We start from the raw sequence: 57,671 nt of genomic DNA on the forward strand, positions 1-57,671 counted from the left end.
ATCCGGCGCGCAACAGAGTGTTTAGTTTTTAACCGCCGCGCTGTCCGACACTGGTGGGAAAGCGCTGTTGACCTGGACCCCACGCAGCAGATCGAGGGCCATCTTCAACTGGGTGTCGTCTTCGGGATCCGGCGGGACATATGCCTGGCTGCCGGACTGTTCTTCGCCTTCGGCTTCCAGGTGGCCACGCAGGCCGGCTTCGCCTCTGGTTTCAACCCGTCCGACCAGTTCTTCCGGCAGCTCTTGCAATGCCTCGATGTCCGGCACGATGCCTTTCGCCTGAATGGAGTTTCCAGACGGCGTGTAGTACCGGGCAGTCGTCAGCCGGATTGCACCGTTGGCACCGAGCGGAATGATCGTCTGGACAGATCCCTTACCGAAGGAGCGCGTGCCGAGAATGGTGGCACGGCGATGATCCTGCAGAGCACCCGCAACAATTTCAGATGCGGAGGCGGAACCGCCATTGACAAGGATGATTACAGGCTTGCCGTCGGTCAGGTCACCGGCACGGGCATTGTAGCGCTGTGTTTCTTCGGCTTCGCGGCCACGGGTCGAAACGATCTCGCCCCGATCCAGGAACGCGTCGGAAACCGCGATGGCCTGGTCGAGCAATCCGCCCGGATTGTTACGCAGATCGATGATGTAACCCTTGAGCTTGTCCTCGCCGATTGCGGCAGTGGTTTCCTCGATGCCTTTCTTGAGGCCATCGAACGTTTGTTCGTTGAACTGCGTCACGCGGACGTAACCGACATCTTCCTCTTCGCGCCAGCGAACAGAGCGGATACGAATGATGTCGCGGGTGATGGTGATGTCGAACGGCTCGGCGCGGCCTTCGCGCCGGATCGTCACGATGATATCTGTGTTGACCGGACCACGCATTTTCTCGACAGCTTCATTGAGGGTCAGGCCCTGAACCTGTTCGCCATCGATATAAGTGATCAGGTCGCCAGCAAGAACGCCTGCCTTGGCAGCAGGTGTTTCGTCGATCGGGGAGACAACCTTCACGAGGCCTTCTTCCATCGTGACCTCGATCCCCAGTCCACCGAATTCACCGCGGGTCTGAACCTGCATGTCACGGAAACTTTTCGGTGACATGTAGCTGGAATGCGGGTCCAGCGACGTGAGCATGCCGTTGATTGCACTTTCAATCAGCTGGGCATCGTCAGGAACTTCCACATAGTCTGAACGCACACGCTCAAAAACGTCGCCAAACAGATTCAGTTGCCGGTACGTGTCCGTTGCCGCCGCATTTGCCGTCGCAGACACATTGAGCGGCATCTGGGACATGGTCGTGACTGCCGCAGCCCCCATAAGGGCACCCACCAGCAGCAAGGAAGCTTTCCGTATCATCCGCGAGCCTTTTCTTCTTCTGTGCGCGCCCACCAGGGTGTGGGATCGATCGCACGGCCGTCCTTCCGAAATTCTACATATAGTATCGGCTGGGTTGAGCCCAGCCCGAATGTTGACGCGCTAGCCCATTGGGTCGCGCCCATGACACCAACCGGTTCCCCGGTAAGAACAAACTGCCCCAATTCCGCATCTATCCGGTCAAGGCCCGCAAGGAGCACATGGTAGCCATCGCCTGTGTTCAGGATCAAGAGCTGACCGAACGAACGGAACGGACCCGAATAGACAACCCAGCCATCGGCTGGGGAGGTCACATTAGAACCCGGTCTTGTGGCGATAGATTGACCTTCAGTCGTACCGCCAAATTCATCTTCCTCGCCGAAGCCTTTCAGCACCGTGCCTGCGACCGGCTGAGGCAATCGGCCCTTAGCCTCGTCGAAGGCGATCGCCGGAGCAAGCCGTCCGGGATCTGCAAACGGATCAAATGTGCGCGAGGCGTTCCGTTTGGCGCTCAAAGCAGCCTGGCGCGACTTTTCAGCCGCTTCCCGCGCGCTGTCGATCTCAGCTTCCAGATTTGCGATCAGTTCCTGGAGCGACCCAGCCTGTTCAGCAAGCAACGCCGCGCGCCTTTTCTCCTCTTCAAGTACCTCGACCGATTTCTGATGTTCCTGCCTTTTGGCACTCAAAAGAAGCTCAAGACGAGACTTTTCCTCAGCCAATCGCATCGCATCGCCGCGAAGACGGTTTTTTTCTTCGGCAATGACCGATTTGAGCCGCTTCAGCTCCTCCAGATCGGCCGCCAAAGCCTCTGTCTCTACTCTCAGTTCCGGCATGACAGCATTTAAAAGTATCGCGCTGCGGACTGCCGACAATGCGTCGCTCGGACGCACGGCCAATGCGGGTGGCGGACGTTTTCCGATCCTCTGCAAGGCGGCGAGCACTTCTGCCAGGACATCCCGGCGCGCGATCAGCGAAAGCCGCACCGCATCTTCGTTTTCGCCGAGGCTCATCAGCCGCCGTTCGGTGTCGGTAAGCTCGGTTTCCAGTCCCTTGATCGTGTCGGACGTCGAAATAATCTTTGCGTTGAGCGTTTCCCGGTCCCGATCCAGTGCCTTGATCTCGCGCGTAATCGCGGCCTGGCGGTCGCTCGATATCTCTATGTCTCGGGAAAGGGCTGCAAGTTCCTGCTCGCGCTCTTTCTTGCGCTCCACGAATGCATCGACTTCAGAAGCTTCCGTGCCAGGCGGCTTTGTCGATTCATCCAGGCTTTCGCTTGAAACCGCGGGATTGGGGAGCAGCAGGCCAGCCACCAACAGAGCACTCAAGAACGATCCGGATATCCGGCACTTCCCAAGTCCTGGACGCACAGCAGTGATGCGATCCGGTGTCAAATTGCCTAAGCTCCCAAAGGTTACCCTTTAATGCGATACACAGACTGCGTTAACGAACCGTTTACCCTGATAACCGGATCGTTAAACCGGCACCAATTATCGGCCGACCGCCTTCTCCCGCGACTGTATCGCCAAACCTGTCTTGTTCATCGGTTACGCGTGGAATACGGCGAGATACGGGCAAAAACGTGTTTTCTCGCCATTTTGTTCCATTAATAAAAGTTAACGATCTAATCCGTTGGGACTACTTGATTATGGCAATGAGGTACTTGCGTCCTAAGATCAGGAGCGCGCGTGCCTGAACACGAGCGTCTCGGGCTCAGTGCGCGGCGCATCGGGGTCAAGAACAGCACCCAACCGTTCCGCGAGACGGCGTGAGCGGGTGTTTTCAGCATCCATGTAACTGACCAGGGTTGTCAGCCCGAGTTCATTGAACGCCCAATCGCGGAACGCGCTTGCCGCTTCAAACGCAACGCCCCCTCCCTCGGCACCTTCATACAAGAACCATCCAAGTTCATGCTCCGGATAAAGGGGGCCGTGGTTGAGGCCAACCTGTCCAAGACACTTTCCGCTTGCCCGGTCGTCGATCATCAACGCACCGTGCCCCATCAAGGTCCAAAGGGCGACGTCGTGACAGAAGTACCCCCAGGCCGCCTGCTCCGACATCGGACCGCCCATGTATTGCGCACGTTCGGACTGCATCAACGCACCGTAGTCGGGCCAATCGTCCATTGTCATGGGCCTCAGCAACAGTCGTTCGGTTTCAAGTGTCGGTGTGACCATCATCTCGGCCTTCGGTTTGTGCGTGCCAGGATAAAGACCCTAGCTTGCGAGCGACTTTAGCCGAGCGCGAATGTATTTTGCAGCCGATCGATAGTGACTGGGTCCTGCAGCTTCCGCCCATCGTCCCGTTGTCCAGTCGTTCTTTGCACCTTTCATCGGTCCCCCATAAAGCTCTACATCGCTGAACTCCTCGATAAGTTCGGTCAGCGCGCGATGGCCATCGGCGAGATTGTTTCGCGCCTCTTCCCAACCCAGTTCAGCCTGCTTTGCCCGCAAGTCGGCATTATATCTTTTCAATTCGCTCCATTTGTAACCTTCGGCCGGAAAGTGGACCTCCTTGCCGGCAGCGCCGGCCCCGTACCACCCCAGGAAAAGTTCAATCCAGTGCGCCCGGTGCGCAACGACATCCTTTATCGAGGTGTCATCTTCGTCCTTCTTCAGCGCATCCGCTGCCGCAATTTTCTCAATCAACTTGGAAAGTTTGGCAAATTCCTTCTGTGTGACGGTCTGCAATTCCAACTTCGATCCTGCCGGCATGGTGCGCGCTCCTATGATTGAGGCCACCTTGGAAAGCGCGCAGCGAACGTGCCTTGCGCAGGATCAAACCGGCGAAAAGGGAAGAGACAAATGATGATCTGAAAGTTGTTGGTCAGACCCGGTGATACGGGTGTCCGGACTGAATGGTGATTGCCCGATATATCTGTTCAGCTAACAGGATCCGGGCGATCTGATGCGGCCAGGTCATGGCTCCGAGGGCCAGTTTCAAATCGGCGCGCTGAAGCGCCTCAGAGCCGTGACCATCGGCGCCGCCGATGGCAAAGACGATATCGGGAACACCCTCGTCCTTCCAGTTTTCAAGCTTGCGGCTGAACTCCGGGCTCGACAGGTTCCGGCCGTTCTCATCAAGCACCACCAGACGGGCGCTGCCCGGCAAGGCACTCAACAACCCGCGGGCTTCTTCCGCCTTACGGTCTTCCGGGCGCTGTGCCCGGCTTTCCGGCAATTCGTTCATGATGATGTCGGAGACGCCAAGGCCTCTGCCAGCCTTGCGTGCGCGGTCGAGATAGCGGTCCAGAAGGTCCTTGTCCGCACCGGATTTCATCTTGCCGATGCAGGAGAGTGTAAAGCGCATAAAGTCCCCGCCGGATGGCGATCCGGTCTTTTAATCCGCCAACGTGCCGAACAGTGCCTGCAGGCCCCTTCAGCTCAACCTGCTTTCAAGACGTCTGCCCCGAAAGCAGGAAGCTTCAGGCCGTTCAGCCTATGAACTGCGGCGCGTCGTCCGTCTCCGGTGCCCACATCTTTTCCAGATTGTAGAAACCGCGAACTTCCGGACGGAATATGTGCACAATCACATCGCCAGCATCGATCAGAACCCAGTCACACGTGTTCTGACCCTCCACCGTTGCCGGTCCGGCTCCGGATGCTTTCAGATCCTTCAGCAAATGATCCGCGATCGCACCCACGTGACGGTGGGAACGCCCGGACACAATTACCATGTGATCCGCGAGGGAGCTTTTCTCAGCGATGTCGAGAGTTACCAGGTCCTCAGCTTTGGAATCGTCAAGACTGCTCAGAACCGTATCGAGGAGACCTGCCGCAAGATCAGCGCTTACGGAAGCCTGCAGAGGAGTGGACAATTCTGTCCGCCCACTTTCAAAGGTCATGGTCAGGTGTAGTGCCTTTCGCCGTTTTTGCCGCCCTGCCACCAACGTCGTCACGAACCAGATAGTTCGGTTTCACACGTCACCCGTTTTGGATGCAGGACCGGTTGACCGTACCTCGGCCGCGCTCGTCGCGACCGTCCCTATAATACCGCTTCCCCTTTGGCATTTTCAAGACAACGGAATTTCCTTGGTAAATATGCCAATAATCTAGGTCCGCACTTGTCTTAGATTCGTCGAGGATGTCTGGTCGAGCGGCGTGTGCAAAAATGTCCAGATCGGCGGCTCCATGTCCGGTAACAACTCCGCGTCCTCTTCCGGAAGTCTATATTTTTCATAAGCTTTTGCCATTGGCGACGACAGAACCGAAAGCGAGGCTCCCGGTCTGTCAACAATGGCGACGGGGACCGATCCGAGGATGGCACGCCAATCCTGCCAATGATGGAAGCCGGCAAGATTGTCAGCACCCATGACCCAAACGAATCGCACCGACGGACGCATCGCCCGCAGCGCCATGAGGGTCTTAGCGGTGTAGGGTGTCCCGAGCACCGTTTCGTAGGCCGTGACTTTCATGCGCGGATGGTCCGCCAGCGCGCTGGTCATGTGAAGGCGCATTTCAAGCGGTGCCAGATCCGAGTGGCTCTTGAGCGGGTTGCCAGGCGTCACGAACCACCAGACCTGATCAAGGCGCAGACGCTTCAGAACCGTCGCGGCAACCAGCCGGTGACCGGTATGGGGCGGGTTGAAGGACCCACCGAAAATTCCGATCCTGTTGCCCGGTTCCACATGCGGCAGTTTCAGCCAGTCACGGTTCAGCCCGGCCCCAAGACTAAGTGGACTCATGGACGCGTCTGACCTGCCCCGTGAACCTTGTATTTGAAGCTCGTCAACTGCTCGACACCAACAGGACCGCGTGCGTGCATTCTGCCGGTCGCGATCCCGATCTCCGCCCCCATGCCGAATTCACCGCCATCGGCAAACTGCGTCGACGCATTGTGCAAAACGATGGCCGAATCCACTTCAGCCAGGAAGCGGTCTGCCGCAGCACCATCTTCGGTCACGATACAATCGGTGTGGTTGGAGCCGTAGGCCGCGATGTGCTCCATCGCCGCATCAAGATCAGGCACCACTTTGACCGACAGGATCTTGTCGAGATATTCCGTCGACCAGTCGTCCTCACTTACAGCTGCAACGTTGCCGCAAAGGGCGCGAACCGCATCCGTGCCGCGGACTTCGCAGCCCTTGTCCTGCAAGGTGCTTACGATTGCGGGCAGGTGGCTTTGTGCAACGTCTTCGTGGACCAGAAGCGTTTCCAGCGCTCCGCAGATACCGGTGCGGCGCAGTTTCGAGTTCACGACGATATCGACGGATGTCCGCAGGTCGGCAGCTTTGTCGACGAAGATATGCACCAGCCCCTCGAGATGGGCGAATACCGGCACGCGGGCTTCAGTCTGCACGCGCTCGACGAGACTGCGTCCACCGCGGGGAACGATAACGTCAAGATTTCCGTCAAGCCCCTTGAGCATTTCACCGACGGCTGCTCGATCCGCGACGGGTACGATCTGAATGGCGTCTTCGGGCAGTCCCGCTGCCTTCAATCCTTCCTGGAGGGCCCTGTGGATGGCCATGTTGGAGCGAATCGTGTCAGAGCCGCCGCGCAGCACCACGGCGTTCCCTGCCTTGAGGCAGAGTGCCCCGGCATCCGCTGTCACATTCGGGCGGCTCTCATAAATGACGCCGATGACACCGAGTGGCGTGCGCACGCGCTCGATCTTCAAGCCGTTCGGACGCTCCCATGCTGCGATCACGCCGCCAACCGGGTCATCCAGCGCAACAATATCCTCAAGCGCCGCAGCGATCGCCTCGATCCGTTCCTCGGTCAACGTGCCCCGGTCGAGAAAGGCTGCGGTCTGACCATTGGCCGTCATCGCCTCCACATCAACCTTGTTGCCGGCAAGAATGTCCGGCGTTGCCGCGCGAACAGCCTTTGCTATTTCGCCCAGCGCCCGGTTTTTGGCATCTGCTGGGGCGGTGGCAAGAACCCGACCGGCAGCACGGGCGCGTTGCCCGATCTCTGCCATCACGTCCTCAGTCGTCTTTGCCTCGACCTTTTCCAGCATACTCTTTCACTCCCCGATAAGCGGCTGCGATCAACCGCACGTCCTGGCGCGTTTTAGCGCGTTCTGTTCAAAAAGGCATCCTCCAGGACAAGATCGTCCCGGTGGATCATTTCCGCGCGGCCCGGATAGCCGACAATCGCCTCGATCTCCCGGCTGTTGCGGCCCGCAATCAGCTTGGCTTCGGCAACATCATAAGCAATCAGGCCACGTCCGATCGTTTTGCCGTCCGGGTCGCGCAAAATGACGGCATCCCCGCGGGAAAACGTGCCGGCGACCGTCGTGACACCTGCCGGAAGAAGGCTCTTGCCGGATCGCATCGCTCTGACCGCGCCTTCGTCCAGCGTTATGCTGCCGCGTGTTTCAAGGTGACCGCCGATCCAGGCCTTGCGGGCACTGGCCGGTGTTGCGAGCGCCGGGAACCAGGTCCCCCGCGCGCCATCATTCAGGCGCGTCAGCGGATGGAGTTCCTTGCCGGATGTAATCACCATGGAAGTTCCGGCCGCCGTCGCGATCCTGCCGGCGTCGATCTTGGTCTTCATGCCGCCGCGGGAGAGTTCCGACCCGGCGCTTCCCGCCATCGCTTCGATCTCGGCGGTGATACGCGGCACTTCCGGCAGATAAACCGCGTCGGGGTTCTGAGCTGGCGGCGCTGTGTAAAGACCGTCGATGTCGGACAGCAGCACCAGGCAGTCGGCGCTTGCCATGGTCGCAACCCGGGCAGCAAGACGGTCATTGTCACCGTAGCGAATTTCAGAGGTGGCAACAGAATCGTTTTCGTTGATGATCGGTACAGCCCCCATCTTCAGCAGGGTTCCGATTGTTGCCCGGGCATTCAAGTACCGCCGTCTTTCCTCGGTATCGCCGAGGGTCAGCAGGATCTGCCCTGCCTTCTTTCCGTGTTTGCCGAGCGCGCCCGCATAGGCTTGCGCAAGGGCGATCTGACCCGCTGCGGCAGCCGCCTGACTTTCTTCCAGCTTGAGCGGTCCACCCGGCAGGCCCAAAACACCGCGTCCAAGGGCGATCGACCCGGACGACACGATCAGGACTTCAGCACCTCCGGAGGCCAACTGCACCACGTCGGAGATCAGCGCTTCCAGCCAGTCGCGTTTCAGTTCGCCCTGCTCCACCAAAAGAGCAGACCCGATCTTGACGACGATGCGCCTGTAGGCAGTCAGGTTCCGGAGTTCAGGTAAAGACATCAGGGGTGCCACCCCTCCTGATCGGGAGCCGGCACCTGATTGGCGGCGTCTTCCTTGTCCTTGTCGATGGCGCGCACAATCATGCGTAAGGCGCGATCGACGTTCAGCCCGCTGGCAGAAGAAAGTATGAGCGGTTTCTGGCCGCAGGCCGCTTCCAGGCTCGCAGCCCTTTCCGCAATCAGCTCTTCGGTCAAGGCGTCACACTTGGACAGCGCAACGATTTCAGGCTTTTCGGTCAGGCCGGCGCCGTAAGCTTCCAGTTCACCGCGCACAACTTTGTAGGCTTCGCCCGGATCTTCCTCGCCCGATCCGTCGACCAGATGCAGGAGCACCCGGGTGCGTTCGACGTGACCCAGGAAGCGGTCGCCAAGGCCTGTTCCCTCATGGGCTCCTTCGATCAGGCCGGGAATATCGGCCATGGCAAAGCTGTTGCCGTCGATCTGGACGATGCCGAGATTGGGATGAAGGGTCGTGAACGGATAATCTGCAATCTTCGGCTTGGCGGCGGAGACCGTTGCCAGGAAGGTGGACTTTCCCGCGTTGGGCAAACCGACGAGACCGGCATCGGCAATCAGTTTCAGCCGGAGCCAGATCCATTTTTCCTCCCCCTCAAGACCCGGATTGGCACGTCTGGGCGCCTGGTTGACTGAGGACTTGAAATGGGCGTTGCCGAAGCCGCCATTACCGCCTTTCAGAAGCAGAACCTGTTGTCCGAGTTCGGTAAGATCCGCAATCAGTGTCTCGTTGTCTTCTTCCAGGATCTGTGTGCCGACCGGGACCTTCAGAACGACGTCTTTTCCGTGTGCACCGGTCCGGTTTCGACCCATGCCGTGGATGCCGGTTTCGGCCTTGAAATGCTGCTTGTAGCGGTAATCGATCAGCGTGTTGAGACCGTCGACGCACTCAACGATCACGTCACCGCCCTTGCCGCCGTCACCGCCGTCCGGACCGCCATATTCAATATATTTCTCGCGCCGGAAGGACACGCAACCGGCACCACCGTTACCGGACCGCACATAGATCTTGGCCTGATCGAGGAATTTCATTGTTCTTCTTTCTTCTCGTAATCCTGTGTCAGGCCAAAAACCGCTTTCAATGGCCGTTCAGAAACTCTTTTTGTGTCACTTCCGCCCGAATGGCAGGCACAATGCCGCCCCGGGAAACGCTCGCGCAGTCCACCTGACCAACTTCACGGAATCCCACCTTTTTCGCGACCTGCAACGAGGCCGGGTTTTCCGTCATGGCCTCGCAGGCAACGATTTGGTGGCCTGTATTTTCAAACAGCCAGGAGACCGCAGCGCAGAGCGCTTCGCTCATGAAGCCTTTGCCCCAATATGGACGCCCCAGCCAATAGCCGATCTCCGGGGTCTGCCGCAACTTTTTGAAACCGAGACCGCCGATCATTTGGCCTTCATGGTCGATTTGAAAGCCGAGCTCCTCGGCATTTCTCCAATCCTGCCAACGCTCGGCCGCGTTGGCGAGATGCACTCGGCCGGTCTCAATGTCATAAGGATACGGCACGCGCGACAGCATTTTGGAGACCTCATAGTCGCCAAGAAGCTCAGCACAGCGATCCACATCCTCCGGGCCGGGTGCCCGGAGGACCAGTCGTTCCGTTTCAAGCACGGGCATGCTCATGCCGGCTGCCGCCTCTTTTCGTAATCGGATTTCGCCAGCCGGACGACCACGTTCGAGACACGGCGGTCGAGTGGCCGCGCAAAACGTTCCGTCATCGAATACGGCTTGAAGCCCAATTTGCGCAAAAGCGCACGAGACCGCGTATTTTCTTCATAGGCGCGAGCGGCAATTTCATCCGTTGCAAAAGCCTGAAAGGCCCAGTCGAGGGCTGCTTCAACCGCCTCGCTGGCATAGCCGTGCCCCTGGAAGGCGCGGCCGATCCAGTAGCCGAGCGTCGGGGCGCTCGGCAATTCCTTCAAGTCGCCGGGAGCTTCGACCGAGACAACCCCGATAAACACACCGCCCAGCGTGACCGCGAACACCGCCTCCGTCTCAAGCGGGTTCTGGTCCACAACGGTGTCCAGAAAAGCTTCCGCAGACCCGTCCTCGTAAGGCCACGAAAACGACGTCATCCAGCGCGCAACCTGGAAGTCCTTGCCGCCAAGTTCAATCACCGCCTCAGTATCAGCCAGCGTGATCGGCCGCAGAACCAGTCGTCGGGTTTTCAAATCCGGTAAAGAAGTCATTGTCCTTGCCCCCATCCTTTCAACGATTTCCAAACAGTCCTTTCCAGTGTGTACCGCTCGATCGGCACGGAACCGCCGGCACCTACCGACCGGATCATTGATTGATCCCGGTACTGGAAGCCGGACTTCACCAGCACCCGGCGCGATGCGGGATTGGTGACCCTGCACGAGCCCTGGAGTTCCTCGATATCGTGATAGGTGAAAGCATGATCGACGAGGGAATGAACCGCCTCAGTCGCGTAGCCCTGACCCCAGAAAGGTTCGCCCAGCCAATAGCCGACATGAACCGATCCGCCTTCCTCAACAGGGGCATATTTCGCTGCACCAATGAGACGGCCAGTGCTTTTCAGACGAATGGCGAATTTCGCGGTCCTCTTGCGCGGCTGCCCGGCGCGGGCGATCAGGGCGCGGCCATCTTCCAGCGTAAAAGGGTAGGGCATTGCGGCAAGGTTCGCCGCTATATTCTTGTTATTGGCCAAAAACACCAGATCGGCCAAGTCGTCCTTGCGCAGCGTGTCGAGCCGCACACGAACCGCTTCCTGCGGCAACGGGGCCGCAGCCAAACTGCTTTCGTCTAACAATCCATCGCTTTCAACAACCATCTTTTCCTCCAGCCAAAAAAATTCAAGGGAGAGATGGCGTCCCATCTCCCCCTTGGATCTTCGACTGGTCTCTGGTTGCTGACCTGTCTCGAACTGCCGGGGTCTTACGGGACGCCGGCGTTTCGAAACTTCACGTCGGCTTTACTCCGCAGCTTCCGCTACCGGGACCACATTAATGAGGGTTCGTTTATTGGCTGCCGCCTTAAACTGAACCTTGCCTTCCACGGTCGCGAAAATGGTGTGATCTTTACCCATGCCCACGCCGGTGCCCGGGTGCCACGTTGTGCCACGCTGACGAGCAATGATGTTGCCGGGAATCACGGATTCCCCGCCGTATTTCTTGATGCCGAGACGGCGGCCTGCTGAGTCGCGGCCGTTACGGGATGAACCGCCTGCCTTCTTGTGTGCCATCGTTAGAACTCCTCGTTCTTCGAATTCTTATTCCAAACCTGAAACGGCGGCTTAGTTGCCTGCCAGTTCCTTGGCCTGTTCAACCCAGTTGTCGCGCTCGATACGGCCCTTGAAGTTCAGGACTTCATCGACGCGGGCGATGTCTTCTTCCGAGAAGTTGATGATCTGCCCGTAGGTGGTGATGCCCAGAGCGTTCAGCTTCTTCTCAAGAACCGGGCCGACGCCGGAGATCTTCTTCAGATCGTCCTTGCCTTCCGGTGCGGTGAAGAGCGGTTCAACCGCTGCTTCTGCCTTCTTGTCTTCCTTTGCTTCGGAAGCCTTCGGAGCTTCTTCGGCTTTCGGAGCCGCTTCAGCCTTCGGGGCCGCTTCGGCTTCGTCCTTGTCGGCTTTCGGCGCTGCCTTTTTCGGCGCAGCCTTCTTGGCCGGTTTTGCGCCACCGGTCAGGATGTCGGTCACCTTGACGAGGGTGAAGGACTGACGATGGCCGTTGCGGCGGCGGGAATTCTGGCGCCGGCGCTTCTTGAAAACGATGATCTTGCGTCCACGGCCCTGATCGACCACTTCCGCAACAACGCTGGCACCTTCAACAGTCGGAGCGCCAACAGTGGTGTCTGTGCCGTTGCCAACCATGAGCACTTCGTCAAAGGTAACGGTGCTGCCGGCTTCGGCGTCGAGTTTTTCGACCTTCAGGAGGTCGTCTGCGGCAACAGTATACTGTTTGCCACCGGTTTTGATTACAGCGAACATGTCGCGCACGTCCTTCTTTTCGTTTTTGACACACCGGCACAGGCCATTCGGCTCAAACAGCACCGGTTGCTTTCAGGTCAAACTCAAGGCGCCTGTCCCTCCGGATTTCCTCCGGTTGACAGATCTTTGTGTCGGGTTGCGTGAAGCGAAAAGCCCGCCAGGCCTGGATCGACAAAGAAAACCCGAAAAAGCTGAACTTTTCCGAGCCCGCGCAATATAGTCGCTCAGCAACTGATGTCAAACGGAATTATCGCGCCGGAAGACGCCAAGGACTTCCTGTCCATGCCGGCGCGGATCCCTGAAAGTCTCAGCCATTCCCAATCGTGCAGACCCATTTCGGGCAAGCCCCGCACGGTGTCATTGATGCGTCTGGGACGGCCGGACGCCAAAATCAATTCTGCCGGTGAAGAATGCAATTCGGGACTTGCGGGCGCAAGGGAGCTTGTCTATGTTCCGCGCCACTTGAGACCCGTTTTGTCAAAAGTGCCGCGGAGAGGTGCCGGAGTGGTTGAACGGGGCGGTCTCGAAAACCGTTGAGCGCGCAAGCGTTCCGGGGGTTCGAATCCCCCTCTCTCCGCCATTCTGTTTCCAAGGACCGACAGGAAAACGAAGCTGCTACGGTTTGATCGTCACAAGGAGAACGATCGGCGTCAGAAGCAGCAGTCCGATGGGCAGCAACCAACCGCCGCCCTGCCTGACCCTGCCTACACCCTCCGCATTTACCCGGCGCAGTTTCCCGACAAGAGCACCGTGTAGCCCAGCTAGCGCAAGAACAAGCACGATCTTCATTCCGAGCCAGGCAGATGTAAACCAACCGCCCTGGACTGCCAGAAGGATACCGAACAGCAGGGCGAAGATCATCGTAGGTGTCGTGACAGCCCGGTCATAGGCCTTGAGAGATTTCAGATCGATTGAAGACGGGTATCGGAGGGCTAATCCGACGGCGACCATGCCACCGATCCAGACGAAGAGAGAGACAAGGTGACCGGTTTTCGTGAGTTCGTAGACCATCACAAGTCTCCGGATTGACGACGCAGCCATCGTTCATTGACGAAGCCGCCGAAGGGAATAAACGCACCGAAGAAGAGACGCAAAGCGCCGAACCGATTGATCAGCCCCTCTGCCCAGGATCGGATCACGAACCAGAGAAAGACCATGAAGGCCAGTCCATGGACGGGACCCATGATCGAAACCGCCTGAGGAACGTCGGCCCAGTACTTGAGCGGGATCGCCACGCAGAACAGCGCGAGCAAGGTCAGGGCCTCGAATATGGCCGCACGCATCAGACCGATCATGCGCTGACCCTAGTTTCGCACTTGTCTTCGCTGCTATCACTCGGCACCGGGCCGAGCGTTCTCACGATCTCACCGGATTGCGCGCGCGGTTGGAGGACAGCCCGCGGCGCCACGAGAGCGCGCAAGGTCAGCCTTGGACATATGAACGTCCAAACCCTGAGGGCCGCAGACGATTGCGCAGGGAAATTCGTTGTCATTATGTGCCCTTTCACAGTGTCTTTAGGGTGGAGGAGGTGTGTTCGCTGCGGCGCAGATTTATGCAGACAGCGGCCAGCGCAGGTGCAACGCAGAGGCCGATTGCCGTGGCGGCTTAAAAAGTGCTGCCTTAGCACCGTTCTGGGCTGCCCGACTTTTTGAGATTGGGAAGATTACTTCGCAAGCGGCGTATATTGCCCCATGTTGGCGGCCGCTGTGGTGCACATGGCTGTTAGCGTATCACCCGCGGGTCCAAGCCAACGCCGCATCTTGTCCATGATCACCGGGCCAGCTTTTTCCGGCGTGCCGGCGTCGAACGGAGGTGCGGGATCATACTCAAGGGCAAGTTGCGACAACTTCGCAACGTCCTCGCCCAAAAGCTCTGCGAGCAGCACAAGGCCGAAATCGATCCCGGCAGTTACGCCACCGCCGGAGATGCGGTTGCGGTCGCGCACGACACGCCCTTCCTGTGGCGTTGCACCAAACAAGTGCAGTTGGTCTTTTGCCGCCCAGTGCGATGTTGCACGATACCCCTTTAGAAGACCTGCTGCACCGAGCACGATCGAACCGCCGCACACGCTGGTCACGTACCTGGCGCGTGCGCCTCGGTCAGCAAGAAAGGTCAGGACCACCGGATCTGTCATCACGCTGAACTCGCCACCTGGAACAAACAGCACGTCGAGGTCCTTTGGGCATTCATCAAGTGTGGACGTTGCCTTCATGATGATCCCGCTATCTGTTTCCAGCAGGTCGGTGTTCTTCCAAATCACATGAACGTTGCACGACGGAGCAAGCACCGTTTGCGGGCCCAGTAGATCCAGGAGTGTCACCCCGGGATAAAGCAACATGGCCACTTCCGGCTTTCTTTGGTTGTGCATGGGCGGCAGCTTCACCATCGACCTTTGCACAACGCCTTCATGTGCACTTGCGGACTTCGCGCCGCTCATCAGGGCAATTCCCGACGCGGCGGCTGCTGCAGTTCCCATGACTTTACGCCTGTTCATTGAGACCAGTCCCTGATTTTGCCCGGGCTTTTTTGAACGCATCGTCGGACTCCAAATCCTTGTTTCACTAAAGGCCGCTCGGTGCGCCGGCCAATTGCCGCTCAATTTATGTGGACATCTAAAACGGCGTAAATGACAATGCTCCGACAATATCAGCCAAATTCTGAATTGGATCAAACGCATTGAAAAACCAACAAATCACGACAACACGCAGCAAACCCCGACGCGTCGTGTTCCTCGCCTTTCCAAAGGTTATGCTGCTTGACCTGGTTGGCCCTTGGGAAGTGTTTTCGCTGGCAAACAAATTGGCGGATACCGCGGCACGCCCCTATGAGATCGAGCTGCTAAGCGGTGCCGGTCCGGCCAATGTCCCATCCGAAGCCGGGATCTCTTTGGAGAGCCACCGGCGGGCTGAGGACTGCCTCGGTGCCATAGACACGCTTGTTGTCCCCGCGGCTGATGTGACTTCGATAGAAAACCTTGCAAGCAGCCCGTTTGATCTGTTGCGGCGATTGTCTGCGCAGTCTCGCCGTACGGTTTCCATTTGCGGCGGAGCCTTTTTGTTGGCCGGGGCTGGTCTGCTTGACGGGAAACGCGCGACGACTCACTGGAGAGCTGCGGGCGACCTGGCCGAGCGCTTTCCGAAGATCCACGTCGACGACGATGCGATCTTCGTGAAAGATGGCGATGTTTATACATCCGCCGGCGTCACTGCAGGTATTGATCTTGCGCTCTCGCTCGTGGAAGAAGACCTTGGTCAAGCCCTGGCACTAAGATGTGCGCGGGAAATGGTTGTGTTCATGCGCCGCCCAGGTGGACAATCGCAGTTCAGCAACACATTGGCGGCGCAGCACTCGGAGCGCAGCGCGATCAACGACCTGATCTCCTGGGCGGCGGACAATCCTGACAGTGACCTTTCCGTGGACGCCATGGCGGAGCGTGTAAACATGAGCACCCGCAATTTCTCTCGCGTTTTTCGGAGCGAGATAGGTCAAACACCTGCCGCGTTTGTCGAAAAGTTACGGGTTGACGCGGTACGCCGGTGTCTTGAGGAAACGGAAATCTCAATCGATGTCATTTCGAGAAACTGTGGTTTCAACAGTGCCGATGCCATGCGACGTTCCTTCCGGCGCGTTGTGAAAGTGGCCCCGGGCGACTATCGCAGAAGATTCTCAGGCCGTCGGAAGGGCGAACCAGAGCTGAGCGACGGTTCTAGGCAACAACGGAAAAGTGGCAAACTTTGAGAAAGAGCCAAATCGGGAGCGTAGCTCTTCGGGGCGGTTTTGAAACTGTTGAGCACGCAAGCATTCCGGGGGGTCGAATCTCCCTCTATGCATCATCTAAGGTCGGCCAGGTTCCGATTATCTTCACGCTTCTAAAGGTGTATCCCTGGTATTGTGACGCGCTTTTGCTCTGACCTTACAACGTCCACTTGATTGTCTGCACATTTCACAGATTTGGAACCAGGTAGCGATGGCACACCAAATCCAAAGGCTAACGGCGCCTGAGCAAGCACTTAGACAATAAATCCGGAGGGGACGTCCGACACGCCTGTGCTTTTTGCATAAGACAGATGGAAGACTTGGTCTAGCCCCGCGAACTTAAAAGCCGCTTTGACAAACGTTCCAAAGGTATTCAGACGACACAACGCTTCACCGCATCACTATTTGCTTTTGCGAAATTAAAATTACTTAACGCCCAAGAATCCTAAAAATCAATTCCAATACTATCAATACTAGCTTCGTAGAGCATGTTGCTTTGAAGAAGCTCGCTCTGCCCCGACTTGAAGGCGATGGCGACTAAATTAAGTTCAATATTTGAACAACAACTAGCCCATCGCCGAGGCAGCATACAGGTCCGTTGGCCTGAAGATTGGCATTCTTACAGTGTTCGCGGACGTCAAGAGTTCACCGACGCCTTGAAGACGCTCCTATCGAACTAGACTTGTTCTCGCTGATCATCCCAATGTGTCGCACGTTTCTATAGAACTGAATTACCTATTTCTAAAGCAAATGGCGTACAGACCTTTTGAGATTCTGTTTCCAAAACTGATTATCAAATCGACCTTCCACAGATACAGTATTCGGCTGCTTAGAAGGTGGACAGAGAAAACGGGAAATAAGCATCTCACAACCGCGATAACCGCTTTCATGTCGGTAACAGCAAAAAGGCAACGCTTCGAATTGAGCCAATAGATAAAGACTCTTTGAATTTCCAGCTGATCGCTTGAATCCATCCGCACTTAAAGAGCAAGCCGGCTTGCAGCGCGGCGTTAAGTCAATGGTTTTCCTGTTGGCAAGAAAATGCCAGAGGCGATTTCAAGCATTGCTTGAACTTGGGTCCTAAAACGAAAGACAAGAATTCAAGATTCCAAATCCTTAAAATATGATGATTTAAAAAAGTCGACTAGTGGCGTTGAAGTACGGATACTGAAGTGAGGGGAAGCGTCTGAATACATGGGCACCCCACCGGGGTCGACAACCATGCAACGCTCGCCGTCACAAAGTGAATCGTGTGGATCCAAATAGATTGCTCCGGCCTCCTTGGCGCCTTCCATGGCGTCAGTGAGAACCTGTCGATCGTCGCGGCTAACACTTCGTGAAACTGTGCATCTGTCAAAGGCGCCGGTTGCATGCGAAATGGCAAAATCCTTTTTTGAACATAGTTTCGGTATGTCGTCGACAAGCAGAAACTGAACACCGGATTCTCCGAGTTGTTCCGCCCAACTCTCAAGGTTTCTTGAGAGATTGTCTTTCTTGATTTGGCTGTCGATCGGTGATCGCGCTTTTCCTTGAAAGCTCTCGGAATACAATCGATCACGCGCGATCGAAATTACTACAATATCATCCGGTCGGACCTCATTGATCAGAAATTCTAACCGTGCCTTGGCCTCATTTTCGGGGCAAGTTGCTCCATTACACCCAGTGTCTCGCAGTAAGTCATTCGCCAATGCTCGGCCGGTGAGATAACGAAGCGTAAATCCATACTCTTTTGAGACTTGTTCCAAGCTCGGGACCAAATTTCCAGCGTGACTATCACCAACCAAGAACAAATGTCTTTGCTCTGAAGGGTCGCGCGTCAGGCAGGCAGACATCGGTGACTCACCCCCTGGCAAATGGCATTCAAGTCTATCGTGGACGGGCGAAAGCGAGACAGGCTTATAGTTTCGTAGATAAAGATCATGTATTGGTACAGTAGTCATCGCTATACTTGAAGCAATAATAATACCACTTCCCGCCATCAAAACAAAGTATGGACTTTTCCTTCGTGAAATCGCTCTAACTGGTTTTTCAATGAAGTAATGCGAAGTGATGGACAGGATGAAGATGCATATGAGTAGCGGAAGCCAAGTTGCCGGTTCAAAAATATCCAACCAAATCGCCAGCACAATTACGGGCCAATGCCAAAGATAAAGTGAGTAAGAGATCTCTCCAACCCAGCGGAATGACGGGATAGTCAAAATCGAGGTAAGCCAAGAGCGCTCTTTAGAAGTCAATAACAGCGCCGCAGTCCCAGCCACGACCGTAAGGATGTTCCATACTCCACTTTGGTCGTTTGATGCGAGCGCTGCAGCGACTAAAACAACTATGGTGGCATGCATCGCATCTACTACTGGCTTAGACCAGCTTCGATGGACCACAATACACGCGACTAGAGCACCGGCAGCAAACTCCCAAAATCGTGAAAATGGTAAATAAAATGCCGCTTCTGGCGTAGAATCATGAAGTATAAAAAAAATTATTATTGAAACTGACCCACCGATTAGAGACGCTAACGCCAACCTTTTTCTTGTCGAGAACAAAAGAAAACTGAAAGGCAAAAAGAGAAGATAAAACTGCCACTCGACGGATAAAGACCAAGTGTGGGTAAAGGGATCGAGGGCGCTATCGGAACCGAAATAGTCACGCGCTCTATCGAAGAGCCTGATGTTAGATGCACCAAAAAGAGCGTTTTTGCCTGTCTTGAGGGGATCCTTAGCGTCAGGAACAAAAGCCGCGGTCGCCACCGCCGTGACCAATACGCAAAGGACAAGACCGGGTAAAAGTCTCGCGAAACGCCGCCCGAGTGTCTGTAAGAGACTTTCTACTCTATTCGCTGATCGTTGAGAAAGCACGATCTGCGTCATCAAAAACCCAGAAAGAACAAAAAACATATCCACTCCCAGGTAACCACCTGGAAGCAGATTCTGGTCAAAATGGAAAACTATTACGCTCGTTACGGCGATCGCTCTGACACCGTCCAAAGAGCGAATATACTCACGAATCATCATATTGCCTTTAGCGGTCCTTATTATTTTCTCCTCGTCTTAACAAGCCCCTGATCGAGGATTGTGGTTCAAGGAACTTCGCAACTTCGGCAATTGGTGCTTATCAGGCAATCGAAGGATTGGTCATGTGGTCTGATTCCCTGTTCTGGCTGCACGGACGAATACGGGTCGCAGTTCGTGACTCACCAATCAAACATCGCTTGCTCACTTTGTCTCAACGACCAAGCGACTGCACAAGGTGAGAAAATGAATTCACAAATTCCATGGCGGGTGCCCGTTCGGCTCGCAGAGCCACTTTGGGCGGTCTCGAAAACCGTTGAGCGCGCGAGCGTTCCGGGGGTTCGATTCCCCTTCTCTCAGCAGTACTCTATGATTTTTTCAGTTCTGAAGCGCTCGTCCGATGTTTAAGAGCGCATGAGGCAGAGCAGTGGCTTGCCGGCGATTTGCGTACATCGAGGTCTTTAACGGAATAGGTTGCGAGCGAAAACTGGATCCCGACCCTAGATCGGCCTCTCGCCCTTGACCGTGACACGCCGGCCTTTTCGTTCCTCCGGCCAATAGTCCCAGATCGCACGATGCATGCAGCAGCGATTGTCCCAGAAAGCCATGTCGTTCAACGACCAGCGGAAGCGGATCTGGTAGTTGATGTGCTCTGCATGCTCAAAGAGCATGTTCAGGATCGCGTCGCTTTCATGATCCGTAAGGCCCATAATCCTGGTCGTGAAGGTCCTGTTCACGAAGAGCGATTTGCGGCCCGTTTCAGGATGTGTGCGGACGACCGGATGGATCGCTTCCGGGCACGCGATATCGGTATCCTTCTTGCCCCGGTCGCTGTAGCGGCCCTTGTAGATATGCTCGGAAGTGTGCAGAGCGGATAGACCACCGAGCATCTCTTTTATTGGTTCGGACAAATCCTCATAGGCGGCATACATGTCGCTGAACATCGTATCCCCGCCGCACGGCGGCATGATGTGGATCTGCAGCATGGTGCCGAGCGGGGGCGTCTCATCGCACGAGACGTCGGAATGCCAGAACTCTCCGTTTGCCACTTTCGAGTCCTTTGTGGCGTGAATTTCGAAGATTTCCGGATAGCCTTCCATCGTCGGAGCGGCGGGGTGCGCGTGCAGCGGGCCGAAGCGCTTGCCAAATGCGATGTGCTGGGCAGGCGGTACTTCCTTCTGATCCTTGAAGAACAGAACCTGGTACCTGTGGAATGCATCCCGGACTTCATTGAATTGTTCGTCCGGCACATGCTCGCTCAGATCCATCCCGTAAATCTCAGCACCCAGATTTGGAGCAAACGGTTTTGCCGTGATCAATTGGTAATCGTTTGTCCTGGGAGCGACCATTGGGAGCCTCTTGAAATTCCGGTGCATTCGTGACTGGTCGCCACAATAATCATAAGAAGAAATTGATTAAAGTGATATATTCTTGATCCTTACATAAAGAAAATTTAATAAAAGGGATCTGCGCACCAGACGAGGAAGATCCGTCATGAGCATTCGCGCCCTGCGCACGCTCCTCTCAATCCATCGGCATGGTAGCTTTCGCGCCGCGGCAGAAGCCGAACACCTCACGCCGTCCGCTGTCAGCTTGCAGATGCGGCATCTGGAGGAGGCCTGGGACCTGACGTTGTTTGAAAGATCCCAGCGGACTCCCAAACTGACGGAGACCGGTCTCGCATTGGTCGGCGAGGCGGAAGCCGTCATTGCCGCCTACGACACCCTTGCCGACCGCGTGTCGCCCAAGGACGAGATATCCGGAGACCTTATCCTTGGTGCGGTTCCGACGACGCTGACGGGACTGGTGCCCCTTGCGCTTTCTGAACTCAAGAACCGGCATCCGGGCATTCGCGTTCGAATTGTCCCTGGATTGTCGAACCATCTGCTCACTCAAATCGATCGCGGTCAGGTTCACGCCGCCGTCATCTCGCGCCCGGACGTGCTCTCCAAATCCATGCGCTTTTCCAAGCTTGCGCGCGAAGACCTGGTGCTTCTCGTTTCTCGTAACACCGAGAACCTCTCCCCGGAAGAGCTGTTGCGCTCGCACCCGTTTATCCGCTTCAACAGGGAAGCGGTTGTCGGCAAACAAATCGAAACCTGGCTGCAGACCAACGAGATTTCAGTAAAGGACGCGATGGAGCTGGAAGGGCTGGAAGCGATTTCGAGCATGGTCGCTGCTGAACTCGGGATTTCCATCGTGCCGCAGCGCTGCATCCGGGAACGGGAACGCTTGCCTTTGAAAACTCTGTCGCTCGGAGACAATGGCCCGAGCCGGGTGCTCGGTTTGGTCAGCCGGCGGGATTCACCCCGCGCAAGCCTCGTCGGCGCGACCGAAGCTGCCCTTTCCAAAGCCGTTTCAATTGGCGAGTTTACGATGAACGCTTCAGATTGACGTCAGCGCTCGCGCGCTCGACCAGTCTTACAAGGCGTCTGCCCGTTAGCTGTCAGAGCTTAGAGTGGGTGCCGTCACAGAGCGGAGCGCCTTCGGACTTCTTGCAGCCGCAGAAAAACGCACGGCCGTCCTTTTCCGCCGTGTATTTCACCGGTGAAATGCCCGTGTCCTTATGACTGCCATCGCAAAAGGGCTGGTTGGCGCTCTTGCCGCAGGCGCACCAGAAATAGGACTTGCCGGCCTCCACTTCGACGGCAAACGGTGCTTTCTGGGCGATCACGGGATCGGTCATGTGGTTTGCTTCCCATTTTGGGCCGCAGGGACAAATGCTTGACTCCTCTCGCGGGTTCTCTACCACGCGATGGACTGTTCGCATGCCCCGACGACCGGGTGGCTCTTCAACGCGGTAATATAAAAGCGGCTGAATTCGCGGCAAGGGCAAGGCTGGGTGCTTGGCGCCGGAGCAGGATCTCGAAATCCGGAGAACGCGAAAGCAGTCCGGAAAATTCATAGCCGCCGCTCTACGCCGTTGCGACCGCGCTGCAAATCCTTACGGGCTGACCGGCAGATCTTGAAACAGCGGTCGAACGCTTCGTAGACGCTTCATTGCCGGATCAAAAGTTGATTTCCGCAGCGCTGCGCGCTTGTTCTGGCCCGGTAACCAACCTTCTGATTTGCCGACTTATTTTTTCAACCTGTTATGGTCGCAATATCTCATGGCATTCCCGAATGCTTTCGGTTTAGCTAAGTCACACGTGCCGTCAATCTTCCCGCTTATCAAACCGGTGCCGCTGGAGCTGTACCCAACGTATTGCTTGTCTTTGTGCCTGATAAGCAGCGAATAGGCGATGAGCTCGTCGCCATAAAGCGGATGCACCATTTTGACTTCGGTGATCGGGCCGAGGGTGAACCGGCCGTTGCGGTCCGTGACAGTGGATGCCTGCCGCACACCTTCCGGAAGTTTCCGGGCGTCATTTGAAGGTGGAGACGACGATATCAGAACTATTTCTGAACCCGTGACCGGCACACCATCGTTCAGCAAAATGCCGGATATTTCGGGTGTTATGTCGCGTGGCACCGGAAATACAGCGCAGGCTGAACTCAACGAGACCGTTACTGCTACGGCAAGACATCTACAGAACTTCCGCAAGGCTTGCTCCAAATTCGTCGCTCTAGCGACCTGCACACACTTCGCCTTACGGCGGTAAGCGCACACCCTCTAACACAACTTTTGCGCGATTTGAATTCGGTGCCGTTGTAGCCGCCCTATGGAAATGCCGTAGAGCCTGAATTTTAGTGCGCTGCACGATCCATTTATCAAGCCGCAGGGAGGAAACAAATCAACAGGAACCGAAATTGTAAAAAATGACGGCGCAGAGCGCCGTCTTGAGACCGTCCGGATTTACGTCCTTCAAGAGGCAACGAAAACTCGCCACTTGTCCAGGTTCACCGATGCCGGTTGCGTGGTTCGAAGCCGGACTTTTCTGCAGGTCTCATGTCCCGCACCCAGACTTCGCGGTTCGGATGCAGGCCGCCGCCGCGAACCGCCGGAACGGCCGTGTGGCGGGCCCTGTGCAGAAGACGGGTGTCCGCGATGCCGCAATTCGGATGAATGCCGCCATTGTCCGCAACAGCTTTCTCCCAGACCGCCTTGCGGGCTGACAAGGTCGCCGGATCATCCAGTGCCGGGCAGTCGAGTGTGTTGGTATTGAGATCGACAACAATCTCGTCGCCGTCCTCAACGAAGGCGATCGGGCCACCGAGAGCAGCTTCCGGACCAACATGGCCGATGACAAGACCGACCGACCCGCCAGAAAAGCGGGCGTCTGTCATCAGTGCGACGACGATGCCGCGTTCACGGCAGAGGGTTGTAATGCGAGACGTCGGATCGAGCATTTCCGGCATGCCCGGACCGCCGCTCGGGCCGTCATAGCGCACGATGACCATGTCGTGGTCCTGAAAGCTATCCGGGGCTTCATCAAGCGCCTTGATCAAGCCTGCCTCGCCTTCAAACACACGTGCGCGGCCCTTGAAGAGATTGTCTTCCAGACCGCCTTCAACACCGGCGAGTTTCAAGATCGCCGAGAAATCCGGTGACAGGTTGCCGCCGAGCATTCTGAGACCGCCCGTCGGTTTGAACGGCTCAGCCACGGTGTGAATAACGTCGCCATCGGGAGCGGCAGCGTCAAGATCAGCGACCTGTTCGGCAAGCGTCCGGCCGGTGCAGGTCATCATGTCACCATTCAGGAGCCCGGCATCGAGAAGCTCCTTGACGATCACCTGGACGCCACCGACGCGGTCAATATCCAGCATGGAATACTTGCCGTAGGGGCGGGCATTGGTCAGGACCGGCACCACGTTCTTGGAAAGGTGATTGAATTCCTCGGGCGTCATGACATCGCGCCAGAAGTGTTCATAACCGGCTGCGCGGGCAATTTCCGGCACGTGCAGCACAACGTTTGTCGATCCGCCGATCGCCATGGCCACAATCACCGCGTTTCGAATGGAATCGCGCTTGACGATGTCGCGCGGTTTCAAACCCTTTTCCATCATGGCCGCGAGATAGGACACGAGCTGCTGGGGGAATTCCTCAAGACGGCGCGGATCGTCGGACGGCGGCGCGACCATGTGCAATGGCTGCAGGCCGACCACGCCAATGAAGGTTTGCATGGTGTTGTAGGTGAACATGCCGCCGCAGCTGCCGATGCCGGGGCACGCGTGGCAGGCAATGCGATGCCGATGAGCGGCATCCGGGTGACCGGCGACCTGGTAGGCGCTGACGATATCGAGCATCTCGCCGGTTTCCGGATCCTTGCCCGGACGGATGGTGCCGTCGGACATGATGATCGCCGGTTCATTGTGTTCCAGAACCGCCGCCATGGTGCCGACCGGCGGCTTGTCGCACGCGACGACAGCGATCGTGCCGGCAAGCCCTGATGCTTCCAGGTGTTCGCACAGGCCATCATTGGTGATTTCCCGGCCGATCAGGGAATACCGCATTTCACGCGTGCCGTTGCGAATGCCATCCGATGTCGCAATGGTGAATTCCGGCTGGACCAGCCGGTACTTCAGCTGGCCTTCATCGTTACCGATACGCGATTTCAGGTGTTCGTGAATGGCGTCAACCTTGGCGGCAACACCCAGGTAACACTGGCTGTCGCCCTTTGTTCCAACGACGCCGACGGACGGTTCGTGAATGAGATCAGGATCGGTGCCCAGTTCCACGGCCACTCCGATCGTTTGCGCGGACCGGCCTGGATGGCGGTCAATCAGGACAATTCTCGAACCCGTCATGTGTCACTTCCTATTCAGCTGCGCGCTCTCCGCGCGTCTCCCGGTCGTCGCCCCTGTCTTTCAGTTTACCGGAGCGTTTCCGCTTGTAATCGATGCGGGCACAATTTCAATCGGGAATTCAGGGGCGAGACCCTTGAGGAGAACGAACAGGACGGCGCGCAGACCCGTCGCAGGAAGAAAGATACAATTTATTCCGCCGGAAACGCGATCTGCGGCAAACCAACTCTTGAGCGGAAGAGCTTACGTTCCGTCCTCGCCGGCGTTCTCGCAGACGAACTTCCTTATCCGAATTGGACCGAACGGCCTCAGGCCATCTGGTGCACCGCCTGGGTGTCCTGCGCGAAGACACGCTGGTTGTGCGGCGTGACGCCGAAACGGTTCTGGTAGGTGCGGATGAAATGCGATGGGGACTCGTAACCGCAGGCAAGCGCAATTTCCGAAATCGACTGCTCGGTCTGAAGCAGAAGATTCCGTGCCTTGGTGAGCTTCTGATTGATCGCGAATTTCTTCGGAGACATTTTCAGATGCTTCTGGAACAACCGCTCAAGCTGACGGGTCGAAATGCCGATCCGCCGCGCGATTTCAGATGTCGGCATAAAATAGGGTGCGCTTTCGTTGAGCAGCCGGATCGCTTCCGCAATATGCGGATTGCGGATCCCGTAACGGGCCTGGACCGAGATCTGCTGCGTCGCGTGCGCCGGGCGAACGCCCGAATAGACCATCTGGTCGGCGATCGCCATGGAGAGATCAACGCCGTGCGCCTCTCCGATCAGATGCAGCATCAGGTCGGTGGCTGCCGTCCCGCCTGAGGCGGTGACAAAGGCTTCATCTGCAACGAACACGTTGCGGACCAGTTCGACCTCCGGAAAATTCTCCTGGAAGCTGTCGTGGAAGGCCCAGTGCATGGCAGCGCGCCGGTTGTTCAGAAGTCCCGCCTTGGCAAGCACAAAGGCTCCGGAGCAGATGGCACCGATCCGGGTACCGCGCGCGCGCTCCCGGCGGATGAAGGACAGAACGTCGGATGACGCGCGCTCCCCGACATTCAAGCCGGAAATCAGAAAAAGGCTACTTCTTGAGGGAAGCGGGTCGAGACCCTGGTCGACGAGTGTCACGGTCCTGTTCGAACAGGTTGCCCTGTCACCTGTAGGTGATGCCAGCTGCCAGCGGTAGAGTTCCTTGCCAGACAGCAGGTTGGCGATCCTCAGCGGCTCGACCGCACAGGAAAACGCAATGTGAGAAAAATCGTCAAGCAGCAGAAAGGTGACGTCGGTTGTGCAGGGCATGTCGCTTTTCTCCGGCCTCTGTCGCCTCAGGCTCATACAGGCTGAGGACGCCTTTGTATAATTATTGTGTTGCTATTGTATTCATCATGTATACAAGCAGGTCAACAAAAATCGGAAGGGGAACGCTCCCATGCCCAACGTGCGCGGCACAGCCAAATCCGTTGCTTATGAAGACCTGAAGCGGGAAATCCTGACGCTTGAGCGCCAACCCGGCAGCGCTTTGGAAGAAAGCGAGCTGTGCGATCGCTATGGCCTGTCGCGAACACCTTTGCGTGAGGTGCTGCAGCAGCTCTCCGGAGAAGGTTACGTGACGCTGCAGCTGAACAGGGGCGCGCGGGTTTCCGACATGACCCATTACACGCTCCGCGACTTTTTCCTTGCAGCGCCGCTGATCTACAGCGCGATCCTGCGCCTCGCGGTCCAGAATGCAAGACCGTCCCAGATCGAAGAGCTCAAAACTGCGCAGGAAGCCTTCCGGAGCGCCCTTGCCTCCGGCAACGTGACCGAACGGGCCCTGACCAATGACCAGTTCCATCGCATTACCGGGCACATGGCAGGTAACAGCTATCTGCTCGCAAGCCTTGACCGGCTGCTCATCGACCACACCCGGATTGCGATGACCTTTTTCCGTCCGAAAACCGGCGCAGCAGATGACCGTCTTGCACTCGCCTGCCGGCAGCATGACGAGATGATCGCCTGTATCGAGAGCGGCGACGAGGACCGGGCTGCCGAACTCGCACTCGAACACTGGGCGCTGTCACGCGACCAAATCGAATTGTTCGTGATGCCCGCCGGGCTGGAAGCACCGCTCGGTGCACCACCAAAACAAAAATCCGCATGAGGCAGAAATGAAACCCATAATGACGTTCGAGGGCATCTATACGCCCGTGGTCACGCCCTATGACGACGACGGTAATGTTGTCTGGGACGCCCTGGAAAAGGTGATCGACCATCTGGTTGAAAGCGGTGTTCACGGGCTGATCTCGGGCGGTTCGACCGGAGAGAACTATACCCAGACCGTCGAGGAGCGCCTCGAATTAGCAAAGTTCACAAGGGATAAACTTGCAGACCGGCTGCCCCTGATCGTCGGAACCGGCACCATGCGGACCCCGGACTCAATCGCCCTGGCGGAAGGTGGGGCCAAGCTGGGAGCGGCGGCGCTCCTGGTGGCAACGCCGCCCTATGCGGTTCCGACCGAGCGTGAGAATGCGCTCAACGTTCTGACCATCGACCGGGCGGCCGACCTACCGATCATGCTCTACAACTACCCGGGCCGGATGGGCGTCAACATGGGCGAGGAGTTCCTCGACCGGGTTGGCCGTTCGCGCAATGTCTGTGCCATCAAGGAAAGCTCCGGCGACATTAACAGGGTGCATCTGCTGGCCCGCGACTACCCGCATATCCAGATGTCCTGCGGCATGGACGATCAGGCGCTGGAGTTCTTTGCATGGGGCGCGCGCAGCTGGGTCTGCGCCGGATCGAATTTCCTGCCTCACGAGCATGTCGCACTTTACCGGGCCTGTGCGGTGGACGGAGACTTCACAAAGGGCCGCCGGATCATGTCGGCGATGATGCCGCTGATGCGCGTCCTGGAACAGGGCGGCAAATTCATTCAGTGCGTCAAACACGGCGTTGAAATGACCGGTCTTTACGCCGGTCCGCCGAGACCGCCGCTAAAGGCACTCAACAAGGATGACAAGCGTCAGCTCGAACAGGTCATTCGCGTTCTGAAATCCACAATCGAAGACATTACGGCGGGAGCATGAGCATGACGGATCTTCTCACTCGCGAGGAATACAAGGCGCTCGCGGCCAAGCTCGCTCTGCCGACAAACGCATTCATCGATGGCGGTTACCGGCCTGCGCAATCGGGCAAGACATTTCAGACCATAAATCCGGCGACGGGTGAAACACTTGCCGAGATCGCTGCCTGCGGCGCGGAGGACGTCGATTTTGCCGTGTTGAAGGCACGCGAAGCCTTCGAGGATGGCCGCTGGTCGAAAATGCATCCGTCAGAGCGCAAGGACATTCTCATCCGCTTCGCCAAGCTCCTGACCCGCAACCGCCGCGAACTCGCTGTCATGGAAAGCCTCGACAGCGGCAAAACCATCTTCGACTGCGAGACCGTAGATGTTCCTGAAACCATCCACTGCCTGAAATGGCATGCGGAAGCCATCGACAAGATCTACGATCAGGTGTCGCCTGCCTCGGACGATCATATCGCCATGATCGTGCGCGAACCGGTCGGTGTCGTCGGCCTTGTGTTGCCCTGGAACTTTCCGCTGCTGATGTTGGCCTGGAAAATTGGACCGGCCCTCGCCGCTGGTTGCTCAGTCGTCGTCAAACCGGCGGAAGAAACCTCGTTGACTGCTCTTCGCGTCGCCGAGCTCGCCTCGGAAGCCGGCATTCCGCGCGGTGTTCTGAATGTCGTTCCCGGTTCCGGCCCGGAAGTCGGAGAACCCCTCGGCAGCCATATGGACGTCGACATGATCTCCTTCACCGGTTCCACCGAAACCGGTCGCCGCTTCCTGCGCTATGCCGCGGACAGCAACCTGAAGGAAGTCGTTCTGGAGATGGGTGGCAAGAACCCGAGCGTCGTTTTGAAAGACGCCGAAAATCTTGATCGTGTTGCCGCGCATGTCGTCAACGGCGCATTCTGGAACATGGGTGAAAACTGCTCCGCCAGCTCGCGGCTGATCGTTGAAAAAGAGATCAAGGACGCACTTCTTGAGCGGATTTTTGCGCATGCTCGCGAGTGGACCATGGGGGATCCGCTCGATCCGGAACACCGGGTCGGTGCGCTGGTCTCGCCGGAGCATTTCGGCAAGGTCTGCTCCTACCTGGACACCGGGGCGACGGTTCTCATGGGCGGCAAGGCGAAGGACGGCGCCTTTGTCGAGCCGACCATCCTGGAAGCATCGGCGGAGTCCACTGTTGCACGTGAGGAGATCTTCGGGCCCGTCCTGAACGTTCTGACCGTCAGCGGTTTCGACGAGGCGATCGACCTGGCCAATTCGACGGAATACGGTCTTGCCGCGTCGATCTTCACGGCAAATGCGAAAAAGGCACTGCGCGGGGCACGCTCGATCCGGGCAGGAACCGTAACGGTAAACTGTTTCGGCGAGGGCGATATCGCGACACCCTTCGGCGGCTTCAAGCAGTCCGGCTTCGGCGGGCGCGACAACAGTCTTTCAGCGCATGATCAGTACACCCAGATCAAGACGATCTGGCTGGATCTTTCCGATGACGAGGACGAGGCCGTCGGATGACGACGATCTGGTCCGCCAAATCGCTGCCGGACCTCAAGGGACCGGCGGCCTGGAACCGGATACTGGCGGACCAGCCGGCCCCGCAGGCGCTCAAGGAGTCCACGACGGCCGATGTCGTTGTCATCGGGGCCGGCTTTGCCGGGCTCTCTGCAGCGCGGCGTCTCACCCAGATCGAATCCTCCCTGAATGTTGTCGTCCTGGACGCTTGCCGAATTGCCGAAAGCTCCGCCGGGCGGAATTCCGGCTTCATGATCGATCTGCCACACGAACTCAACTCTGAAGACTATGCGGGAGCGGGTGACGATCAGGCAGTAACCTCGCTCAACCGCAAGGCCATCGCCTTTGCGGGCGATGCCGTCGACGATTACGGGATTGACGCGAATTTCTTCGACAGAGCCGGCAAGATAAACGGCGCCGCAAGCACCAAGGCGACCGAGCACAACGAAAGCTACGCCAAACACCTGAACAGTCTCAGCGAGACGTTCGAGATGCTGGATGCCCGGCAGATGGCGGAGATCACCGGAAGCCGGCACTATCACTCCGGTCTCTTTACGCCAGGCACAGTCATGCTGCAGCCGGCGGGCTATATTCGCGGCCTTGTCAGCGGACTGCGACAAGCCGGCGTGCGCGTTTTTGAGCAAAGTCCCGTTACGCGATTTCTGCGACAGGGAACCTGCTGGCAGGTGCAGACGCCGGGCGGTGAAGTCTCGGCGCAGAAGATCATCCTGACGGTCAACGGCCACCTGGAAAGCTTCGGCTTCGAACGCGACCGGCTGATGCAGCTTTTTCTGTTTGCAGTCATGACACCGGAGCTGGACGACGATGCCCTGTCAAAACTTGGTGGCGCGCCGCGCTGGGGCGTGACGCCTTCGGATCCGATGGGCACGACCATGCGCCGGATTGACATGGGTCAGGGCGGCAACAGGATCGTCACCCGAACCTGTGCCCTGCTCAAACCGAACATGCACCCGGGGGCCAAAAGTCTTCAGAGAGCAGCACGGGTGATGCAGCAGAAGTTCGATCAGCGTTTTCCGCAGCTCGCCGGTATCAAGATGGAATATCAATGGGCCGGGCACTTGTGCCTCAGCCTCAATTCCGTCGCCGTCATGCGCGAGCTGGAAGACGGTGTTTATTCCGGCTGCGTGCAGAACGGCCTCGGAACCGCGCGCGGAACCCTGACCGGCATTGGCGCAGCCGACCTTGCCTGCGGTCTTTCAACGGAAATCACACGGCATTTCACGGCCGAGGCACAGCCGAAGAAACTGCCCCCTCAGCCCTTCCGCGAAATAGGCGCCAACATCGTCCTGCGCTGGAAAGAATGGCGGGCGTCGGCGGAGTAGATATCGGGACACTTTTGTTGCCGGTGGTGAACGGTTGCGCTTTTTTGGGACGGTCATCCCCGATCAAGTCGGGGATGACGAGCGACCCAAGCGGAATCTGGTTGGACAGTAACGCCGATCCGGTTCACACCCGACACCTAATCCTGAGGAGGGTTAAAAGCCCGTCTCGAAGGATGGGCGGCATAGTCAGGAGTGCGCGGCCCATCCTTCGAGACGTGCATACCTGCGCTCCTCAGGATGAAGGTTCGGCATCAGCTGGTGTTGGCTCAGGCTTTCGCGCAATCCTAAACCACCCAACCGAAAACATACCCGGCAATCAGCGAGCCAGTTACGGCCAGGGCCAAATAGAGCAGGAACGGACGCAGCTTCAGGACCGGGAAGATCGCCAGGGCGCCCCAGATGCTGACGACGCCGCCGGAGACCAGAAACGCCATCGCCGCACCGGGTGACATGCCGTTGTCGACCAGACCGCGGGTAAGCGGCAGCGCGGCGTAGCCGTCGATATAGGCCGGTGCGCCGACGAACACGGCAGCCGGGATCGCCCACCACTTGTCGTCGCCGACATACTGGGCAAGCGACCCGGGCGTGATGGCAGCATTAAGGGCGTATTCGGCGTAGAAGGCAGGGATCAGGCAGATCAGGATCAGGCGCGTCGTCGCCGCGGCCTGGCGAAAAAACGCTTGGCGCCGGTCCTGGTCCCGCCAGACACGCGGTTCGAATGCGCCAGCACCGCAACAGGATCCGGCCGACAAGTCGGCTGCAAGGCCGCCGGTTCGCAACACGGATTGCCCGGGCCCGCTTCCCGTGATCAGAGCCGTGACTGTCCCCCCCATGAGGCCCAGAGCGAACGCCGCCAGGGTCTTGCCGAGTGCGAATGCCAGACCTAGCGTCGCGGCCGTGGTTGCCAACATGGCCGGATCAGTGACGGGGGAGGACAGCCAGAACGCCATTACCGGCGCAAAGGGAACGCCGGCGGCCAGAAGTCCAACCATCAACGGCAAGATGGTGACGCCGCACACCGGTGTAATTGCGCCGATCGCTGAAGCCGCAATGACTGCCCGCAGCATACGTCCTTCAAAGGCACGGCTGATGATCCGGTCAGCACCGCTCGACATGATCCATGCGGTCAGCAGGATGCCCGGCACAACAAGAGGAGCGACGTCGATCAGGCCCTGTGCGGTGAACTTGAGCCCGCTCCAGGTGAAATGCGGCCAGAGCCAAGCCATTCCCGCCACAAGAAACAAGGCGGCGAAAGCCACATGCTGGCGCGTGATTTGAAAGCTTGATGAAACCGTCCGGTCGGACATGGCGGAGCTCCTGTGCTTGACAAGCGCAGGATAGGCATGCTGCTCTAATTGGTAAAACGAATATCTTTAATATCGGATATTGAATTCTTCGATGAATAATCTGGATAGCGAACTCCTCAGGACATTTCTCGCGGTGGCCGAAACCGGCAGCATTACCGAAGGCGCACGCGTGATCGGCCGGTCGCAGTCAGCGACAAGCCTGCAGATCATGCGCCTGGAAGAGGTCGTCGGACGGGAGTTGTTCGACCGCACCGGGCGCGGCGTGAACGTGTCGGATACCGGACAGCGGCTTTTGCCGGTCGCAAAGGAAGTGACCGGACGCCTGGACACGGCGCTTCGCGAACTCACGGCCGACGGGCTGCGCGGAAAGCTGCGCCTGGCAATTCCCGATGACCACGGGCGCGCCAAACTGACGCGCATCATTGCGGCTTTTGCCCAGTCCCATCCTTATGTCGAGCTGGATGTCAGATGTTCCTTAAGCGTCGACTTTCCCGAACTTCTGGCAAAGGGATTGCTCGATCTTGCCGTCTATGAGGTTGAAACCGTCAACGCGCAAGAGGAAGTCGTTTACCGGGATCCGACCCACTGGAGCGGACTTTCTCACATGGACCATGCCGCTCTTGATCCTGTTCCCGTTGCGTTGTTCGACAGGGCCTGCTGGTGGCGCGACGCGGCGATCAAATCCCTCGAAGCTGCGAACAGATCCTATCGGGTTGTGTATTCAAGCCAGAGCGTCTCAGGTGTTAAAGCCGCAGTCGAAGCAGGCGTAGCGGTCGGCCTTCTCGGGCGCACATCCATCGAAGCGCCGCTAAAGACGTTGAGCCGCGAAGAGGGTTTCGAACCGACACCGGTCTCGCATCTGGTCATCGGCACGGCGGAAGGGACCGAAACCGCGCCAATACGCTCTATGAAGGAAGCGATCCGGCAGGCCTTCCGTCAATAACCTGTTTGCCGCTAGAGAGCCTGCGCGCGTTCCACCGTGGTCAAGGAAGGCTCAGCCTTGTCATGCGGCCGCCGTCGACGACATAGGTCTGGCCGGTTACGAAACCGCTTTCAGAGGAAGCCAGGAACGCGACGAGTGCAGCCACCTCTTCCGGATTTCCCGTCCGCCCAATCGGATGGATAGATCCAACCTCATGGCTGAACGCTTCCGGGTCCGGCATGGCGTTGATGAAGTCCAGATTGAGGTCCGTGTCGATCCAGCCAGGTGCAACGGCATTGCACCTGATGCCGTCCCGGCCATGGTCGACAGCGACAGCGCGCGTCAGACCGTGCAGACCGGCTTTTGAAGCCGAATAGGCCGCGTGCCGTTCGTTGCAGCCAATGCCCTCGATCGATCCGACATTAACGATCGTGCCGCGATTCTTTCGAAGATGAGGCAGTGCATGCTTGATCATCAGGAACGGGGCGGTGAGATTGACATTGAGAGATCGCTGCCAATCCGCCAATTCCATGTCTTCAACCGAGGCTTCCTGCATGATCCCGGCATTGTTGACGAGGACATCCAGCCGGCCGGCCTGCTCCGTGACGCCATCGACCACGCGCGCAGGTGCATCCGGATCAGCAAAGTCTGCCGTGACATGCGGGAAGTCGGGGTCGGCGCTGCGCTGCGCGGTATAAACCTCCGCCCCCTCTTCCCGAAAGCGGCGCGCAATTGCCTGGCCGATGCCGCTGCGCCCGCCCGTGACCAAGGCGACCTTTCCCTCAAACCGTCTCATGACACGGACTTGCCGCCGTTGACCTCGACCAGGGATCCGCACATGTAGCGGGCTGCATCAGAGGCCAGGAATAGAACCACATCGGCAATGTCGTCTGGTTTGGCCACGCGCCCGAGCGGTACGGTTTTGCCGAGCTCGTCAATGGCGGTCTGCGGATCGAAGCCGCGCATCTCAAATCCCGTTCTCAGCATTGGCGTGTCAACTTCGTTCGGGCAGACGGCGTTGATCCTGATGCCGTCGCGGGCGTGATCCTGCCCCATGCACTGGGTCAGCGACGCGATCGCCGCCTTTGTCATGCAGTAAACCGCATGGTTCGGGCCCGGGTGGACGCCCCAGCAGGATGCGACGTTGACAATCGCTCCGCCGCCATTTGCCGCCATGAGCGGAATGGCGGCGCGGCAGATCCGAAGCGGTGCCTCGATGTTCACACCGATTGAAAGCCCAAGGTCGGCATCGGAGGTTTCCGTCACAGGTCCGCGCGTCATGAAGCCGGCGTTGTTGACGACAATATCGAGGCCGCCAAGCGCCTCGGCTGCAGCCGCAGGCAGGTTGTCGCAATACGCCGCGTCGAGCAGGTTTCCCTCCAATGCGGCCTCGGCTTCAAGATTTGCACAAATCCGGTCAGCGCCCGCAACCATCGCGCCCTCGGAGCGGAGCATCGCAGTGATGGCTTGCCCTATTCCGCCGGCCGCTCCGGTGACCAGAGCTTTCTTGCCTGAAAATCGCATGAGACATCTCCCGGTCAGTAAACGGCGATGGGGGTTCCAAACAGGGTTTCATTGACATCAATACCAAGGCCGGGACCGGTCGGCAGATCAATGTGGCCGTCTTTGATCCTGACACCATTGTCCCGCGAATACGGCGTCTCAATCATGGGCTCGGCCAGCCAGACCCCCTCCAGAAGCGGCGGCTTCACCGTCGCTGCAACATGGGTACAGGCCGCGGCGATGATATCACCGCCCCAGGCGTCATCGCATGTATGCGGCAGATTGCACGCCTCGCAGATATCGCGGAAGGCAGCCATTTGCTGCAGCCCACCGATGCGGGTCACCTTCATGCCGAAACCATCGACCAGCCCGGAACCGGCGGCGCGAATGACCGTGGCCAGATCGACGCCGCTTTCATCCATGTAAATCGCATGCTGGACCTGCGGACGGATCTTCTCCAGATCTTCGATCCTGTTGCAGGGTTGTTCCATGACAAACGGAATGTCAGGACACTCGCGGCTGACGCGCAAGGCGTCTCGTGTCGTCCAGCCACGATTGCCGTCAACAGCCAGACGAACACCAGTTCCTCCGACCTTTTCCCAGACCTTGCGGATCGTTTCGATGTCCAGCTCCACAGGCCGGCCGCCGACCTTGATCTGAAGGCGCGGATATCCCTGACCGCTTTTTTCCGCAGCCAGCCTTGCGATGTCGTCCGGCGCGCCGACACCGGTCGCGTAATAGGACGGCAGCCTGTTGTTGGCGACGCCGCCCAGCAGGTCCGCGACGCGAACGCCGTGCTGCTTGCCGATCAGGTCATGAACCGCGATGTCGATGGCCGCCTTGGCGTAGTTATGACCGTTGAGTGAACCATGCATGGTCCGGTTCACGGTGAGCGGCAGGGCTTCCGCGCCGATCAGGGCTGGTGCCATCTGCTGAAGCGCCGACTGTGCACCACGGGCATGGGCTTCAGCATAAGTCGGACCAACTGGGCAGGTTTCGCCCCAGCCGACAAGGCCGTTGTCCGCAACCAGTTTGACCAAGGTTGTTTCCAGCGCCCAGACCTCGGCATTCGCCATCGTATAGGGCCCGTTTTTGACCGGAAGATCATGCCGGAAGATCTCTACCGATTTGATTTTCATGCGCGTGTCCTGAAGGCATCGACCGGAATTGAAACGATGAATTAAACCGGCCGGCGGCGGGCTCAGTTGCACAGAACCGTCAATAGTCCTGATTGAGTGCATCTTCCGCCGGGATCTCGCGTTCGCGGCATGCAATATAGTCGAGCAGCGCTTCGTTCCTGGCCTCGTCCAGCTTCGGTTCCTGATATTCGGACAGGAGTTTGCGCGCCTGCTTCAACGCACGCTCGGTGATCTCGACTTCGCCTTCAGCCTTCCATTGTTCGATGGAGTTGTTGTCGAACATGTCGGGCATGAAAAACGCGCGCTGGAAATTTTCCTGGGTGTGCGGATGGCCGAGATAGTGTCCGCCGGGCCCGACATCGCGCACGGCTGCCAGAGCCTCGTCGAAATCATCCCATCTCGGCCCCTCGGCCATGCGATAGACCATCGCGCTCTGCTCGGCATCGACGATGAATTTGGCGACGGAACAATGCATGCCCGCTTCGTTCCAGCCGGCCGTGTGCCAGATGTAGTTAGCGCCCGCGTGGATAACGGCATTCAGCGTCGTTGCGCTTTCATATCCGGCCTGGGCGTCGAATGTCTTCGCCCCGCCGAGTGATCCGGACGTGCGCCAGGGTACGTCGTAGTGCCGCGCAAGCTGCCCGATCAGGAAGTTCATCAGGCTGATCTCGGGCGTCCCGGCCATCGGCGCGCCGGACTTCATCGAGACGGTGGACAAGTAGTGCCCGTAGATTGCCGGGGCGCCCTTGCGGATGACCTGTGTGTAGGCGAGCGCGCTGAGCGCTTCTGCGTTGAGCTGCGCAACGGCCGGCACGACGGAGGCGGGCGTGTTGGCGCCGCCCAGGACGAAGGGCGAGCACAGCACCGGCTGGTTGCGCCTGGAAAACGCGCGCATCGCCCCAAGCATGGTCTCATCCCAGACCAGGGGTGAGTTTCCGTTGCAGTTGCCGGTCGTCACCGGATGGTCTTCCAAATACTCCTCGCCGAACAGGATCGCGCACATCTCAATGACGTCTTCGGCATTCTTCGGGCTCGTCGTCATGCCCATAAATGTCTTGTCGGAATGTTTCATCGACGAATAGGTGATGCGCAGGTGGCGGTGGCTGATGGGATGGTCGTAGGGCTCCACGATGTGGTGTGCACTTGAGTGGATCGCCGGAAGCATGTGGCTCAGCTTGTGGAACATGGCCAGATCTTCGAGCGTCGGATTACGCCGCACGTCATCGAGATCGCGCAGGAATGGCGCACCTGTCATCGGCACGAAGATAGACCGGTTGCCGCCAAGCGGAACGTTCTTTTGCGGATTGCGGGCGTGATAGGTGAAGCTTGAGGGGATCGTGCTGATCAGTTCGCGTACATGGCCGCGGTCAAGATAGACCCGCTCACCATCAACCTTGGCGCCGGCTTTTTTCCAGTCGTCCAGGGCAATCGGGTCGCGAAAGATGATGCCGACCTCTTCCAGGATCGACATGGACGCGTCGTCGAGCTTGCGGATCTGGTCTTCGTCAAGCGGTTCGCACAGCGGCAGGTTCCGGGTCAAGCCGGGGAGCATGTCGTGGTCGGGTGCGGTCCGGATGGCCCTGCGGCCTGCCCGGCCGCCGCTACGGCTGCGCGCTGCAACACTCATGAAGTTCTCCGAAATCTTGTCGTGTTTGACTCCAGATTGCGCCTGCGGTCCGGTTCTTTCCTGTCCAAATCCGAACACGGTCCGCATTTTCCGACATTCGGCTGGTTTTTGACGCCCATGCCAACGGTTTGTGCGCTCGCACCCTTCCGATCACATTTTTCTTGAAATGCTGCGATGGCTGTTTGAGACCCAATTTTGGCGGTTTCAGCATAACCCGCCAGAATTGTTCAAATAGTCTGCTCAATGTGGAGACCAAAGTTCGGAGAGCTTGGCGTGGAGGAACGGCCGCTTTCGCACATCCGGGTGCTCGATTTCGGGCATTATCTGGCAGGGCCGCTTGTCGGCATGATGCTCGCCGATCTCGGAGCTGAAGTGATCCGCATCGACCCTCCGGGCGGGCCGCGGTGGCAGGATCCGGCCTTTGATATGCTGTCGAGGGGAAAACGTGCCCTCACACTCGACCTCAAATCGGAAGAAGGCAGGCGAACCGCCCTGGCGATGGTGGCGCGTTCCGATGTCGTCATCGACAACTTCCGACCCGGCGTTATGGAGCGGCTCGGCCTGGCGCCGGAAAGGTTTCGAGACGTCAATCCGGCCATCATCTCCCTTTCCCTGCCCGGCTTTGCCTCCACCGATCCAGACCTCAGGGACATTGCAGCCTGGGAAGCGGTGATTGCGGCCCGGACCGGTCAATTCACCGATATGGGGCTGAACCGCCGCCTGATGGGTATCAATCCATCCTTCACGCCGCTCGGACTGGCATCGGCTTATGGGGCCGCATTCGGTGCCATGTCCCTTCTTTTTGCGCTCTCTGCGCGTGAACGAACGGGTGGCGATCACATCGAAGTCCCGCTCGCATCGGCCCTCTTTGAAGGCCTCGTCTACAACTGCGAGCAGATCGAGAACTACCCCGACCGCTACAAGTCGCCACGTGAACTGGAGCTGGAGCGCCGTTCGGCACTCGGCTTGCCCAACAATCTGGATTTTGCTGAACTTTCCGAATTTCTGGACCCGTTCTACCGCACCTATACCTGCGCGGATGGCCGAGGATTTTACGTCGTCGCCTGTTCGATCGTAACCCATCCACGTCGGGTTCTTGAAATCCTCGGCCTTCAGGATTTGTTGGAGAGCCTTCCGGACTTCGATGTCTATCTCGACCAGACGGAGTGGCCAGCCGACTGGGCACTTCGCAGCTATCCCGTCGGTACGAAGGACCGTGTCCGGATTTCCGAAGCCATGAAAGCGGCTTTCCTAACAAGGCCGTCCCATGAATGGGAAGAGCTTTTCGGTGCGGCAAAAGCCCCGGCGACCGCGCAGCGCAGCACCAGAGAATGGCTGCAGGACCCTCATGCATTGCAATCTGGTCTGGTTCTTGAGGTCGACGACCCGCGTCATGGCCGGATGCGGCAAATGGGAAATGTGTGCTGGCTCGCCGGTGACAGCGCGGCCGCTGCCAAGCAGCCTGGTCCAGTGCCGGACATGTTTCGCCAGGATTTGCCGGACCTGTTGCGCGAGCCCGTTCGGGGCAGCAAAGGTCTTCAGGACGGCGGATGGCTCGATGGCCTCAAGGTGCTTGATCTGACAAATGTCATTGCTGGGCCCACGATCGGCTCGACGATCGCACGCTTCGGGGCGGAGGTCACGCTTGTCCAACCGGTTTCGCCATCGGTCGACCCCTGGAATGCGGTCGTGTTCGGGTTGCAGGCCCATCGCGGCAAGAAAAGCATCCTCTTGAACCTGCGCACGCTGGAGGGGAAAGAGACGCTCTGGAAACTTGTCGCCGATGCCGACGTTGTCACCATGAACGGCACGGACGAGCAACGCCTCGCATTGGGCCTGAGTGAAGACAGGCTGCGCGATATCAATCCGCGACTGATCCTTGTTCAACTTGACGCTTTCGGAGCGCCGCTGCGCGGCCCGAAGTCGGATCATCTCGGCTATGACGATCTCGCTCAGGCAGCAACAGGAGTCATGACCCGCTTCGGCGGTGGACCGGAAACGCCGGAGGAGCATGCCCATTTTGGAACGATCGACGTGCTCGCCGGGTTCTGCGCGTGCGCGGCGCTCGGTGCCGCACTGGAACGGCTGCGGGTGACCGGCAAAGGCAGCATTGCACGCGCGTCGCTCGCAGCGGCAGGTGAACTGATCCAGGCCCAGTTCATGTATGACTTCGCCGGCCGCAAACCCTTCGACGAACCCTCCGGGCGTCACGTCCGGGGTTGGGGACCGTTCTATCGCTGTTACAGAGCCTCAGACGGCTGGATGTTCTTTGCAGCGCCCACCTTGAAAGAACACATCCTGCAGCATGTCCCCGAATTCGAAGGGCTTCACGTCGGAGATGAAGCGGCGCTCGAAGCTTCTTTTGCAGAGTGTTTCAGGGAACATCCGGTTGCTTTCTGGACAAGGCGGCTGGCCGGGACATCCGCCGCCATTGTCCCCCTCGGATCACTTCATTCGACCCGCGACAGCTCCCTCAAGATGGAGAGCGAAGGTGCGGTCGACCTGTCGAATGGGACGTTCTGCGCTGTTCGACACGACACCCATCCGATGGGTCGGTGGGTGGATCTGGTTGCGCCCAATGCCGTCCGGCCCGTTCGAGGTCGCATTACGGTCCCTGGGCCTGCGCCGAAATACGGCGCGGACACCCGCGAGATCTTGTCAGGTTTGGGGCTCGATCCGTCCGAGATCGAAGACATGCTTGCAACAGGTGCCGCAGGCGAGCGCTGGTCCGAAAAGTATCTGCCGGAATGAGGCCATGACAGCAAGGTCGAAACACGGAGCCATCACCCCGAGGACGCGAGCCAGAGCCCGCCACATTCTCGATCACTACTATATCGGCCCCGCGCGCGACCAAGACGTCTTGGAGATCTGGGGCTACACACCAAAAATGTCTTATTTCCCCGGCGAACAGGTGGACCTTTGTGTTTCGACGACTGCCGCCGAATGGGACCTCGAAATCGGGCGCGACGGATCGGACTACGTTGCCTGCCTGGAAGAGTCCGGACTGGAGGGACAGCACCAGGACACGCCGGAAGATTGTTCGGTAACTGGTTGCGGCTGGCGACCTTCCTATTCCTTTGTGATCCCGCAGGACTGGCGGCCTGGTGGTTATCTCGTGACGCTCCGCGCCCGCAGCGGTGAGGACCAGGTCGAAGAACATCACGTATTTCTTGTCCGCCAATCTCCCGAAACGGAGAAAGTTGCCTTCGTTCTTGTATGCGCCAGCAGCACCTGGCTTGCCTATAACTGCTGGGGCGGATCGAACCACTATGAGGGCATCACAGGCGAAAACGGCGATGCCTTTTCTCCGGTTCTGTCGACGCAGCGCCCCTGGAGCCGGGGCTTCTGCAAATTGCCCGAAGGTGCACCACGAGCCGTCCCCGAGCATCAACCCCGGCCCGGCGACATGGTGCGGTACCCCTATATGGAATGGGCTTATAGCTACGGATACTCAAAGAAATATGCGTCTGCCGGTTGGGCGAGCTACGAGCGGTACTTCGCCCGTTGGGCGGATCAGGAAGGGTATGCGTTCGACTTTGTCACTCAGCACGATCTGCACGGGGATCCGGATCTCCTGAAAAGGTACAGATGCGCTGTCTTCGTTGGACACGACGAATACTGGAGCGCGGCGATGCGCGATGCTGTCGATGAATACGTTCGCGGGGGTGGCCGTGTTGCGCGGTTCGGTGGAAATTTTCTCTGGCAGGTTCGTCTGGAAGACGAGGGACGCCGCCAGGTCTGCTACAAGTACGAGGCATCACAACGCGATCCGGTTGTTGGCACAGCCGATGCCCGCTTGACGACGGGCGCTTGGGAGTCCCCGGAAGTGAACCGGCCCGGTGCCCTGACATTCGGCGTCAACGGACTGCGGGGCATTTACGCCGAACTCGGCAATTGCGCCGGAAATGGCGCCGCCGGGTTCACTGTTTACCGGCCCGAGCACTGGGCGTTCGCGGGAACCGGTCTTGGCTACGGCGACGTCCTCGGCGCCTCCAGCCGTATATTCGGATATGAAGTGGACGGCCTGGACTACAGGTTCGTTGATGGGCTTCCCTTCCCGGCTGGAACCGACGGCGCTGCACAGGAGATCGAAATCCTGGCAATGGGGCTCGCCACCAACGTTGAATCCGACCGCGCAGTTTGGGGTGAGACCCTCTATATCGGCGCGAGCGACGCGGAATTCAGGGCCAAAACGCTGTCTGGCGAAATAACACCCGAGACACTGGCAACAAGCTCCCGCGGAAGCGGGATGATGGTGTTCTGGCGCACCGGTTTGGGGGAAGTTTTCGCATCGGCGACTTGCGAATGGGTCATGGGGCTTCACCGCAAGGATCTGCAGGTTGAACAGGTTACGCGCAACGTTCTTGACCGATTTGGAGACGTAGGAGGAACAGGTGCCAACGTCGCCTGATGGAGACTGCGCTGCAATGCAGCGGATGCAGCCAAGCAAATCGAAATTCAGACAACCAAAGAGGAGCAAAATTCACATAACGAACAGCGCACTTTCTAGGGTCAGCCTATTAAGTTGCCTGCACCGTCCAGCGCAAAGCTTGGGGAGCTACTGTTTTAAAGGTTAAAAATTGTTAATTTCTGACGCATTGCCAGATGTTGACTAAGTATTCAATAATATTGGCAGCATCCAATGAGCTCAGATGGCGGCTTGCTGCTCAAAAGTGAAGCAAATGGTCAAATTCTGTGCTGCAACGCAGAAAAATTGGAGTTAATCACGATCAAAAAATTGAAAGGAAGAATTTCGTCAAAAGGGTAGCGGAATCGGCACTGTTCGTGTTTTGCTGATTAAATGTCGCATATGAGCTTTGCAAATACCCGAAAAATGCTGAAGCTACATTTGGGAAAATCGCCGGTTCAATGTCCGGCAAAGAATCCAAAAGGGGAGTAAGTATGACAAAATCCAAGAATCCGGAGTTACTCAATAACCTGGAGAAGGCCGCGCGCACGGGCGGCATCTCCAAGCGTGAATTCCTGCAGTATTCCATGCTTGCCGGTGTAACGGCCTCCACGGCAACCGGTCTTTGGACGTCCCAGGCAAAAGCGCAACCGAAACGTGGTGGCACATTCCGTTACGGCGTGCACGACGGTAACTCGAGTGACAGCCACGATCCGGGTACGTATCAGAGCGTTTATTCCATCCAGCTCGCGCACACGCATCGCAGCTATCTGACCGAAATCACCGAGGAAAACGGCCTTGGCCCCGACATGGCTGTCGGCTGGGAAGCAAGCCCGGACGCGAAGACCTGGACCTTCGAACTGAACACAGATGCAACCTTCCATGACGGTCGCAAGTTCACCGCCAACGACGCTGTTGCATCACTGAATTTCCACCGCGGTGAAAAGTCGACTTCCGCAGCGAAGGCGCTGCTCGACAGTGTTGTCGACATCAAGGCCGACGGTGACAAGCACGTCGTCATTGAACTCAGCCAGGGCTTCGCAGACCTTCCCTGGATCCTGACCGACTACCACCTGGTCATGCTGCCGGCGCGCGACGACGGCACGGTTGATTGGGAAAGCGGTGTCGGCGCTGGCCCTTACAAGATCGAGCAGAACGAATTCGGCATCGGCACCTCGCTGGTTCGTCACGACGGCTGGCACCGTGAAGGCGCCTGGTTCGACCGCGTCGACATGACCGTGCTGAACGACCCGAATGCCCGTCAGACGGCGCTTGTGACCGGCGATGTCGACGCGATCTCTTCCGTCGACCTGAAAACCATGGCCCTTCTGCAGCGCCATCCGGATGTGGAACTCGACAACATTCCGTCTGGCTCCGCAATCACGCTGCCGATGTTCTGCGATGTTGCTCCGTTCGACAATGTGGACGTCCGCATGGCCCTGAAACTGGCGATCGACCGCGAGGAAATCGTCGAAAAGATCGTCTTCGGCACCGGCACGCCCGGCAACGACTTCCACGTCTCGCCGAACATGCCTTACTTCCCGGCTGACATTCCGCAGCGCACGTACGATCCGGAAAAAGCCAAGTGGCATCTGAAGCAGGCCGGCATGGAAAACCTCTCCGTCAGCCTGTCCGCCACGGACAGCGTGCTGCCGGGTGCGGTCGACATGGTCGTTCTTTACTCCGAACAGGCCAAGAAGGCTGGTATCGACCTCAAGCCGGTCCGTGAAGCAAGCGACGGTTACTGGTCGGATGTCTGGCTGAAGAAGCCGTTCGTCTTCGTGAAATGGGGTGCACGTCCGACACCGGACAACATGTTCACCCTGGCCTACAAGGACGATGCCGCCTGGAACGAGTCGCATTGGAAGAACGCCCGCTTCAACGAGCTGCTGCTTCAGGCCAAAGCGGAACTCGACGAGACCCGCCGCGCAGAGATGTATCACGAAATGTGCACGCTCGCCCGCGACGACGGTGGCACCATCATCCCGATGTTCGTCAACTTCGTCTATGCACGGCGCAAGAACGTCAAGCACGGTCCTAGCGTGGCGGCTTCCTGGGAAACCGATGGTGCACGTGGAACGCACCGCTGGTGGTTCGAGGGCTAACCAGACACAAGCGGCAGGTTCCGGCCTGCCGCTTTTTTGCACCGGGACTGTCCCACGGGGCAGTTCCACCCAAAGTGTCGGGTTATTTTTCACAAGACAAACCAGGGATCACTTCCAGATCCGCGCCCGACACTCTTCCGGCCAATTGGGGTGCCGGGCGTCTTTATTCTGGAGGGACAAATGGGGGACATCCTACAGCTGGTCCTAAAGAGACTTGGCTTAGGTTTGATCACGCTTTTGGTGATCTCATTCCTGATTTTCTTCGCAGTCGAGCTCCTGCCGGGCGATATTGCCCAAGCTGTTCTCGGACAGGCTGCAACACCTGAAACCGTCGCGGCATTGCGCGAAAAAATGGGTCTCGATCAACCCGCGCTCGTTCGGTATTTCCAATGGCTCGGCGGCGCAGTGACCGGTGACTTCGGCACCTCACTCATATCCGGGGAACGGGTGAGCGAGGCGATCAGCGACCGCTTCATCAACACACTGTTTCTGGCGACCTACGCGGCCGTGATCGCGGTTCCGATATCGATCATACTCGGTGTTATCGTCGCGCTGCTTCGCAACACGATCTTTGACCGTGTCGCCAACGTCGTCACTCTGACATCCATCAGCTCCCCCGAGTTTTTCCTCGGCTACATTCTGATCCTCTACCTCGCCGTGAAAACCCAATACTTCCCGGCAATCGCGAGCCTCAGCAGCGACATGAGTTTCGGCGAATTGCTTCACCGGACGTTCCTGCCGGCGCTCACGCTTGTTCTTGTCGTCACGGCACACATGATGCGCATGACGCGTGCCGCGATCATCAACCTTCTGGCTTCGCCCTATATCGAAATGGCGCGCCTGAAAGGGGTGCCGCCATGGAAAGTGATCGTGAAGCACGCGCTTCCCAATGCGTGGGCACCGATCATCAACGTTGTTGCCCTGAACCTTGCGTATCTGATCACGGGCGTGGTTCTGGTCGAGGTTGTTTTCGTCTATCCGGGTATCGGCCAGCTTCTGGTTGACGCCGTGTCCAAACGCGACTTCCCGATCGTCCAGGCGTGCTGTCTCATCTTCGCTGCAACCTTCATCCTGCTCAACCTTGCAGCGGATGTCGGAGCAATCCTCACTAACCCGCGTTTGCGTCATCCGAAGTGAGGGCAGCGATATGAATTCATTCGTCATCGGATATTATGCGCTGCTAATCGGGGCTTCCTGCCTGGCTGCGTATTTCAAACAACGTCAGATCTTTCTGCTGATCTTCTCCCTCACCCTGGTGTCCTTTGTGACGGGGATCGTGGGCGGTGTTCCGGCGCTTCGGTTCATCACGATCGCAGCGGGTCTGCTCGCGCTTGCGGCCGGCGTTTCCTACGCCTTCCGCGAGTTCCTGATCATCATCACGCCGGAGGGTGTCGCCAAGGAACTGAGAACAGCGCCCTTGACCGCCGCATTCGGCATGTTCGTGATATTCACCTACGCCATTGCCGGTATCTTCGCGCCTGTCATCGCGCCATTCGGCGAAGCGGAAGTAATCTCTTCCGCCTTTGCACCTGCGGATGAGAACATGCTCCTTGGAGCCGACCAGCTCGGCCGCGACATGTTCAGTCGGATCATCTATGGCGCGCGAAACTCCGTCGGACTGGCGCTGACCGCAACCGGTCTCGCCTTTATTCTCGGAGCCTTCGCAGGCCTTATGGCTGCGACGAAGGGCGGCTGGTTCGACCAGCTGATGGGCCGGGTCGCCGACGTTATCATGTCGGTTCCGTCTCTGATCTTCGCGCTTCTGATGCTGTCCATCTTCGGCACAAGCTTGGTTGTGATCGTCATCATCGTGGCCCTGATCTACTCGCCGCGCGTCTTCCGCCTGACCCGTGCGGTGGCGGGCAACGTCGTGGTGATGGACTATATCGAGGCCGCGAAACTGCGCGGTGAAGGCAACTGGTACCTGATCCGAAAAGAAATCCTGCCGAACTCGACCGCTCCCCTGGTCGCTGAATTCGGCCTGGAATTCTGTTTCGTGTTCCTGCTGATTGCCGGCCTCTCCTTCCTCGGTCTCGGCATCCAGCCGCCAACCGCGGACTGGGGCTCGATGGTGCGCGAAAACGCGACACTGATTTCATTTGGTGAACTGACACCGCTGATCCCGGCGGCCGCCATTGCGCTGCTGACGGTTGCGGTCAACTTCGTCGTCGACTGGATGCTGTTCCGGTCCTCCGGCCTGAAGGAGGTATGAGCATGGTTCCTAAGAAAGATGTCCTTCTGGAAATCAAGGAACTTCGGATCGAGGGCTATTCCGACGAGCAATGGATCGAGATCGTCCACGGCGTCGATCTCACCCTTCACAAGGGTGAAGTCCTTGGCTTGATCGGAGAGTCGGGTGCCGGCAAATCAACCATCGGCCTTGCGGCTATGGGATTTGCCAGGGATGGCTGCCGGATTTCCGGCGGCTCCATCGATTTCGATGGCATGGAGCTGACCACGACACCGGAAAGCGACCTGCGAGCCTTGCGGGGATCGCGGATCGCTTATGTGGCACAGTCGGCCGCCGCGTCGTTCAATCCGGCGCACCGGATTATCGACCAGCACACAGAAGCTCCGATCCAGTACCGCATTCAAAAGCGGGTCGAGGCACAGGAAGATGCGATGGAGCTCTACCATCGCCTTCGCTTGCCCAATCCGGATGAAATCGGCTTCCGCTATCCGCACCAGGTTTCGGGCGGGCAGCTCCAGCGTGCCATGACAGCCATGGCCATGGCCTGCCGTCCCGACCTGATCATCTTCGACGAGCCGACGACGGCGCTCGACGTGACAACCCAGATCGAGGTTCTCGCCGCGATCAGGGACATTGTCGACCAGTTCAACACGGCTGCGATCTACATCACCCACGACCTTGCCGTCGTGGCGCAGATGGCCGATACGATCAAGGTCCTGCTGAAGGGCAACGAGGTCGAGGAAGCGCCAACGGAGCAAATGCTGGACAGTCCGACCGAAGACTATACGAAAAGCCTTTGGGCGGTTCGCAGCTTCAAGCGTCCGCAGAAGCAGCGCCCGACCGGCTCCGATGCCGTGCCGATCGTCTCCGTCAAGGGCGTGGACGCGGCCTATGGCAAGGTGAAGGTGCTGGATGATGTCTCATTCGATATCTTTGCCGGCATGACCGTCGCCGTCGTCGGCGAGTCCGGGTCCGGCAAGTCGACGACCGCACGCTGCATCACCGGACTTCTGCCGCCGACAAAGGGTGAGATCCAGTTTCACGGGCAGGCCCTGCCACCCCGTTATCAGGACCGCTCGAAGGACCAGCTTCGCCAGGCGCAGATGATCTACCAGATGGCCGACACGGCGCTGAACCCGAAAATCCGGATCAGCGAGATCATCGGCCGTCCGGCGCAGTTCTACGGCGGACTGCACGGTGCAGAACTGAAGAACCGGGTCGACGAACTGCTCGATCTGATCGAACTGGATCCGGCAAAGTTCTATAGCCGCTACCCGCCCGAGCTCTCCGGCGGGCAGAAACAGCGGGTGGGCATTGCCCGCGCGCTTGCAGCGGAACCGTCCTTCATCATCTGCGACGAGGTGACGAGCGCGCTCGATCAACTTGTCGCCGAAGGCATCCTGAAACTGCTCGACAAGCTTCAGCAGGACCTGAACCTCGCCTACATGTTCATCACCCACGATCTGGCGACGGTGCGTTCGATCGCCGATGAAGTGGTGGTGATGCAGAAGGGCAAGGTGGTTGAGCAGGGACCGAAGGACGAGATGTTCAAACCACCGCACCACCCCTACACCGACCTGCTGCTGTCGTCGGTTCCGGAGATGGATCCGAACTGGTTGACGACGCTGCTCGAGGAGCGGGGAACCGACTCGATCGGCGAAGCGGCAAGCGTCTGATCATTGAAAAAGAAAAACCCCGGGACCTAGGTCCCGGGGTTTTTGATTCCTTGCGGAAAACAGAAGGCTATCGGTTGCTCAGCCGACCATCAGGTAGCCGGACAAAGCCATCACACCGACAATAACGCCATAGACCCCAACCAGAGCCTGCCAGGTTCCGGCTTGGTTCTTGTATTCGCGGATCAAATCGTCTCGGGTCATGCCGACCTCCTCGACTCCGGATCAATTCCGGATACACGGTGTTGCCATTTGAGGCGACACTTAAGCGAGAGAGATTAAGAATTCAATGACTTGAACCAAGAATCGTTCATTAGATTTTGCATAGCTGTGCTGTGAGTTATGCCAAATTTAGTTAGGTTTTCGATCCAACGCGATGATTTGGACAAGCTTGATCCAAATTCCCTATGTTTTTCAGTCTGTTATCACCCAAACACAAATTACGCGCCGGACACACATATCGCCACAGCTTTCGCCCAAGAAAGATCAATTAACGCACACAGTACGCTCTCATTTTGCACGTTTTGCGCGATACACTTCAAAGACCGACGCCGTGTCGAGCCGCTCGGGCAACTCTCTTATGGCAGAATCGTACAATGCGCGGCTCGCCTCGAAGAGCGGCGCGAAGACTTCCTTGGCCTCAATGTCGCCGCCGATGATTTTCAGATCCTTGTCAAACATCAACAGGCTGGCTGTTGGCGGATCGTAGGATCCGTTGATCATCAACGGCATTCGCAAGTCGGACATTCGCGACTGTCCGGCGCCCTTGGAAAGCAGTTGATAGACCAATTCACGATCCAGCCCGAGAGCGTCCGCATAGTTGAGTGTTTCCGCAGCGGCGGCGTTGTGAACCGCAACCGCGTGATTGGCGACGAATTTCAACTTTGTCCCGTTGCCGAAATCACCGACATTCATCACCAGCCTGGTGAATTTATCCAGAAGCGGACGCGCGGCTTCAACACTTTCAGCCGGACCTGACGCCATCATCACCAGGTCGGCCTCCTTTGCCTGTGAGCCCGTACCGCTCACCGGGCAATCAAGCAGGACCGCGCCGCTTTTCTGCAAGACCGACCTTGCAGCTTCCTTGTCAGCCAGTGCGAATGTGCCGGTTTCGATGACAATCTGCCCGGGTTGAAGCAAGCCCGCCAGGTTTTCACAAACGGATGCAAGCGCGTGCGGCGTTGCTAATGCGAGGACAATCAACTCACATTCGGCGATCCACTCACCCGGCGTCTCGTAGGCCTGGCCTCCAGCCTCTTCGAGCGCTGCTCGGGCATTTTGCGACAGATCGGCGCCTATGACAGTTTCACCGGACTTCAGAAGGTTTTGGGCATACGCCCCGCCCATGATCCCCAACCCGATGATGCCGACTGTCATGACTACGTTCCCCCGTTTTGTTCAAGCCGCTGTGAGTGTAGCCCACTGACATGCGGCGGTAGGTGTATGACACAGAAAGGGAAATGCGTTCAACGATGGGGCTGGCTTGTGCCCTCACGATGCAGGCTTCGGAACCTCCCAGTCGGACACAAAAAGAGGATCAGGCAGAGTGAAACATGTCTCGTCCTGCCAGGCGCCGACGCAAAGCGGATGCTTGTAGCTTTTGAAATTCATGACCTTGCCGCCGTCCGGCAAATGAAACGTGACGCGTGCTGCAGCAATCGCGTTCGTCAGCTTCAGACCGTCGGGACGCCCGTGGAGCGGTTTTGAAAATTTCGGCGCTGTTCCGGAAGCTCTCGGACCAATCGGGTAGCCGGCCGAAATGAGCTCCAACGGAAACGACGGATGTCCCACCATGTCGTTATCGACGGTGATATCGAGTTCTTTCCAGGCCTTGGTGAAGCGTTTCTTCTCCAGTTGCTTAATGGTGTCCCAGTCAGCGTCCGGATCGTGTCGGGTTTCCCACTTGAGACCGAACGGATTGACTTTATTGATAAAAAAGTCTTCGGCATTTTCGTTGTAGGCGACGACATTGTTCAGGTGATGGAAATTGCTGATGCGCTTTTTCTTGAACATGGGATTGCGCACGAACCAGGTGTTGTGGACGACATAATGCGGACCGACGGCTTCGTGCTCCGTGCCAAATTTGAAGAGGCGGCCCGTAACCAGGTCTTTCGGGTCCTCAGGATCCGGTCCGGGGCGTGCACGGCTCCAGCCAAGATTGCCATAGATGTAAAAGTAGCCGGAGCGGTCGGGCTCAATGGAAAAGGGTGCGTAGCAGTCGACAAACCTGTTGTGCCTGACCGTCCAGTTAAAGGCATAGTCTTCAGGTTCGACCGCGTTGTCGCGAATGCGCACAAACCAATTGTCACTGATCATCACATTGCGCGAGCACCGCTTCTGTGCGTCCTTCGCCAACTGATTGAAAAAGTGGATGCCGTTAAAGGCGTCCATGATGCAGTTGTTCCGCAAGATCACGTAGCCGGCTATCGTCCAGGCGCGGAAGAAATCACCGTCATAGGCACGGGCATCGTCGTCCTGGACGGGTTTCCCGGTGACGCTGGAATCCGCGTGGATCTTGTTCCAGTCCGTTTGCCGAAAGAGGTGGCAGCACTCCAGGTCCTTCTCGTCCTTCAGATAACCATGATCCCGGATGGACCGGATCTGCGCATCGCCGTGACAGCTCGGATCCTGAATCCAGTCGCAGTCTTCAATAAGCAGGTGACGCGTGTCGGTGCCCGTCGCCCCGATCGCAAAGGTTCCACCACGGATGTGGACACCCCTGATCGTGATGTGCTGGCAATTCTCGATGTAGATCGCGGTCGGCCAGCAGTTTTCGAACGTGAGATCTTCCAGGACAATCCACTGGCAGTCCCGCAGGATCAGCTGCGCTTGGTCTGCCATGAAATAAACGCCGGGAAACTCTCCTGAGGCTTCGTGTGCCCGAGCGAGTGTGTTGGCGCGCTGATTGAAGTCCTTGAACGTTTCGTCGGTGGCGAAAACAGATGGCGACCGCTTCGCCGAATTCTTGTTAGGAGCAACCGGTTTCTTGCCTCTGATATAGACGGGCTTGTCGCGTGTTCCGCTGACACCGCTGACCACGACAGGGTCGGTGATGCGCTCTGCTTCGAGTGCAAGGACGGAACCCGCTTTCAGCTTTCTGACCTTTTTGTGGATGCCCAAGTTTGCCCCCGTTTTGTCGCCTCAAGGCCGGCGCAGCTCAAAATAGATTGCACGGTCAGCGTGATCCGCTACCCGCTGAAAGTGAATTTCCCAGAAGACTACAACCAAAAACTGCTCAATCTCCAGGTTATTCGCGCGGAAATCCTGCCCAACTCAAAACTGTGATCGCAGTCACGGACACCACAGGTGTTGCAGAGTAACGTGAAGAAAGTGATGGAATGGAGGAAGAAATATCCGTTTTCCCGATCCTCACAAGGGGCCTGCAAGTCTGTCTTCAATGATTTGAAAAGGACCATTTGATGATTACGATCAATTCCCCTTCCATGTGTCTCAACGATGCCCGCGCCGCCGTGAATTACACGATGGACGTAACGCAGACCGTCAGTTCGTCGGACACCCAGCGCAACATTGTCGACCGCGTCGTCGCCGCTGCAGGACGCGCCCGCGGCGGACGGATAGACAACCTGATCCTCACCGCTCATGGCTTCCCGGCCTTTTTTCAACTCGGCTCCGGACTGTCTTCCGGTTCCATGGCACCCTGGGCCGATGTGAAGGGAAAGGTTTTCAAAATCTGGTTTCGCGGCTGTCTGGTTGCGAGAATTGCCGGACCTCACACTGACCGTCACGGCGGCGCTGCGCGCAGTCGGCGCAACCAGCGGCGACGGTCATGCTTTCATCCGCGCCTTTGCCCGCCTGACCGGCTGCTATGTGGTTGCGGCGACCGAAATGCAAGCCAGTAACAGGCAGTCCTACCCCCACGGTCAAATGGACAGCTACGAAGGGCTGGTGCTTTCCTATGATCCTCAGGGAACGATCAGCTGGCGACGCCGCTATCCAAGTCTCTACGGCTACAATGCTAACGCTTCGAGAGCCAGCACTCCGAACCGTGAGTAACCCGGGACGACGTTGACTGATCGTTTGAACGGTCAGGAGCGGGGCTTTTCGCCATAGCTCCGCTCCAGCTCGATCAGGCGTTGTTTGCGCCAGAGCCCGCCGCCATAGCCGGTCAGAGAGCCATCGGCGCCCAAAACCCTGTGGCAGGGCACGACAATCGCTATCTGGTTGGCACCATTGGCCCGCGCGACCGCCCGGACCGCCTCCGGCCGGCCCAGCTCTTTTGCCAACTCGGAATAACTGCGTGTTCCGCCCGCAGGGATCTTCAGAAGCTGCCGCCAGACGTCCTTGGTAAAAGCCGAGCCATGAAGAGCGAGCTTCGTTTCGAAGCTACCGGACCTGCCTTCAAAAAATCGGTTCAGTTCTTCCTGGATCTGATCGGTGACCTCGGTGCGCCCGAAACCAATTCGGCCCTTGGCAAACCCCTGGAGCTTGCCGAACTCCGAGCGCAGGGCCTTGCGGTCGAGAAACTCAAGCAAATGCAGTTGAGTGCTGTCGGTAATCGCGATCAGGGGTCCGAGCGGGGACGAGACCCAATCGGCAAACAGCAGAGGGTCCTGCGAAAAGTGCCCCGGCGCCTGCCCAAGGATCTTTGCGAACGCCTCCCGGAAAGCGCTCGGTGAATCGAACCCCGCGGTGATCTGCGCATCGATGACCTTGCCGCCTCCGGCAAGCGTTGAAAAGCCTTCCTGCAACCGGCGCTGACGCGCCATCTCAAGGAACGTCATGCCGAAATGCCGTTTGAAGGCCCGGCGCACCGTCGATGGGTCCAGTCCCATCCGGACAATGTCCGGCTCCATCCAGCGATAACCTGGCCGCTTCTCAAGGGCTTCAATCAATGTCTTCACGACCGGGTCCGCACTTGCTTCCGGTGTTGTCGGTTTGCAGCGCTTGCAGGGACGAAAACCGGCGTCGATACATTCGGCGACCGTTTCATAAAAGGTACAGTTTTCCCGTTTCGGTTTGCGGGCCGGGCAGGTCAGGCGACAGAAGATCCCGGTAGAGGCCACGCAAACGAAAACCCGTCCGTCATAGGCGGGATCCCGGTTGAGTAGTGCTTCATAAAGCGTGTCGAATTCAGGCAGTTTCAGCAGCATGTCCCGACATTAGGCTGACTCGGCAGGAGGCGCAGCCGAAAATCGGGCGTCTATTTCGTATCGCCCTGAACGGTGGAGAACGATACGTCAGGGGAGAAAGCCAACAACTCCCGTCATTGCCGGACTTGATCCGGCAATCCAAGCCGTACCCTAGCCTCAAACTCAACTCATCGATCGGATGGGGTCGCGGCATGGGTCCCATGGTCGAGCCATGGGACGACCCGAGATATAGGGGATGCTGTTTTTGCGTATTTCCCGGACCACGGCAGGTCAAACCGGAATGAAAATTCTCGAAACCAAGAGTGCCATACCGGCGGGACAGGCATCGGCCGCGCTCACTTTTCCTGGCGCAACTGATAAACCTGTTCCTCGGCAGGGAATTTCCGTTCCTTCACGTCGTCAGCATAAGACTTGACTGCCGCTTCGATCTGGCCACCGAGATCGCCGTAGACCTTTACGAATTTCGGCGGTGTCGGATTGAGACCGAGCATGTCCTCCAGAACCAGGATCTGTCCGTCGCAGTCCGCGGACGCGCCGATGCCGATGGTCGGGATCGGGATTTCCCTGGTGATCTGTGCAGCAAGTGGCTCGACCATGCCTTCAAGAACGACGGCGAAGGCACCGGCCTCGGTCACGGCGGTCGCATCTTCGAAATGCTGGTCCCAGTCGTCCTGATGCCGCCCCTGCGTCTTGAAGCCCCCCATGACGTGGACCGACTGCGGTGTCAGGCCGATATGTGCCATGACCGGGATGCCGCGTTCGGTCAGAAAGCGGATGGTGTCGGCCATCCGCACACCACCTTCAAGCTTGACGGCGCCGCATTGGGTTTCCTTCATGACCCGGGCAGCATTGCGGAAGGCTTCGGAAGCGCTTTCCTCATAGGTTCCGAAGGGCATATCGACAACAACAAGTGCCCGTTTCGTGCCCCGGACAACGGCCTTTCCATGCATGATCATCAGATCAAGAGAAACACCGACCGTCGACTCCATGCCATGCATGACCATGCCGAGACTGTCGCCGACCAAAATGAAATCGGCGAACTTGTCGACGATGGCTGCCGTATGCGCGTGATAGGAGGTCAGCGAGACGATCGGATCGCCGCCCTTGCGCTTGGCGATTTGCGGTGCTGTCAAACGGCGGACAGGTTTTTGAACGCTCATGGCGAGTTCCTTTCAGCTCAGGTGCCCGGCGCGACGACGCGCTGATCGATTAGAAGAACGGTGCCAAAGCGGACCGCAAGCAGCACAACGGCGGGGCGGTTCAGTTCACCCGATACTTCGTCCAAGGTTTGTGCATCTCGTATGTCGATGCTTTTGACTTCGGCGGACGGGGCCCCGGCAAGCGCGGACCTCACGTCGGCTTCAATTTCAGCAATCGGAGATCCCGCTTTGGCAAGGTCTTCGGCTCTGTTAAGCGCCTGGTTCAGGACAACAGCCTCTGACCGATGTTTCTCTGTCAGGCGAACATTGCGCGAAGACATCGCCAAACCATCGTCTTCGCGCACGATCGGATGCCCCAAAATCTCCAGCGGCATGTCGAGATCGCGTACCATTTGCCGGATCAGAATGAGTTGCTGGTAGTCCTTCTCACCGAAAACGGCGATATCAGGCATTACGATGTTGAACAGCTTGGTGACCACTGTCGAGACACCCCGGAAGTGCCCGGGGCGCAAAGCACCCTGCAATATACCGGACAAGCCCGGCACCTCGACATAAGTGTCGCCGCCCGCCCCGTACATTTCGTCCACGCCCGGAAGAAAAACAGCGTCAACGCCTTCGGCGATCAGGAGTTCCAGATCCCGTGTTTCGTCCCGCGGATAGCTCTCCAGGTCTTCATTCGGACCAAACTGGGTTGGATTGACAAAAATGCTTGCAACAACATGGTCCGCTTTACCAAGCGCCAAGCGAACCAGCTCAAGATGCCCCTCATGCAGGTATCCCATGGTGGGAACAAGGCCAACCGTTTCACCTGCCCGCTTCCAATTCCGCACGGTTTCCCGCATTTCCGCCTTTGTCCGGCAGATTATCATTCTTCATCCTCCCAGGCCTTCGGTTCCCGCCGATGCCCTGCTTATTTCGCAGGTGCAACATAAGCGGACGAAAGGCAGAGGTCCAGTAACCAAAGAAGGGAGCGCAGACCGCCCGTAGGCTGCGTGCAGAAAAGAACGACCTGCCGGCGGTTTGAACCAAGTCTGTTCTTCATGAAAACTGAAACGGATGTTTGACTTGCACGCGCAAATTCAAGCGCTCTTTGAAAAGCACTCTCGGCTGCTCAATATCTCCGTGTCGCGCTCTCGTAATCCAGCCTCACAGCCGCACGCGATTGCTTTGACGTATAAAAAAAGCAAGTCCTGTCTAAAATGTTATCGCACTGGATATTGATTATTGGAATTTCTGCTCAATGTGATCCTCCAAAGACTCCAAGCATCGCTGGACATGCAACTGGGACTCTTTGAACGAACAAGATGTAGGTCGTCTTGATCTGAGGAGGAATTCGATGGTTTCAAATGGCGTGACAGGTTTATTGAGCCTTTTTTCAAAACGAGTGCCGGCGACACTGGCCGTGGTACTCACCGCGAGTTTTCTCGCCCCGGCTGCACTGGCGCAAGATCGCAGTGACTGGCCGACCAGCTTTTCCGTAGGCACTGCAAGCCAGGGCGGAACCTATTTCGTCTATGGGTCGGGCTGGACCAATATGGTTGCCGACGCGCTTGGCATTCCAGGCGGCGCTGAAGTAACGGCCGGACCGGTCCAGAACGCGGCGCTGGTGCAAACCGGCGATCTCGATTTCGGCATGGTCACAATGGGTCCCGCCTTTGATGCCATCAATGGTGAAAGTGCGCTCGCCCCTGGTCTGAAGCACGATAACATCCGGGCGATATTCCCGATGTACAAGACCGCGTTCCATGTGATGACGCTGAAAAGCTCCGGCATCGACAGCCTTGATGCGATACCTGACGGCGCGACAGTGGGCTTCGGCCCGGTTGGCGGCACGCCCGGCACCTACTGGCCCCGTTTCTTTGAAACGCTCGGCAAGAATGTCGACGCCCAACATGGTGGTGCAGCCGACCTGGCCGGTCAGCTGCAGGACGGCTTGATCGACGTCTATACCTGGGCGGCAGGCATTCCTTTCCCGGCTTTCTCGCAGGTAGAAGCCCAGGCGGATGTGAACTTTTTCGGCATGACCGAAGAGCAGGCGAAAAAGATCGCCGAGGACCATCCGGTTTCACTCTTCACCATCCCGGCGGACACCTATCCGTCCCAAGGGGAAGACCATGCAAGCGTTTCCATGTGGAACTTCGCGATTGCCCGCGCCGACCTGCCGGATGATTTCGTTTACGCAGTGGTCGACACCGTGATGAGCAACAATCCGAAGATGCTCGACATTCACAAGGCTGCCATCGAAACGCTTCCTGAAAACTACGACAAGAACGCGTTCATTCCTTGGCATCCAGGCGCTGTGCGCTGGTTCAAGGAAAACGGATTCGAAATCGACCCAGCCCTGGGCGGCTGATTTCCGCTATCCTTTCGCTGATTGGAAAACGCCCGAGCCGCTATCGCGGCTCGGGCTCAGTGCGCGAACCTTTGAGACCCTGCCGCCATGTCAGACCCCTCCGAGCCCATCTCCGCCAGCGTCGATCGTGACGCGCATACCGGCCTTGAAGGCTGGCAAGGAAAAGTGTTCGGCCTTCTGTGTGTGCTTTACGCCGCCTGGCACCTCTACAGCCTGAACATTGCACCGCTTGAAACTTGGCTCTTTCGCATTCTCCACATCTTAGGTGCGCTCGTCCTGGGGTTCGCTCTGACGGGTGTGCTGCTTGTGGGCAACGACAAGCGCTGGCGCAACGACAGGCTGGAGTGGATCATCGCGGTTCTCGCCGGACTACCTGTTCTCTACGCACTCGCCCTCACCGCCTATGGCCTAAGCCAGTATTGGAGCAGCGGCACGGTTCAAAATCCCGACACGACTTTTGCGTATTTCGGGATCGCGCTCGGCTCCGGAACAATGCTTGCCATTTTCGCTGGCTGGTTTTTGCGCGGCAAGGATGGGTCGGTTTCACCGATCGACTGGGTGCTCATGCTCGCCAGCATTGCGTCGACCGGCTTCATCGCGCTCAGCCTGGATGCGCTCAATCTTAGACTTCGGGCAGGCACGCCGTTCGCCGATCCGCAAAATGCCTGGGCGGCCTTCGTTGCCATGGCACTCATGCTCGAACTCACGCGGCGTGTCGCCGGCATGGCGCTCGTCGTCATCGCGACCGTATTTGTCACCTACTCCTTTCTCGGCCCCTGGCTTCCCGGCTTTCTGGAACACCGTGGCTACGATGCAAAGCGCTTCTTCAGTTACGTCTTCACGGACAACGGCATTCTCGGCCCGACGACGGCGGTGTCGTCGACCTACATCATCCTCTTCATTATTTTCGCGGCCTTCCTGCAAAGCTCCAAGGTCGGCGACTATTTCGTGAACCTCGCCTTTGCCACGGCAGGCCGTGCGCGCGGGGGCCCCGCCAAGGTCGCGGTGTTTGCATCAGGTCTGATGGGCATGATCAACGGCACCTCTGCGGGCAACGTTGTGTCGACAGGCTCGCTGACGATCCCGCTGATGAAACGTGTCGGCTACCGGCCGCAATCGGCCGGTGCGATTGAAGCCGCCGCGTCGACCGGCGGCCAGATCATGCCGCCTATCATGGGTGCCGGTGCGTTCATCATGGCCGAGATCACAGGCATTCCCTACACCGAGCTCGTGATCGCCGCGCTCATTCCAGCCGTGCTTTATTTCGTGTCGATTTACTTCATGGTCGATTTCGAGGCGCGCCGGCTCGGCATGCGCGGCATGACAAATGAAGAGGTGCCGAAGTTCCGGAACCTGGCGAAGCA

51 protein-coding genes and 1 tRNA gene (1 of these 52 running past the window's edge) are annotated in these 57,671 nt (G+C 58.0%); 17 read left to right on the plus strand and 35 right to left on the minus strand.

Going from position 1 to position 57,671, the window contains the following annotated elements:
* Positions 1-21 precede the first annotated feature (21 nt).
* The 15 genes from RBB47_RS04750 to RBB47_RS04820 form a co-directional block, all read right to left on the minus strand.
* Positions 22-1,350: a S41 family peptidase gene (locus RBB47_RS04750; protein ID WP_305984604.1), complete on the minus strand. Its 1,329-nt coding sequence runs from the start codon at positions 1,348-1,350 to the stop codon at positions 22-24.
* Entirely contained in the window at positions 1,347-2,672 is a 1,326-nt protein-coding gene (locus RBB47_RS04755; RefSeq protein ID WP_305984605.1) for a murein hydrolase activator EnvC, read from the minus strand. The genes RBB47_RS04750 and RBB47_RS04755 overlap by 4 nt, the downstream gene beginning before the upstream one ends.
* Before the next feature lie 348 nt (positions 2,673-3,020).
* On the minus strand, positions 3,021-3,524 hold the full coding sequence (locus RBB47_RS04760; protein WP_305984606.1) for a GNAT family N-acetyltransferase: 504 nt from the start codon (positions 3,522-3,524) through the stop codon (positions 3,021-3,023).
* Between the two features lie 36 nt (positions 3,525-3,560).
* Positions 3,561-4,058, minus strand: a complete 498-nt coding sequence (locus tag RBB47_RS04765) for a ClbS/DfsB family four-helix bundle protein (protein ID WP_305984607.1) — start codon at positions 4,056-4,058, stop codon at positions 3,561-3,563.
* Positions 4,059-4,170: 112 nt separating this feature from the next.
* Positions 4,171-4,653 (minus strand): 23S rRNA (pseudouridine(1915)-N(3))-methyltransferase RlmH, encoded by a 483-nt coding sequence (gene rlmH, locus RBB47_RS04770; RefSeq protein ID WP_305984608.1) that lies wholly within the window; start codon positions 4,651-4,653, stop codon positions 4,171-4,173.
* A 124-nt stretch (positions 4,654-4,777) separates the two neighbouring features.
* A complete protein-coding gene (gene rsfS, locus RBB47_RS04775; RefSeq protein ID WP_305984609.1) occupies positions 4,778-5,188 on the minus strand; it encodes a ribosome silencing factor in 411 nt (136 codons plus the stop codon).
* Positions 5,189-5,395: 207 nt separating this feature from the next.
* Positions 5,396-6,028: a nicotinate-nucleotide adenylyltransferase gene (locus tag RBB47_RS04780; protein ID WP_305984610.1), complete on the minus strand. Its 633-nt coding sequence runs from the start codon at positions 6,026-6,028 to the stop codon at positions 5,396-5,398.
* Complete coding sequence (locus tag RBB47_RS04785) at positions 6,025-7,305, minus strand: glutamate-5-semialdehyde dehydrogenase (RefSeq protein WP_305984611.1); 1,281 nt, start codon at positions 7,303-7,305, stop codon at positions 6,025-6,027. Before RBB47_RS04785 ends, RBB47_RS04780 begins: the two co-directional genes overlap by 4 nt.
* Positions 7,306-7,358: 53 nt before the next feature.
* Positions 7,359-8,504 carry a glutamate 5-kinase gene (gene proB, locus RBB47_RS04790; protein WP_305984612.1) on the minus strand — a complete coding sequence of 382 codons (1,146 nt, stop codon included), beginning with the start codon at positions 8,502-8,504 and terminating at the stop codon, positions 7,359-7,361.
* Complete coding sequence (gene obgE / locus RBB47_RS04795; protein WP_305984613.1) at positions 8,504-9,550, minus strand: GTPase ObgE; 1,047 nt, start codon at positions 9,548-9,550, stop codon at positions 8,504-8,506. The genes proB and obgE overlap by 1 nt, the downstream gene beginning before the upstream one ends.
* A 46-nt stretch (positions 9,551-9,596) precedes the next feature.
* Positions 9,597-10,136, minus strand: coding sequence for a GNAT family N-acetyltransferase (locus RBB47_RS04800; protein ID WP_305984997.1), 540 nt, complete (start codon positions 10,134-10,136; stop codon positions 9,597-9,599).
* 2 nt (positions 10,137-10,138) lie between these two features.
* Positions 10,139-10,708 carry a GNAT family N-acetyltransferase gene (locus tag RBB47_RS04805; protein WP_305984614.1) on the minus strand — a complete coding sequence of 190 codons (570 nt, stop codon included), beginning with the start codon at positions 10,706-10,708 and terminating at the stop codon, positions 10,139-10,141.
* The gene (locus RBB47_RS04810; RefSeq protein ID WP_305984615.1) at positions 10,705-11,310 is read right to left on the minus strand and encodes a GNAT family N-acetyltransferase; all 606 of its coding nucleotides are present in this window, start codon (positions 11,308-11,310) and stop codon (positions 10,705-10,707) included. Before RBB47_RS04810 ends, RBB47_RS04805 begins: the two co-directional genes overlap by 4 nt.
* 141 nt (positions 11,311-11,451) lie before the next feature.
* Entirely contained in the window at positions 11,452-11,721 is a 270-nt protein-coding gene (rpmA, locus tag RBB47_RS04815; RefSeq protein ID WP_305984616.1) for a 50S ribosomal protein L27, read from the minus strand.
* A 51-nt stretch (positions 11,722-11,772) separates the two neighbouring features.
* The gene (locus RBB47_RS04820; protein WP_305984617.1) at positions 11,773-12,468 is read right to left on the minus strand and encodes a 50S ribosomal protein L21; all 696 of its coding nucleotides are present in this window, start codon (positions 12,466-12,468) and stop codon (positions 11,773-11,775) included.
* 490 nt (positions 12,469-12,958) lie between these two features.
* Between RBB47_RS04820 and RBB47_RS04825 the strand changes: the two genes are divergently transcribed.
* A tRNA-Ser gene (locus tag RBB47_RS04825) sits at positions 12,959-13,048 on the plus strand.
* A 35-nt stretch (positions 13,049-13,083) separates the two neighbouring features.
* On the opposite strand, the gene RBB47_RS04830 is transcribed toward RBB47_RS04825, so the two are convergent.
* The 3 genes from RBB47_RS04830 to RBB47_RS04840 form a co-directional block, all read right to left on the minus strand.
* On the minus strand, positions 13,084-13,479 hold the full coding sequence (locus RBB47_RS04830; protein WP_305984618.1) for a CopD family protein: 396 nt from the start codon (positions 13,477-13,479) through the stop codon (positions 13,084-13,086).
* On the minus strand, positions 13,479-13,763 hold the full coding sequence (locus RBB47_RS04835; RefSeq protein ID WP_305984619.1) for a DUF3817 domain-containing protein: 285 nt from the start codon (positions 13,761-13,763) through the stop codon (positions 13,479-13,481). Before RBB47_RS04835 ends, RBB47_RS04830 begins: the two co-directional genes overlap by 1 nt.
* Positions 13,764-14,131: 368 nt before the next feature.
* Positions 14,132-14,962 (minus strand): DJ-1/PfpI family protein, encoded by an 831-nt coding sequence (locus tag RBB47_RS04840; RefSeq protein ID WP_305984620.1) that lies wholly within the window; start codon positions 14,960-14,962, stop codon positions 14,132-14,134.
* A gap of 182 nt (positions 14,963-15,144) precedes the next feature.
* On the opposite strand from RBB47_RS04840, the gene RBB47_RS04845 reads away from it, so the two are divergent.
* Positions 15,145-16,206: a GlxA family transcriptional regulator gene (locus tag RBB47_RS04845; protein WP_305984621.1), complete on the plus strand. Its 1,062-nt coding sequence runs from the start codon at positions 15,145-15,147 to the stop codon at positions 16,204-16,206.
* Between the two features lie 1,118 nt (positions 16,207-17,324).
* Here RBB47_RS04845 and RBB47_RS04850 read toward each other — a convergent pair.
* Both RBB47_RS04850 and RBB47_RS04855 read right to left on the minus strand, forming a co-directional pair.
* Positions 17,325-19,232 carry an acyltransferase family protein gene (locus tag RBB47_RS04850; RefSeq protein ID WP_305984622.1) on the minus strand — a complete coding sequence of 636 codons (1,908 nt, stop codon included), beginning with the start codon at positions 19,230-19,232 and terminating at the stop codon, positions 17,325-17,327.
* A 497-nt stretch (positions 19,233-19,729) separates the two neighbouring features.
* Positions 19,730-20,578, minus strand: a complete 849-nt coding sequence (locus RBB47_RS04855; RefSeq protein ID WP_305984623.1) for a TauD/TfdA family dioxygenase — start codon at positions 20,576-20,578, stop codon at positions 19,730-19,732.
* A gap of 145 nt (positions 20,579-20,723) precedes the next feature.
* Between RBB47_RS04855 and RBB47_RS04860 the strand changes: the two genes are divergently transcribed.
* Positions 20,724-21,623 (plus strand): LysR family transcriptional regulator, encoded by a 900-nt coding sequence (locus RBB47_RS04860; protein WP_305984624.1) that lies wholly within the window; start codon positions 20,724-20,726, stop codon positions 21,621-21,623.
* A gap of 52 nt (positions 21,624-21,675) precedes the next feature.
* Here the strand turns inward: RBB47_RS04860 and RBB47_RS04865 are convergent, their stop codons facing one another.
* The 3 genes from RBB47_RS04865 to RBB47_RS04875 all read right to left on the minus strand — a co-directional run bounded on the left by RBB47_RS04865 (position 21,676) and on the right by RBB47_RS04875 (position 26,200).
* Positions 21,676-21,915 (minus strand): CDGSH iron-sulfur domain-containing protein, encoded by a 240-nt coding sequence (locus RBB47_RS04865; protein ID WP_305984625.1) that lies wholly within the window; start codon positions 21,913-21,915, stop codon positions 21,676-21,678.
* 1,154 nt (positions 21,916-23,069) lie between these two features.
* Positions 23,070-24,917, minus strand: a complete 1,848-nt coding sequence (locus RBB47_RS04870) for a dihydroxy-acid dehydratase (protein ID WP_305984626.1) — start codon at positions 24,915-24,917, stop codon at positions 23,070-23,072.
* Positions 24,918-25,222: 305 nt separating this feature from the next.
* Positions 25,223-26,200, minus strand: a complete 978-nt coding sequence (locus tag RBB47_RS04875) for a GlxA family transcriptional regulator (protein WP_305984627.1) — start codon at positions 26,198-26,200, stop codon at positions 25,223-25,225.
* A gap of 130 nt (positions 26,201-26,330) precedes the next feature.
* Here RBB47_RS04875 and RBB47_RS04880 point away from each other — a divergent pair, with 130 nt between their 5' ends.
* The 4 genes from RBB47_RS04880 to RBB47_RS04895 are packed head-to-tail and all read left to right on the plus strand — an operon-like array spanning position 26,331 to position 30,808.
* The gene (locus RBB47_RS04880; protein ID WP_371932739.1) at positions 26,331-27,041 is read left to right on the plus strand and encodes a GntR family transcriptional regulator; all 711 of its coding nucleotides are present in this window, start codon (positions 26,331-26,333) and stop codon (positions 27,039-27,041) included.
* Positions 27,042-27,060: 19 nt separating this feature from the next.
* A complete protein-coding gene (locus RBB47_RS04885; RefSeq protein ID WP_305984999.1) occupies positions 27,061-27,966 on the plus strand; it encodes a dihydrodipicolinate synthase family protein in 906 nt (301 codons plus the stop codon).
* 2 nt (positions 27,967-27,968) lie between these two features.
* On the plus strand, positions 27,969-29,468 hold the full coding sequence (locus RBB47_RS04890) for an aldehyde dehydrogenase (RefSeq protein WP_305984628.1): 1,500 nt from the start codon (positions 27,969-27,971) through the stop codon (positions 29,466-29,468).
* Complete coding sequence (locus RBB47_RS04895) at positions 29,465-30,808, plus strand: FAD-binding oxidoreductase (RefSeq protein ID WP_305984629.1); 1,344 nt, start codon at positions 29,465-29,467, stop codon at positions 30,806-30,808. The genes RBB47_RS04890 and RBB47_RS04895 overlap by 4 nt, the downstream gene beginning before the upstream one ends.
* A gap of 284 nt (positions 30,809-31,092) precedes the next feature.
* Here RBB47_RS04895 and RBB47_RS04900 read toward each other — a convergent pair whose 3' ends face one another.
* The gene (locus RBB47_RS04900) at positions 31,093-32,115 is read right to left on the minus strand and encodes a permease (protein WP_305984630.1); all 1,023 of its coding nucleotides are present in this window, start codon (positions 32,113-32,115) and stop codon (positions 31,093-31,095) included.
* Positions 32,116-32,206: 91 nt separating this feature from the next.
* Between RBB47_RS04900 and RBB47_RS04905 the strand changes: the two genes are divergently transcribed.
* On the plus strand, positions 32,207-33,058 hold the full coding sequence (locus RBB47_RS04905) for a LysR substrate-binding domain-containing protein (RefSeq protein ID WP_305984631.1): 852 nt from the start codon (positions 32,207-32,209) through the stop codon (positions 33,056-33,058).
* 40 nt (positions 33,059-33,098) lie between these two features.
* On the opposite strand, the gene RBB47_RS04910 is transcribed toward RBB47_RS04905, so the two are convergent.
* The 4 genes from RBB47_RS04910 to RBB47_RS04925 form a co-directional block, all read right to left on the minus strand.
* Complete coding sequence (locus RBB47_RS04910; protein WP_305984632.1) at positions 33,099-33,833, minus strand: SDR family NAD(P)-dependent oxidoreductase; 735 nt, start codon at positions 33,831-33,833, stop codon at positions 33,099-33,101.
* Positions 33,830-34,561 carry an SDR family NAD(P)-dependent oxidoreductase gene (locus tag RBB47_RS04915; RefSeq protein ID WP_305984633.1) on the minus strand — a complete coding sequence of 244 codons (732 nt, stop codon included), beginning with the start codon at positions 34,559-34,561 and terminating at the stop codon, positions 33,830-33,832. The genes RBB47_RS04910 and RBB47_RS04915 overlap by 4 nt, the downstream gene beginning before the upstream one ends.
* A gap of 14 nt (positions 34,562-34,575) precedes the next feature.
* Positions 34,576-35,679 carry a mandelate racemase/muconate lactonizing enzyme family protein gene (locus RBB47_RS04920; RefSeq protein WP_305984634.1) on the minus strand — a complete coding sequence of 368 codons (1,104 nt, stop codon included), beginning with the start codon at positions 35,677-35,679 and terminating at the stop codon, positions 34,576-34,578.
* A gap of 79 nt (positions 35,680-35,758) precedes the next feature.
* Complete coding sequence (locus RBB47_RS04925) at positions 35,759-37,306, minus strand: trimethylamine methyltransferase family protein (protein WP_305984635.1); 1,548 nt, start codon at positions 37,304-37,306, stop codon at positions 35,759-35,761.
* A gap of 273 nt (positions 37,307-37,579) precedes the next feature.
* Here RBB47_RS04925 and RBB47_RS04930 point away from each other — a divergent pair, with 273 nt between their 5' ends.
* The 6 genes from RBB47_RS04930 to RBB47_RS04955 all read left to right on the plus strand — a co-directional run bounded on the left by RBB47_RS04930 (position 37,580) and on the right by RBB47_RS04955 (position 47,686).
* A complete protein-coding gene (locus RBB47_RS04930; RefSeq protein WP_305984636.1) occupies positions 37,580-40,057 on the plus strand; it encodes a CoA transferase in 2,478 nt (825 codons plus the stop codon).
* A gap of 4 nt (positions 40,058-40,061) precedes the next feature.
* On the plus strand, positions 40,062-41,717 hold the full coding sequence (locus RBB47_RS04935) for a N,N-dimethylformamidase beta subunit family domain-containing protein (RefSeq protein ID WP_305984637.1): 1,656 nt from the start codon (positions 40,062-40,064) through the stop codon (positions 41,715-41,717).
* Between the two features lie 491 nt (positions 41,718-42,208).
* On the plus strand, positions 42,209-43,819 hold the full coding sequence (locus tag RBB47_RS04940) for an ABC transporter substrate-binding protein (RefSeq protein ID WP_305984638.1): 1,611 nt from the start codon (positions 42,209-42,211) through the stop codon (positions 43,817-43,819).
* Between the two features lie 180 nt (positions 43,820-43,999).
* Positions 44,000-44,956, plus strand: coding sequence for an ABC transporter permease (locus tag RBB47_RS04945; RefSeq protein WP_305984639.1), 957 nt, complete (start codon positions 44,000-44,002; stop codon positions 44,954-44,956).
* A 10-nt stretch (positions 44,957-44,966) separates the two neighbouring features.
* A complete protein-coding gene (locus RBB47_RS04950; RefSeq protein ID WP_371932740.1) occupies positions 44,967-46,031 on the plus strand; it encodes an ABC transporter permease in 1,065 nt (354 codons plus the stop codon).
* Positions 46,028-47,686, plus strand: a complete 1,659-nt coding sequence (locus tag RBB47_RS04955; protein WP_371932741.1) for an ABC transporter ATP-binding protein — start codon at positions 46,028-46,030, stop codon at positions 47,684-47,686. The genes RBB47_RS04950 and RBB47_RS04955 overlap by 4 nt, the downstream gene beginning before the upstream one ends.
* 78 nt (positions 47,687-47,764) lie before the next feature.
* Here RBB47_RS04955 and RBB47_RS04960 read toward each other — a convergent pair whose 3' ends face one another.
* From RBB47_RS04960 to RBB47_RS04975, 4 genes are all read right to left on the minus strand, one after another.
* Positions 47,765-47,887, minus strand: a complete 123-nt coding sequence (locus RBB47_RS04960; RefSeq protein WP_305984641.1) for a hypothetical protein — start codon at positions 47,885-47,887, stop codon at positions 47,765-47,767.
* 306 nt (positions 47,888-48,193) lie between these two features.
* Complete coding sequence (locus RBB47_RS04965; RefSeq protein ID WP_305984642.1) at positions 48,194-49,060, minus strand: NAD(P)-dependent oxidoreductase; 867 nt, start codon at positions 49,058-49,060, stop codon at positions 48,194-48,196.
* 114 nt (positions 49,061-49,174) lie between these two features.
* The gene (locus tag RBB47_RS04970; RefSeq protein WP_305984643.1) at positions 49,175-50,803 is read right to left on the minus strand and encodes a right-handed parallel beta-helix repeat-containing protein; all 1,629 of its coding nucleotides are present in this window, start codon (positions 50,801-50,803) and stop codon (positions 49,175-49,177) included.
* A 98-nt stretch (positions 50,804-50,901) separates the two neighbouring features.
* Positions 50,902-51,306 carry a hypothetical protein gene (locus RBB47_RS04975; protein ID WP_305984644.1) on the minus strand — a complete coding sequence of 135 codons (405 nt, stop codon included), beginning with the start codon at positions 51,304-51,306 and terminating at the stop codon, positions 50,902-50,904.
* Between the two features lie 97 nt (positions 51,307-51,403).
* Here RBB47_RS04975 and RBB47_RS04980 point away from each other — a divergent pair, with 97 nt between their 5' ends.
* Complete coding sequence (locus RBB47_RS04980; RefSeq protein ID WP_305984645.1) at positions 51,404-51,697, plus strand: hypothetical protein; 294 nt, start codon at positions 51,404-51,406, stop codon at positions 51,695-51,697.
* Positions 51,698-51,729: 32 nt separating this feature from the next.
* Here the strand turns inward: RBB47_RS04980 and RBB47_RS04985 are convergent, their stop codons facing one another.
* The 3 genes from RBB47_RS04985 to panC form a co-directional block, all read right to left on the minus strand.
* Entirely contained in the window at positions 51,730-52,794 is a 1,065-nt protein-coding gene (locus RBB47_RS04985; RefSeq protein ID WP_305984646.1) for a bifunctional transcriptional activator/DNA repair enzyme AdaA, read from the minus strand.
* A 335-nt stretch (positions 52,795-53,129) separates the two neighbouring features.
* Positions 53,130-53,954, minus strand: coding sequence for a 3-methyl-2-oxobutanoate hydroxymethyltransferase (panB, locus tag RBB47_RS04990; protein ID WP_305984647.1), 825 nt, complete (start codon positions 53,952-53,954; stop codon positions 53,130-53,132).
* A gap of 17 nt (positions 53,955-53,971) precedes the next feature.
* Positions 53,972-54,823 (minus strand): pantoate--beta-alanine ligase, encoded by an 852-nt coding sequence (gene panC, locus RBB47_RS04995; RefSeq protein WP_305984648.1) that lies wholly within the window; start codon positions 54,821-54,823, stop codon positions 53,972-53,974.
* A 533-nt stretch (positions 54,824-55,356) separates the two neighbouring features.
* Between panC and RBB47_RS05000 the strand changes: the two genes are divergently transcribed.
* On the plus strand, positions 55,357-56,307 hold the full coding sequence (locus tag RBB47_RS05000; protein ID WP_305984649.1) for a TAXI family TRAP transporter solute-binding subunit: 951 nt from the start codon (positions 55,357-55,359) through the stop codon (positions 56,305-56,307).
* Between the two features lie 87 nt (positions 56,308-56,394).
* Positions 56,395-57,671: the 5' portion of a TRAP transporter permease gene (locus RBB47_RS05005; protein ID WP_305984650.1), read on the plus strand. The gene runs 850 nt beyond the window's last position; only the first 1,277 of its 2,127 coding nucleotides appear in the window; its start codon is at positions 56,395-56,397; its stop codon lies off the right edge, out of view.

This window comes from Roseibium sp. MMSF_3544, from assembly GCF_030732845.1.
GTDB lineage: Bacteria > Pseudomonadota > Alphaproteobacteria > Rhizobiales > Stappiaceae > Roseibium.

What these genes read in the sequence shown, in the direction of transcription:
- RBB47_RS04905 (WP_305984631.1), top strand. Translation starts at nt 32,207, where the DNA reads ATGAATAATCTGGATAGCGAACTCCTCAGGACATTTCTCGCGGTGGCC.
- RBB47_RS04805 (WP_305984614.1), bottom strand. Translation starts at nt 10,708, where the DNA reads ATGACTTCTTTACCGGATTTGAAAACCCGACGACTGGTTCTGCGGCCG.
- RBB47_RS04870 (WP_305984626.1), bottom strand. Translation starts at nt 24,917, where the DNA reads ATGACGGGTTCGAGAATTGTCCTGATTGACCGCCATCCAGGCCGGTCC.
- RBB47_RS04900 (WP_305984630.1), bottom strand. Translation starts at nt 32,115, where the DNA reads ATGTCCGACCGGACGGTTTCATCAAGCTTTCAAATCACGCGCCAGCAT.
- RBB47_RS04985 (WP_305984646.1), bottom strand. Translation starts at nt 52,794, where the DNA reads ATGCTGCTGAAACTGCCTGAATTCGACACGCTTTATGAAGCACTACTC.
- RBB47_RS04940 (WP_305984638.1), top strand. Translation starts at nt 42,209, where the DNA reads ATGACAAAATCCAAGAATCCGGAGTTACTCAATAACCTGGAGAAGGCC.
- rsfS (WP_305984609.1), bottom strand. Translation starts at nt 5,188, where the DNA reads ATGACCTTTGAAAGTGGGCGGACAGAATTGTCCACTCCTCTGCAGGCT.
- RBB47_RS04925 (WP_305984635.1), bottom strand. Translation starts at nt 37,306, where the DNA reads ATGAGTGTTGCAGCGCGCAGCCGTAGCGGCGGCCGGGCAGGCCGCAGG.
- RBB47_RS04800 (WP_305984997.1), bottom strand. Translation starts at nt 10,136, where the DNA reads ATGCCCGTGCTTGAAACGGAACGACTGGTCCTCCGGGCACCCGGCCCG.
- RBB47_RS04935 (WP_305984637.1), top strand. Translation starts at nt 40,062, where the DNA reads ATGACAGCAAGGTCGAAACACGGAGCCATCACCCCGAGGACGCGAGCC.
- RBB47_RS04865 (WP_305984625.1), bottom strand. Translation starts at nt 21,915, where the DNA reads ATGACCGATCCCGTGATCGCCCAGAAAGCACCGTTTGCCGTCGAAGTG.
- panC (WP_305984648.1), bottom strand. Translation starts at nt 54,823, where the DNA reads ATGATAATCTGCCGGACAAAGGCGGAAATGCGGGAAACCGTGCGGAAT.
- proB (WP_305984612.1), bottom strand. Translation starts at nt 8,504, where the DNA reads ATGTCTTTACCTGAACTCCGGAACCTGACTGCCTACAGGCGCATCGTC.
- RBB47_RS04750 (WP_305984604.1), bottom strand. Translation starts at nt 1,350, where the DNA reads ATGATACGGAAAGCTTCCTTGCTGCTGGTGGGTGCCCTTATGGGGGCT.
- RBB47_RS04960 (WP_305984641.1), bottom strand. Translation starts at nt 47,887, where the DNA reads ATGACCCGAGACGATTTGATCCGCGAATACAAGAACCAAGCCGGAACC.
- RBB47_RS04945 (WP_305984639.1), top strand. Translation starts at nt 44,000, where the DNA reads ATGGGGGACATCCTACAGCTGGTCCTAAAGAGACTTGGCTTAGGTTTG.
- RBB47_RS04765 (WP_305984607.1), bottom strand. Translation starts at nt 4,058, where the DNA reads ATGCCGGCAGGATCGAAGTTGGAATTGCAGACCGTCACACAGAAGGAA.
- RBB47_RS04915 (WP_305984633.1), bottom strand. Translation starts at nt 34,561, where the DNA reads ATGCGATTTTCAGGCAAGAAAGCTCTGGTCACCGGAGCGGCCGGCGGA.
- RBB47_RS04910 (WP_305984632.1), bottom strand. Translation starts at nt 33,833, where the DNA reads ATGAGACGGTTTGAGGGAAAGGTCGCCTTGGTCACGGGCGGGCGCAGC.
- RBB47_RS04955 (WP_371932741.1), top strand. Translation starts at nt 46,028, where the DNA reads ATGAGCATGGTTCCTAAGAAAGATGTCCTTCTGGAAATCAAGGAACTT.
- panB (WP_305984647.1), bottom strand. Translation starts at nt 53,954, where the DNA reads ATGAGCGTTCAAAAACCTGTCCGCCGTTTGACAGCACCGCAAATCGCC.
- RBB47_RS04965 (WP_305984642.1), bottom strand. Translation starts at nt 49,060, where the DNA reads ATGACAGTCGGCATCATCGGGTTGGGGATCATGGGCGGGGCGTATGCC.
- RBB47_RS04875 (WP_305984627.1), bottom strand. Translation starts at nt 26,200, where the DNA reads ATGCCCTGCACAACCGACGTCACCTTTCTGCTGCTTGACGATTTTTCT.
- RBB47_RS04780 (WP_305984610.1), bottom strand. Translation starts at nt 6,028, where the DNA reads ATGAGTCCACTTAGTCTTGGGGCCGGGCTGAACCGTGACTGGCTGAAA.
- rlmH (WP_305984608.1), bottom strand. Translation starts at nt 4,653, where the DNA reads ATGCGCTTTACACTCTCCTGCATCGGCAAGATGAAATCCGGTGCGGAC.
- RBB47_RS04810 (WP_305984615.1), bottom strand. Translation starts at nt 11,310, where the DNA reads ATGGTTGTTGAAAGCGATGGATTGTTAGACGAAAGCAGTTTGGCTGCG.
- RBB47_RS04855 (WP_305984623.1), bottom strand. Translation starts at nt 20,578, where the DNA reads ATGGTCGCTCCCAGGACAAACGATTACCAATTGATCACGGCAAAACCG.
- RBB47_RS04885 (WP_305984999.1), top strand. Translation starts at nt 27,061, where the DNA reads ATGACGTTCGAGGGCATCTATACGCCCGTGGTCACGCCCTATGACGAC.
- RBB47_RS04890 (WP_305984628.1), top strand. Translation starts at nt 27,969, where the DNA reads ATGACGGATCTTCTCACTCGCGAGGAATACAAGGCGCTCGCGGCCAAG.
- obgE (WP_305984613.1), bottom strand. Translation starts at nt 9,550, where the DNA reads ATGAAATTCCTCGATCAGGCCAAGATCTATGTGCGGTCCGGTAACGGT.
- RBB47_RS04760 (WP_305984606.1), bottom strand. Translation starts at nt 3,524, where the DNA reads ATGATGGTCACACCGACACTTGAAACCGAACGACTGTTGCTGAGGCCC.
- RBB47_RS04895 (WP_305984629.1), top strand. Translation starts at nt 29,465, where the DNA reads ATGACGACGATCTGGTCCGCCAAATCGCTGCCGGACCTCAAGGGACCG.
- RBB47_RS04920 (WP_305984634.1), bottom strand. Translation starts at nt 35,679, where the DNA reads ATGAAAATCAAATCGGTAGAGATCTTCCGGCATGATCTTCCGGTCAAA.
- RBB47_RS04785 (WP_305984611.1), bottom strand. Translation starts at nt 7,305, where the DNA reads ATGCTGGAAAAGGTCGAGGCAAAGACGACTGAGGACGTGATGGCAGAG.
- RBB47_RS04840 (WP_305984620.1), bottom strand. Translation starts at nt 14,962, where the DNA reads ATGAACAGGCGTAAAGTCATGGGAACTGCAGCAGCCGCCGCGTCGGGA.
- RBB47_RS04830 (WP_305984618.1), bottom strand. Translation starts at nt 13,479, where the DNA reads ATGGTCTACGAACTCACGAAAACCGGTCACCTTGTCTCTCTCTTCGTC.
- RBB47_RS04860 (WP_305984624.1), top strand. Translation starts at nt 20,724, where the DNA reads ATGAGCATTCGCGCCCTGCGCACGCTCCTCTCAATCCATCGGCATGGT.
- RBB47_RS04850 (WP_305984622.1), bottom strand. Translation starts at nt 19,232, where the DNA reads ATGATGATTCGTGAGTATATTCGCTCTTTGGACGGTGTCAGAGCGATC.
- RBB47_RS04820 (WP_305984617.1), bottom strand. Translation starts at nt 12,468, where the DNA reads ATGTTCGCTGTAATCAAAACCGGTGGCAAACAGTATACTGTTGCCGCA.
- rpmA (WP_305984616.1), bottom strand. Translation starts at nt 11,721, where the DNA reads ATGGCACACAAGAAGGCAGGCGGTTCATCCCGTAACGGCCGCGACTCA.
- RBB47_RS04880 (WP_371932739.1), top strand. Translation starts at nt 26,331, where the DNA reads ATGCCCAACGTGCGCGGCACAGCCAAATCCGTTGCTTATGAAGACCTG.
- RBB47_RS04950 (WP_371932740.1), top strand. Translation starts at nt 44,967, where the DNA reads ATGAATTCATTCGTCATCGGATATTATGCGCTGCTAATCGGGGCTTCC.
- RBB47_RS04835 (WP_305984619.1), bottom strand. Translation starts at nt 13,763, where the DNA reads ATGATCGGTCTGATGCGTGCGGCCATATTCGAGGCCCTGACCTTGCTC.